The organism is Marinomonas sp. ef1 (assembly GCF_002806845.1).
GTDB lineage: Bacteria > Pseudomonadota > Gammaproteobacteria > Pseudomonadales > Marinomonadaceae > Marinomonas > Marinomonas polaris.
Map to the genome: position 1 here is coordinate 1 of NZ_NHTT01000021.1, position 57,671 is coordinate 57,671.

Genomic DNA, 57,671 nt, shown 5'->3' on the forward strand with positions numbered 1-57,671 from the left:
TGGCCTAAAGGTTGACCTACATGTGTTGGTTTGTTGTAGGTCGTGCTTTAGCGCGTCAAGGGTTTTGGTTTGGTTTAACTAGGCTTTTGACGGCCTAAAGACCGACCTACAATTCATGATTAACCTTCTGATCTGGTGGGTTAACAAGGCTCTTCACTTACTACTTGGTAGATGGCTTTAGCCAATGTTTGCACCTGTTGTTGGCTAATAACATAAGGTGGCATTAAGTAAATAAGCTTACCAAAAGGTCTCACCCAAACACCTAGTTCGACGAACTTAGGTTGAATTTCATGTAGGTTAATCGCGTTTTTTAACTCTACAACTCCAATGCCGCCAAGGCAGCGGACTTCTTTTACTTGTTCGAGTTGTTCACATGGCTCCAGCGCTTCCTTCATCCATGTTTCTAGCTGAGATATTTTTTCTGGAATATTGTATTCGCTTAGAATGGATAAGCTGGCGTTGGCAGCGGAGCAGGCGAGAGGATTTCCCATGAAGGTTGGGCCATGCATGAATACGCCACCATTGTCGCTGATACCAAGTGCCACTTTATCATTTGTTAAAGTGGCGGCCAGCGTCATATAGCCGCCTGTTAACGCTTTGCCAACGCACATAATGTCGGGACAGATATTGGTGTGATCTGTGGCGAAAAGCTTGCCTGTACGGCCAAAACCTGTGGCAATTTCATCGAAAATTAACAAGATCTCGAATTCGTCACAAAGTGCTCGAATGTGATTTAAATAATCTGGATTATAAAAGCGCATACCGCCAGCATTTTGTACAACTGGCTCGATAATAAAGCCTGCTATGTGTTGGTGATTCTCTTCAAATGTCTTACGAATTTCGTCTAGGTATTCGGCTTTTATTGGTTCGCTGAGGCCAGTTGGTGGTGGCGAGATAAAGAATTGTTGTGTCAACGCCCCAGTAAATAAATTGTGCATACCATTTTCAGGATCGCACACTGACATAGCAGCGAATGTATCACCATGGTAGCCGCTTTTAGGGGTGGCAAAAAACTGCTTACTAGGTTTGCCTTGAGTGTTCCAATATTGAATGGCCATTTTTAATGCTACTTCAACAGAAACTGAGCCAGAATCTGAGAAGAAGACGCGCTGTAAATTCTTAGGTGTAATGGCGATAAGTTTTTCTGCGAGCTCAATAGCAGGTTTGTGGGTTAGGCCACCAAACATGACGTGAGAAAACTGTGATAATTGCGCTTGGATTGCGGCATTCATAGTTGGGTGATTGTAGCCGTGAATGACACTCCACCAAGAAGACATGCCATCGATCAGTGTGCGTCCGTCGCTTAAGGTTATTTCGCAGCCCGAAGCTTTTTCGACCAGAAAATGCGGGCTGGGTTTGCTCATTGATGTGTATGGATGCCACAGAAGTTGCTTGTCTAAGTCTAGATATTCTTGATCTGTTTTCATGATGTTCACCATTGCTTTGTTGGGGGCATAGTAAACAAAGGTGTCTTCTGTGGCTAGGCTGATATCTTTGCTTATGATTAGTATTCTCTATCTGGTGTTCGGGCAATGACCCAAATATCAACTCGTTCTGCGCCAGCTTTTAAGAGTAATTTAGTGCAATTTTCTATCGTACTTCCTGTGGTCATTACATCGTCAAATAAGGCGACATGCTTGGCTATAGGTCCATCAAGTTGATAGCTACTTTGAGGGCTTTTTAGTCTCTCTTTTCGGCTTAATGAGTGCTGAGCTTTAGTATTTTTGATTTTTTTGAGTGGGTTATGTTTAGGAAGAGTAGGGCATTTTTCACCCAGAAGCTCTTTGAGGTTTTTCCTTAATTGAGTGGCCATGGCTCTTGTTTGACAAAATCCGCGCTCTTTGATTCGGCTTGGATGGCTTGGTACATAGAGTATTTGTTCTGGCCAGCTCTCCGGTGGATATGATTCGATGAGGTGTTTGCTTAATCGATACATGAGTGGTCGTATGTAATGAGTTCCTTGATTGAATTTGATGCTGTGTATCAGGGTCTTTATGATGCCTTCGAATCGATAAGGAGCAATACATGTTCGATAAGGTGGAGGGTTGGTTTGGCATTGTCCACATGAAATACGGGTTCTATGAGTTGGGCGTTTGCAGTGCTGGCAGTACTTTAGGTTGGCTGGAAATCCTTCATGGCAGGGATGGCAGAGCGAGCTCTGGCATTTTATATTGCAGACATAGCACTGATTTAAAAACAACCTCTTGTAAACCTCTGATATTTTTGTTGTTGACAGTTTTTTCCAGTCCATTAGTATTGCTCCATTAATTTTTCTGGATCGAGGATACTATGTCTTTAAGTATGTCTACAAATACGTCTGTAGCGAATATGTCTATAAACAATATGAGCGCACCGCGTTTTGATTGGACTCATGCGGAAATAAAAGCACTGTTTGATTTACCCTTTATGGATTTGATGTTTCGAGCTCAGATTGTCCATAGAGAAAACTTTGCACCGAATGAAGTGCAAGTTAGTACGCTTTTATCGATTAAAACTGGCGCTTGTCCAGAAGATTGTAAGTACTGTCCGCAAAGTGGTCATTACAATACTGAACTTGAAAAAGAAAAGTTAATGGAAGTGCAAAAGGTGCTTGAAGAAGCAGCTTTGGCAAAAGAAAAAGGTGCAAGCCGTTTCTGTATGGGCGCGGCATGGAAGCATCCTTCCGAGAAAGATTTTCCTTATGTGCTTGAAATGATTAAGGGTGTTAAATCTTTAGGCTTAGAGTCTTGTGTGACGCTAGGTTCTTTAAATGATGATCAGGCGAAGCGCTTATCAGAAGTAGGTTTGGATTATTACAACCACAACCTAGATACCTCTGCTGAATTCTACGACAGCATTATTACCACTCGTACTTATCAAGATCGCTTGGATACGCTGTCTCGTGTTCGTGATTCAGGTATCAAACTTTGCTGTGGCGGCATTATGGGCATGGGTGAAGAGCAAAAAGATCGCGTAGGTCTGTTGCGTCAACTTTCTCAAATGACACCTCATCCGGAAAGTGTGCCAATCAATATGTTGGTTAAAGTTGAAGGGACACCGCTAGAAAATGTTGATGATCTAGATACGTTTGAATTCATTCGTACGATTGCTGTAGCGCGTATTTTAATGCCTAAGTCTCATGTTCGATTGTCTGCTGGTCGACAAGGTATGAATGAACAAACTCAAGCCTTGTGCTTTATGGCGGGCGCCAACTCTATCTTCTACGGTGAAAAACTGTTAACAACGGGTAACCCCGAAGCCGATAAAGACATGGCGTTGTTTGCTAATCTGGGCATCAATCCAGAGAAGCGCGAAGAGCATTCAGATGCTGCAGTAGCTGAAGCCATTGCAGCGCAAGCAGTAAAACAAGAAGAGTCTAAGTTGTTTTATGAAGCTAGCGTCTAATACGCCGGATTGGGTGTTGGCCGCGCTTGAAGAGCGTCGCCAGCAGGACTTAATGCGTCGTACCATTACGCTAGATAGCCCTCAAATACCGCATACTAAAATATATTCTCAAGACTATACGGCGTTTTGTTCAAACGATTATCTAGGTTTGGCCAATCATCCTAAGCTGATTAAGGCGATGAATAATACCGCTGAAGCCTATGGTGTTGGCGGTGGCTCGTCTCACTTGGTGTGTGGACATTTAGCTCCTCATCAGGCGCTGGAAGAAGCCTTGGCGGATTGGCTAGGTTATGAGCGAGTCATGTTGTTTAGTACCGGTTATATGGCGAACCTTGGCGTGATTTCTGCGCTCGCGGATAAAAATCGTCCCGTAGTACAAGACAAACTTAATCATGCGTCTTTAATAGATGGCGCTTTGTTGGCACAAGCACCGTTGCGCCGTTATTTGCATGGTGATGTGGAAAGTGCGCAAAAGTTGATTGCTAGGTCCGCACCGGGTGGTTTGTTGATCACCGATGGGGTTTTCAGCATGGATGGTGATATTGCACCTTTGTCTGAATTGTCTCAGTTGGCTAATCAACATGATTGGATGTTCGTGGTGGATGATGCTCATGGGTTGGGGTGTCTTGGTGAAAACGGTAGAGGTTGTTTGGCGCTAGAGGGACTGGACGCAACAAGTTTGCCTATCTTGGTTGGCACTTTTGGTAAGGCGTTTGGAACCGCTGGTGCGTTTGTAGCGACGTCCCATGATTATGCGGATTATCTCACCCAGTTTGCTCGTCCCTATGTTTATACTACAGCCATGTCGCCAGCGATCGCAGGAGCCACTTTGGCTTCGTTGCAACTTATTCAGTCTGCAGAAGGTCAAGAACGACGAGATCGCTTAGCTCGGCATATTGCTTACTTTCGCCAAAGAGTTCAGTCGCTTCCGGTTGAATTGATGCCTTCAAATACCGCTATTCAGCCGATTGTCATTGGCGATAGTAAAGCGGCGATTCAAATTAGTGAGCAATTAAAAACTCTTGGAATCTGGTGTACAGCAATTCGTCCACCGACAGTGCCGATAGGCAGTGCTCGTTTAAGAATTACCTTAAGTGCCGCCCACTCTGATGAAGATTTAGTGTTATTATGCGATTCACTCGAAAAAGTTTTAACAGCGAAACTTTTAAACGCAAAACGTTTAAATCCAAAGCGTTTAAATCCAAAGCGTTTAAATCCAAAGCGTTTAAATCCAAAGTAATAGAGGGACAGCATGCGAGCACGTATTGAAACAGAAGCTTTTGGAGATTCGTCTAATCAGTCTATTTTTATGGTCTCTGGTTGGGCAATGCCAAAAGAGGTTATGCGTTCTTTTGCTTTGCGTCTGAGTCAGCGTTTTTATGTTGTGGTGGCGAACTTGCCAGGTATTTCACTTGATGAACAATGGATTTCTCGCTCCCGCATTGGTCCTAATTACGATATCGCTGCCTTGTCTGAACAACTAATTGAAGTTGCTCCAAGAGAAGCGTGGTGGATTGGTTGGTCTCTGGGTGGGATGGTATCTGCTTATGTTGCCGCGCGTCGTTCTAGTCGAGTGCTTGGTTTGATTACCCTGTCGTCTTCCCCGAGCTTTATTAAACGAGAAAACTGGGAGGATGCGATGGCTGTCGAGGATTTTGATGCCTTTGCCGCCTTAGTTGAGCAGTCGCCAGAAGAAGGGCTTAAGCGTTTTGTTATGTTGCAGGCTAAAGGTGCGGATAATGAGCGAGCTTTGATTAAGCAATTACAGGCTTTTTTGCCAGTTAAAACGTTGAGTCGCCCCGCTCTGATTGGCGGACTTAGGTTGTTAAAGTCGTTGGATGTGCGTCGCGAATGGTCGCTTTTGGATCTTCCTAATCTACACCTATTGGGTGGCAAGGATGCGTTGGTTTCTAGTAAATCATTAGAGCAACAAGCTGATGTAAATCCTTTGCAGCAATGTGTTGTACTGTCAAATTGTGCACATCAGTCTTTTCTTGAAGATGAAGAGACTTGTGCGCGTCATATAGAAAACTTTATCGATGCTAATAACACCTGATATATCTGCGCTTAGCTACAAACGACAGCTAGCTAAGCGTTTTGATCGCGCTTCTCAATCCTATGATTCTTATGCTGACTTCCAAAAAATTGTACTAGAGCGTCTTTTAGCGATGTTGCCTTTAAATCAGGCTGATGTCGTACTTGATCTTGGTACAGGAACAGGTCAAGCGCTCGGAATCTTGTCTGAACAATTAAATCCTAAGTGCAGCATTGCGCTCGACTTGTCGCCACAGATGTTAGCAGTGGCAAATGAGCGTTTTTCTTCTTTGCACAACACACATTATGTTTGTGCGGATGCTGAACGACTGCCGCTTCAGGATAAGTCGTGTGATTTAGTGTTTTCGAGTCTTGCTATTCAGTGGTGTCTGAGTCCTTTAGATTTGTTTAAAGAGCTTTATCGCGTTACTAAGCCCGGTGGCTATGTGATTTTTTCAACGCTTTCACAAGGCTCTATGCTTGAAATTAGTAAAGCTTGGTTTGGTTTGGATAATAAAGAACATGTTCATCAATATATGGCATCGGATGCACTTTTAGATTGTATTCGCGCCTCTGGGTTGAACCTTTTGTCCTCCCAGTTATCAGATATTTCTATGTGGTTTGATTCACCTGAAAGTGCTATTTATTCATTGAAAAAAGTGGGCGCTAGTCTGATTGCTTCTGATGGGGATCAGTCGGTATCGCCAAGTAAGTGGAAGGCATTTTTGCTTGAGTATGAAAAACAGCGGAACGAATTCGGAATTCCGTTGAGTTATCAAGTTTCGTTTGTGGTGGCTCAACGGCCTATCAATATTCAGGAGTAATGGGTGAAAAAACGTTTTTTTGTAACTGGTATTGATACTGATGCTGGCAAAACTTATGTCACCGTCGGTTTGCTGAAGGCTGCTAAGCGAGCTGGACTGAAAGCGATCGGACTTAAGCCGATTGCGGCAGGCGCAGATCGAGTTGAAGGTAATTTGCGTAATGATGACGCCTTACTTATTCAGCAGGCGAGCAGTGTCAAATTGGCCTATGAACAAGTTAATCCGGTTGTCTTAGAGGAGGCTATTGCACCTCATATTGCGGCAATGAAAGAGGGGCGTTTGGTGACGGCTTCTCGGTTAGAAGGCTTTATAAAAGGCACATTGCTTACGCCCCATGACCTTGCTTTAGTTGAAGGGGCTGGTGGTTGGCGAGTTCCATTGAACGATAGAGAGTTTCTTTCTGGCGTGGCGAAGTCTCTAGGCTTTCCAGTTATTATGGTTGTTAATATGAAGCTGGGGTGTTTGAATCATGCGATATTAACCGCTGAAGCCATTGCTCGCGATGGTTTAGTTCTTGCTGGTTGGGTTGCCAATACAGGCGCAGAGAAAATGCCTTGTTATGAAGAGAATCTAGCGAGTCTTGCAGGAATGATATCCGCGCCATTATTAGGTACTTTGCCTTGGTGTGAAAAAGAGCTTGATTCGGAGCTGGTGTTTGATGATCTGTTGCTTAAGTTGTAGTTTTTACATCATGAAATACAGTGTAAATGCTTGAAAGTAAGCGGTAACAACGCATTATAATAGAGTGACAGTGAAAGTTGCTTATTTTTAAGGTTGAGGTGGTAATGTGAAAGCTTGGTTATGCGGTCTTGATGACGAAGAAATTTCGAGTGTTTCCAGTATCTTGACCTTTATTGGAATTGAGCATGGCACCTCATTGACAGCGTTTCATTTGCCCGACTTTGTTGTGTTGGGTAAGTCTGTGCGGTCTTTTGAGTTGGATGAGATGATTCCTGTTATTTCACTTTGTGAATCAATGGATGTTGTCGGAGATTATAATGTTTGGTTTTGCCCGCTACCTTGGCGTTCTCAAACTCTTTCTTCGGTGCTTAAAGAAATAAAACAATTACATACTTTTCCCCAAGCGTCTGGTGTGAATTTGAATTTACATGTTCGCCATCTAGAAGCGCTTCTTATTCGTCAAGCTTTGGTGTCTACTCAAGGTGTGGTTTCTAAAGCTGCGCAAAATCTACAAATTCAACGTACAACGCTTATCGAAAAAATGCGTCGCTATAATATTGATAAATCGGAGTTTTAGTGACAAAAGATGAAGAAATAGCGGAGCTAAAGACCGCATTTAAAGCGTTTTCCGAATCTTCTGATGTATTGGCAAAATCCTATCTCGATCTTCAGCAAGAAGTCGTTCGATTATACGAGCAGCTGGAAAAGTCTGAGCAAGATAAGCGCCAAGAGCAAGATAAAAACCGTATCTTGGTGTTGCAGTTTCAGCAACTTTTTGAATCCATGCCAGTTGGTGTTTTGTTGCTGAATGAAGAAGGGTTGGTCGTTATGGCCAATCCGGTAGCAGATCGTCTATTCAATTTGCCATTAGTTGGCCAGTCGTGGGGATCTATTGTGCCGCTGAGCTTTCGACCTCAGGAAGACGATGGTCATGATGTGAGTATGGCAAGTGGGCGTCGTGTTCGAGTAGAAACTGCTTCACTCGGCAATGTGCCTGGGCAATTAGTGATTCTCGTAGACTTAACAGAAGCCTATTTGCTACAGAAAAAGCTGAGTCATCACGAGCGATTATCTAATATGGGTAAAATGGTCGCGGCGTTGGCGCATCAAATTAGAACGCCTTTATCTTCTGCTACACTCTACGCTGGTCATTTACAGAAGCCAGACTTAGCACCTGTTATGCGTCAGACATTTGCTAATAAGTTAGTGGATAGATTGGCAAATATTGAAAAACAAATTCGGGATATGTTGATTTTTTCCCGTAGTGAAATAAAGCTGGATGAAACCGTTGGTGTTTCAGCTTTTATCAAAGAGTTAACCAATCATTGCCAAGAGATTTGCGATCAAAAAAATATGCAACTTGAAGTATCTGGAGCCTCTTTTTTGGCGACAGATTGTATTCAATGTAATAAAGAAACATTATTAGGGGCTTTATTGAATCTTTTGAATAATGCGGTGGATGCACAATCAGCAGGTGATGCGGTGCAACTTGATTGGCGCAATAATGACGGCTATGTGACACTGACGTTCAAAGATCGTGGAGTGGGTATGTCGAAAGCGCATTTAGAGCATGTTCAAGAAGGCTTTGTGACAACAAAACAACATGGAACTGGGTTGGGCTTGATGGTTGTTAAAGCCATTGCAAGAGCTCATCATGGGCAATTTGAAATAGACAGTATAGAGGGCGCTGGTACAACCGCCAGTTTGACGCTTCCTCTTGTAAGGGTATGACATGTCTGAAGTTAAGTTATTAATTGTAGAAGACGATAAAGGTCTTGCTGAGGCGTTGGAAGATACGCTGATGTTGGCGAGTTACCAGTGCAAAATAGTGTACAGTTCTGAAGAAGCTGTGGTTGCATTGAAACATAGCTTATTTGATATGGTGATATCAGATGTGAACTTGCCTGGCATGGATGGTTATGGTTTGTTGCATCATGTTATTGATACATACCCAGAATTACCCATGATGTTGATGACAGCTTATGGCGATATTGCTCATGCAGTGGAAGCGATGCGTGATGGTGCTGTTGATTATTTATTGAAGCCTTTTCAAGAAGAAGAGTTGTTGAATGCCATAGCAAAATACACTGTAAAAGAAGCGCCATCTGCAAATCCTCAGCCTATCGCAAAAGACCCATCTAGTATTGCTTTATTAGAATTGGCAAAACGTGTTGCTGTGACCGATTCGACAGTATTGATTTGTGGCGAAAGTGGTACAGGTAAAGAAGTGCTTGCTCACTACATTCATCAGAATTCTAGTCGACCTCATGCACCTTTTGTCGCGATTAACTGCGCGGCGATTCCTGAAAATATGTTAGAGGCGATCCTTTTTGGTTATGAAAAGGGAGCTTATACAGGTGCAGTATCTTCGCAAGCAGGTAAGTTTGAGCAAGCTAATGGTGGTACTTTGCTACTGGATGAAATTACCGAGATGGATGTCGGCTTGCAAGCTAAACTGCTGCGCGTTTTGCAAGAGCAGGAAGTGGAACGTCTTGGGGGTAAAAAATCTATTCCTTTAGATGTTCGAATTATAGCGACGACTAACAGGGATCTAGCTGATTATGTACGTGACGGTGGTTTCAGAGAAGATTTGTATTACCGGTTAAATGTTTTTCCATTGCGTTGGCTGCCTATTCGTGAGCGTAAAGGTGATATTTTGCCAGTTGCTCTGCATTTACTTGCGAAGCATTCCGCTAAGATGCGAATTACGGGCGCAACGTTAAAGCCGTCGGCGCAAAGTAAGCTAGAGGCTCACCCTTGGCCGGGTAATGTTCGTGAGCTTGACAACGTTATTCAACGTGCTTTGATTTTAAGCCCAAATGCGCAAATTAATGAAGACCATATTGCGTTTGATATGATGAGCTTAGCTCCTGTAGTTGCTGAATCCATAGTGGCAGAAGATAGTGCGGCTTCAATTCTAGGTAAGGGGGTTCAGCAACATGAATTCCGTATCATTGCGCAAGCATTGGTGGATGCAAATGGCAAACGTAAACTTGTTGCAGATAAATTGGGGATTAGCCCTAGAACTTTACGCTATAAAATCGCTAAAATGCGTGAAAGTGGCATAGACGTTGATTGATTTTTGTATCTTGTTTTAATTAGCTTTATGCTAAGCTGTGTATTAACGATATGTTAAGTCGTATAAATGTGATTTTTAGGTGAATAACATGATTTCTGGTCGACCAGACATTAATCAGGTGTTGTCCCAAATGAGGGATATGCGGTCGCAGGTTCAGGCGCCGAGTCCCCCTGTGTCTAATGTTGCCAAGGTAGGCGGTGAGAGCGAAGGGAACCAGACTGTAGAGCGTGCAGATTTCGCAGAAATGCTGAAAAATGCAGTTAATAATGTAAATGCTTTGCAAAAGGAATCTACACAATTAGCCCAATCTTATGAACGTGGTGACGAAGGGGTTGATTTGCCTCAAGTTATGATTGGTCTGCAAAAATCTAGTGTGTCATTTGAAGCAATGACTCAGGTGCGTAATAAACTTGTAGACGCGTATGAAAAAATCATGAATATGCCGATTTAGGCATAATAAACCGCTTGGCGCTTTTTAATGGATAATGTCCCTGCAGAACAATCGGAGCAAAAGCTCTATTTAGAGTTAGTTACTGGCTTTAATAAGCTGACGGTGATTCGTCAGCTTGCATTAATGGTCGGTTTGGCCGCATCCATAGCAATTGGTTTGGCGGCGGTTTTATGGAGTAACGGTCCAGATTACAAGCCTGTATTAAGTAGTATTACCGATTACAATGCCGACCAAATCGTAGAAATCCTCAGTGTAAATAATATTCCTTTTAAATTAGATCAAAATACAGGCGCTTTGCTTGTTGAATCTGATTTTTACCATCAAGCTCGTCTTAAATTAGCTGGCTCCGGCATTGTTTCCGACAATATTGTTGGCATGGAAATAATGGATCAGGAGCAAGGTCTTGGTACCTCTCAATTCGTTGAAACAACGCGTTATAGACGAGGTCTTGAAGGTGAGTTAAGCCGAACCATTTCCAGCCTACAAAGCATTAAAAGTGCTAGAGTGCATTTGGCAATACCAAAGGAGTCGGTTTTTGTGCGTGATACACGAAAGCCGTCTGCTTCTGTATTTTTGGAGCTTTATCCCGGAAGGCGTTTGGATAAGAGTCAAGTAGAAGCTATTGTGAATTTGGTGGCTTCTAGTATTTCTCAGCTGAGCGATAAGGATGTCACTGTTGTTGATCAGCGCGGTACTTTGTTGACAGAAAAAGATTCTGACTCTGAATTATCTGTTGCTGGTAAACAGTTTGATTACGCTCGTAAAGTTGAAGAGGTGTTGCTGCAGCGAGTGAATAATATTCTCGGACCTGTTATCGGTCAGGGGCGTTTTAAAGCAGAAGTGTCTGCTGATGTCGATTTCACTGCTGTTGAAAAAACTAATGAGCAATATAATCCTGATTTATTAGCTTTGCGTAGTGAGCAGACCTTAAGAGAAAATAGAAGCGCAGGCACGAATGCAAGTGGTATTCCGGGAGCCTTGACTAATCAGCCTCCTGGTGCAGTGACTATTCCAGAAGCTGTAGATGAAAACGGTGCTCCAATAGGTGGGAATTCAGCAGCTAAAAACGGTCAATCTCGTGAAGAAACAACACGTAACTTTGAGTTAGATCGAAGTATTAGTTATACCAAACGCCAACAAGGTATGGTGAGACGCTTGTCTGTTGCGGTTGTTGTTGATGATTTAATGAGTTTGAATCCAGATACCGCAGCCATTGTAAGAACGCCTTGGAATGATGATGAGTTGGGGCGCTTAACCTTATTGGTTCGCGATGCCGTGGGGTATGATCCATCACGTGGTGATAGTGTAAGTGTGATTAATTCACCTTTTGCTTTACCTGATCCTGAAGAACCTGTTGTTGAGTTGCCATTCTACCAACAGGCATGGTTCCTAGGGTTAATACAACCAACATTGGTTGGTATATTTGTTCTTATCTTGTTGCTAGTGGTTGTTCGCCCAATTTTGAAAACCCTTAGCGAGCAGAATAAAATTGCGGTTACTGAAGATACTGAGGCTGCTATATTCTCTGATGAAACGGATGAAATTTCTGATGATCAAGTGTCTCTTGTTAGTGCGGAAGATATATTGGTGCCTGGTTCCCCTGAAAAAATTGATCGCCAATTAAATGCAATTCGCGGTTTGATAGCGGAAGAACCAGAGCGTGTTGCTCAAGTCGTTAAACAATGGGTAATGGAAAGCAAATGAGTGATACAAACCAAGGTACAGAATTAAGTTCGGTTCAAAAAGCAGCAGTGCTTTTGATGTCGCTTGGTGAATCTGATGCTGCGCAAATACTTAAGCATATGGGGCCGAAAGAGGTTCAGCGAATTGGTCAGACGATGGCACAACTGTCTAATATTCAACGCCATCAAGTGGAAAAAGTACTAGATGATTTCTTAGTATTGGTCGGTGATCAAACCGGTTTGGGTCTTGGTGCCGATGGTTATATTCGTAACATGCTCAGAGAGGCGCTTGGTGAAGAAAAAGCTGGCAGCTTGATTGATCGAATTCTGCTGGGCGGAAATACAACGGGCCTTGATACGCTTAAATGGATGGAATCACGTGCCGTTGCTGACGTTATTCGTTATGAGCACCCGCAAATTCAAGCAATTGTTATTTCGTATTTAGACCCAGATCAGGCAGCTGACATCTTAGCAAACTTTGATGAGCGAGTGCGTTTGGATATCGTGTTACGCGTGGCGGCATTAGAAACGGTTCAGCCTGCGGCCTTACAAGAATTGAATAACATTCTTGAGCGTCAGTTCTCTGGTAATAATTCAACACAGTCAACGACCATTGGTGGTATTCGTACCGCAGCCAATATCATGAACTTTATTGATAGTTCAGTAGAATCTGAGTTGATGGAGTCTATTCGTGATGTTGATGAGGACTTGGCAAATACTATTCAAGATTTGATGTTTGTTTTTGACAACTTATTAGACGTTGATGACCGTGGTATTCAGATCATTCTTCGTGAAGTGGAATCTGAGACCTTAATCCTTGCGTTGAAAGGTGCGGATCCAGATATGCAAGATAAAGTCTTTAAGAATATGTCGTCTCGTGCCGCGGATATGCTGAAAGATGATCTAGAAGCGAAAGGTCCAGTGCGGGTAAGTGAAGTAGAAGTAGCTCAAAAAGAAATACTGGCTGTTGCCAGACGCCTTGCTGATAACGGAGAAATTGTTCTCGGTGGCGGCGGTGAGCAGATGGTTTAGTTAGAATATGTCTGATCAAAAACAGGATAAAGGCGAGCGTAAGCTGACTGCTTATGAACGCTGGGAACTTCCTCACCTTGAGAATAATAAGCCAAATACTAGTTCTGGTCCTGCGCTTCTTATTCAGAAAAATACATCTTTTACTACTGAAGAAGTGGATGAAGACTCTTTGATTTACGAGCCTTTGACAGCTTCACAGTTAGAAGAAATTCGTTCTGCCGCCTACGATGAAGGTTTTATTCAAGGCGAAGAAGAAGGACATAAAAAGGGTCATTCTGATGGCTTCGCCAAAGGTGAAGTGGATGGTTTTGAAAAAGGCCATGAAGAGGGGCGGTCAATAGGTATTGATGAAGGCTTGGCTCAGGCAAGAGCGGAAGCTCAGATCAAGTTGGAGGCGCTTGAAGCACTATTGGCGAATGTTGTTAAAGAAATAACATTGCCTCTAGAAGAAAGCCGTGCCGCTGCAGAAAATATCTTGTACCAATCGATGGCAAGAATTATTGAGAATGTCTGCCTTTCTAAAATGACTGAAGATGGTCACCAAGTTTTAAGAGAGCAGCTTACTAGAGTATTTGATGAAATAGGTGAATACGAAGGACGAGTCCGATTACGCCTTCATCCTGCAGATGTCACTATTTTGGATGAGCTTGGAATCAAAGATCGTTTAACCATTCAGCTAGAAACAGATGACTCACTTATTAATGGCGGTTTCGTTATTGATTCCAAATCCTTCCATATCGATGGGCGAGTTGAGCAGCGGTTAGAAGCTGTATGCGATGAGCTTCGTCATCTTTCCCTAACAGAGCAGGACTAACGCTCGTGTCCACCCTCGAAGAACGTTTAAATAAGCTCAGCCATGTCTCTTCTGTTTCCTTGCCACCTCAAATTGAGGGTAAGGTCACTCGTATGGTTGGTTTGACCATGGAGGCTGTGGGTTGTGTTGTAGCTCTTGGTGATCGTTGCTCGGTGCAAGTTCGTAAGGATCGCTGGGTTGAATCTGAAGTGGTGGGTTTTACCGGCGATTTAACTTATCTCATGCCAACGGAGGCCATTGAGGGGATTTCCCCTGGGGCGAGAGTACGTCCGTTACTAGGTGATAGTAAAATGCCGGTTGGTGATGAGTTGCTTGGTCGAGTAGTAAATGGGTTGGGTAAACCCTTGGATGGTAAGGGGCCGATTAAAACCAAAGATTCAGTGACTCTGCATGGTAATGTGATTAATCCATTACAGCGAAAGCCTATTTGCGAGCCTTTGGATGTTGGTATAAAAGCTATTAATAGTTTGCTAACCGTTGGTAAAGGTCAGCGTTTGGGGCTTTTTGCGGGTAGCGGTGTCGGTAAGAGTATGTTGCTCGGCATGATGACGAAATTTACCGAAGCGGACATTACAGTTGTTGGTTTGATCGGTGAGCGTGGACGAGAAGTAAAAGAGTTTATTGATCAAATACTGGGTGAGGAAGGGCTTTCTCGTTCGGTTGTTGTCGCGTCTCCTGCCGATGATTCTGCATTAATGCGATTGCGTGCTGCTATGCTGGCAACTCGGATTGCTGAGTATTATCGGGATCAGGGTAAAAACGTATTGTTGCTAATGGATTCTTTGACGCGATATGCGCAAGCCCAGCGAGAAATTGCTCTGTCTGTTGGTGAGCCGCCCGCAACAAAAGGCTATCCGCCTTCAGTATTTTCTAAACTTCCTCAACTGGTAGAGCGTGCTGGTAATGGTTGTGAAGGTAGTGGTTCTGTCACCGCTTTTTATACCGTGTTGACTGAAGGTGATGATCAGCAAGATCCTATTGCGGATGCGTCGCGTGCGATTCTTGATGGACATATTGTATTGTCTCGTCGTTTGGCGGAAGAAGGTCATTATCCCGCTATTGATATTGAAGCCTCAATCTCTCGAGCTATGCCGCACATTGTCAGTGAAGATCACTTATATGGTGCTATGCGAGTGAAGCAGTTGTATTCTAAATTTCAGCAGAATCAAGATCTTATTTCGGTTGGTGCTTACGCAAGGGGCAGTGACCCTGACTTGGACCAGGCGATCATACAGATGCCTGAAATCCGAAGTTTTCTACAGCAGTCACTTACTGAAAGTTTTACGATTGACCAGAGTTTGCAGGCCCTTGTTACAGCAATGACTAAAGGGCAGTAGACGATTGCAGGTAAAAACGTCTACTATTTAGCTAATTTCTGAATGGGTCATGCATGAAAAAATCACATCGAATGCAGATATTAGTTGATCTTGCTAAACGCAAAGAAGATTCGGCTGCGCAGCAGTTGGCTCGCGATAAAGCGAAAGTGCAGTATGATGAACAAAAGTTAAATGAGTTGCGGGAGTATGCTGGTCAATATGAATCTGAGCGTAATTTACTTGGTTTGAGTGCTTATTTAACGACGAATTATCAGCATTTTGTGGACCGTGTTCAGCAAGCGATTGTGCAGCAAGAAGCGGCGGTAGGTCGATCCGAACAGCAAGCGGATATGAGTATGCGTCGATGGTTGCAAGCTCGTTCTAAAACTAAAAGTATGGATTGGCTAAAAGAAAAAAACCACAAAGCGGAATTGGTTGTTGAAGCAAAACAGGAGCAACGTCAAAGCGATGAGTTCGCCATGCGCCGTTTTTTGGACAATATGCGATAGCGTTTTAAGTGCTATTTTGTACAGCAACTTGGCTTATTGTTAGGATTAAATATGGCGCGATTGGATAATGGACTAATTGATTTGTCTTTGCCTATTTCTAACATAGAAATAGCTTTGCATGATTATGTCTATCACCCTCGGCGCGGCTTAGAAAAACTTCAGTCTGCTCTACTTTCCTTACAAGAAATCTGTCAATCAAGCGTAGTTCATGCTCTCTATAATCGGCGTCTGAGCTCTTTCTTAGCCGCAGTCGATGAGCTCTTAATATCTGGTTCTCCTTATTTTAGTCACTACCATTCCGCGTTTTTATCTGCTACCGATGCGCTTTTGCAAGTGGCTATGGCTGGTCAATTTGCAGCTGATCGCTCACAACAGTTAGACGGCCTTTTGTCTACTGATCGTTCTTGTTGGGCTTTGGTAATGTCTATCGCGGATGAAAAAGATGTTTCGTTAATATATCGGAATTACGAAGCGCGATTAGATCCTACTCAACTTAATGTGATGAGTGTGGATGCTTATTTAGAGGCGTTCTCTAGTGCTGGACGTGTATCGTTTCAGCTTGATTCAGTGAAAGGTTCTCGCTTAAGAGGTCGTTTTTTATTGATAAGTGTGCAGACATTAGTTTGGCTTAAAAGGAGATTTCCTTCACTTCAATGGCAAGTCCTGTCTATTAATGAAAAAGAACCATTACGAGACTTGTGTGAATTGAGTTTTTTGCCACTGTTTCAAAATGGCACTATGTCTCGTGATACCCGCTACCGTCTTTTGGCTTTATTTGAAGATAGGTTCAAAGCGCTATTTTATCAGGTGTTTAGTTCTCTTTTTTCATTGGGCCTTACTCATGTGGATCAAGCTGGTCGTCTAGTTCCTAGTGTGAATAATGTAACGACTTTCGAGCAGGACGAACATTTCGCGTATTTCCCTATGCGTCATGGTGGATGTGTTTATATTGCTAGTCGCACTTTAGGGAATGTTGATCTTAAATACTCCTATGTGAAATGTTTAGGGCATGATTATTTATCCTATTTTTTGTATGAGATCGATACTTCCTTTGGACGATTTGCTTTTGATCAGCAAGAATGTTTTGGTCGTTATGATGTCAATGAAGGTGATTTCTTTTTAGACGGAGAGTCTTTTTGGTTTAGTCCAGAAGAGGGGGTTAGGGCCGAGTTGCTTTTAAATATGCCTTTGATGTTTTCTTATTGTACGGCTTTTTGTCAGTTGCCAGATGCTATCACTCAGGTGTTAATTGTTAAGCAAGGTGAGTTTTATTTTGCATTACCTTACTCCTTTCTTCGAGAGGTAGAAGCTGTTTGTTCTAAGATGTCAGCACCTCGTTCTTGGGTAAAAAATATTTGGTTAAGTCAGGCTGATACTCCGTTATTAGAGCCGTGGTTATTGAGTAAAAAGGTGTTGCCTCTGTCCTATGCTTGGTCAGAAAAAAATAAATCAACATATCCTTCTAAGAATGGTTATTATTTTGGAAAGGCCTATGGCAGGATGTTTTGGGTAGAGGCAGATTTGATACTGGCGTTATTGCCTTATAAGGCATCTTCTTCAGTGGCTTGTTTTGAGAATGATGAACTTTGTTTGGCATCATTTTTTATTCATGATGGGCGAAGTTTTGACAAGGTAATTTCAGCTTTTCCTTTTTCTGGAGGGGCTGGTTTTTCGGTTGAGAAGGTGGCTTTTTCAGTCATTCTTGAGTGGATGACTGAGTCAGTTGTCTTACCTTTCTCTTCTTTTGAGTGGTCTGCCACATTCACTGATAGTAACTGCATTCGTGAGTTTTCTTTGTCTTCTAAAGGCGTGGTTGATGGTTGTGAAGATAAAGTAAGTCGTCTTGCGTCTTTGCAAGATGATTGTTTTGTTATTGATAAGAAAAATTATTTATCCTTTGTTGCTGGCTTTTGCCATCTTCATCATTAGCTTGAAAGTGATTATTGACTATGAATACACTACATTCACCGTTTGGTGCTCCAAGAAAAGAGCTGATTAGTGGCCTACAAAAAGGCGTTTTTGCCTTGTTATTTGTATTGCTACTCGCGTTCGCTGGTATGTATATGTTGATGAGCATTAATTTGGAAAAACAGAATGCTCAACAAGAAAAGTTGAGCGAGCTTTTGGGACTAGTTCATAGTGCAGAGGAACACTGGTTACAATGGTTGTTGGTTGGCGACCGTTTGATTTATAACAATGATAATAGTGCTAAAGCCCCTTCTTCTAGTCATTTGCATCAGATGTTAGTGAATGAATATCGCTTGATGAATAGCCATATTAGTGATTTTGAATTGACAGCTGGAGTCGATATTTCCGATTCATTGACCTTACTAGACTCTCTTTCATTGAAAGAGTTGGATGTATCGCCATTAACAGATTCGGAAAGGGATGCCGCTTATTCATCTTTTGAGCGCTTAGAGGCGATAGATGATGAGCTTTTGCAGATTAGCGTTAGTTTGGATTATGAGCGTCAAATTTTTGTCGATAGGTTGATTTGGGTTCCTGTTGCTATCTTTTTAATTTTAGCTTCTATTGTGATTATGTTAGCTGCTCAATTTGGTCGCCAATTACGCTCTGGTTTTTTGAGTTTGCACCATGTTATAGATCATCGTAAACATGGTCATGCGCTTGTGCTGCCTCCCCGTAAGATGATTGATGAGTTCACCGACTTGAGTCATTTGGTTGATAATGAATTAGCATCACGAGATTTTGATATTGATCAACAACGCGAAAACCTTAATTTGATTGAGAAAGCATTGTCTCAAGTAGATGACCCCTTTTTTGTTACAAATTATCAAGGTGACATTGCATGGCTGAGTGCTGGTGCTGAGAGGCTTTGGTTTAGGAATACACCATTATTTGAATCTCTATTTGGTATAGATTCAGGGCTAGATGACCCAATTGGTGAGCGTATTGCTGACTCTATTCTGTTTTCTGATCAAGATTTAAAGCTGAATTTGTCAGATGGGGTTTACTGGTTGAGTGTTCAGCATTTTATCTCTGACTTAGATGAAGATTTAAGTAGTTTGCAGAGACTTGTCTCTATACGAACTAAAGTGGATATAGCTGAGTTTGATATTTTGCACCACAGTTTGGCGTTATTGGAGAGAGATGTCTGGAATACCCCTATTCGACTATCAAGGCAGGATTCGCCCTATGCTGGCTTTGCTAAGTCTTTGGAAGCTCTTCGTAGAAAAGTAGTCATGCTTTTTGATAGTCTGAATGCATCCTCTGTGCAAACACATTCCCTTGAAAAAATTACTAAACTACAACAAATAGCATCCCTAATTGACGAAAAAACAGATCACAATGAGTCATCTGTAAACGATGTCGTAGTGATGAATGAAGCTCCACTTGAAGAGTTTCAAGTGGAATTAAATGACATGGCTTGGCTTTCTGAGCAAGTTCGAGATTCACTAATATTGGGTTATGAGTTAGTTTTGCAGCGCTTAGCTTTAGTCGAAAAGGACTTATCTTCTGATGTGTTCTTGTTGGGCGATGTTGATCGTTGTCTCAACGAAGTGAGGGCTGGAGTGTTAGCGAGTCTTGCTGCAACCGAAGGTGAAAGTGAGAAGGTTCGTCGTCGTTTTGCTATTGATATAGAACACGATATTAGTAAGGTTCAGGATCAGATTGAAGGTATGAAGTCTATGGCGGCTTCTACTCTTTCATTACTTGAGTCAGATCGAAGTGTTGGTGTGGCGCGTTTGGATAGAGCAAGAGAATCTGTTAATGAAATGATAGAGCGGATTCATGGTTTGATGTCTAAAACGTCAGTAAATATTTCGGAAAATAAAAGTGATGATGTATTTATAAAAAAATCTAGTAATGAGTGGGACGAGACTTAAAGCCTACCGCTCATATTTGAGGAGTAGGCTGTGGTTGAGAGCTTTTTTGATAAAAAAACAGAATGTCTAACGATCCATGTGAAAGGGCGTTTTGATTACAGTTGTCATAAGGCATTTAAAGAAGCTTTTACTGCGGTTAGCAAGGTAAAGTCTTATGAAGTCAATCTAGCGGATGTGTCTTATCTTGATAGTTCAGCTCTTGGCATGTTGTTGTTGCTTAGAGATCATGCAGGTGAAGAAAAAGCGCAGATTCGTTTGGTTCATGTGAATGATGCCGTTATTGATATTCTTAAGATTGCTAATTTTCATCGGCTTTTTGATATTACTGAGTAGTTTTGTATGGAACAAGTTTTAACCATATTGATTGCGGATGACAACCCTTCGGATCGTATTTTATTGAAAGCGATTTTAAGTCAATTTGGCCACAACGTTATTTCAGCTGTTGATGGGCAAGATGCTATTGATAAGTTTGATCCCCATACAATTCAGCTGGTGTGCTTAGATATAAAAATGCCTCACAAAGATGGCTGGGAAGCGGCACTCGAAATCCAGCGTATCGCGGGTGATGTTTTTGTTCCTATTGTTTTCCTTTCTGGTGTAACTGATCCTATTGCTTTGTCAAACTGCTTGCGGATTGGTGGCATTGATTTTATTTCAAAACCATATAGTCCTGCCCTTATTACTGCGAAGCTAAATGCCATAGTCAGGCTTTTGGTTATGCAAAAAACGCTTGAAGAGCAGCGTGATGCAATGAGCTTGTATAATGAGCAATTGCTCAACGAGCAAGAAGTTGCGAAAGTTGTTTATGAAAATATAACCAACTCAAATTGTTTGAAGGATCCTGCGCTTTCTACCATTCATTATGGAACCCATATCTTTAATGGTGATGTGATTTTAGCTGCTTACAAGCCAAACGGCGGTATGCATATATTGTTAGGTGATTTCACAGGTCATGGCCTTTCTGCTGCAATTGGTGCGTTACCGCTTGCTGATATTTTCTTTGATTGGACGAAAAAAGGCTTTCTGATGCGTCAAATTATCCCTGAGATAAACGCGCGTCTAAAAGGAATTTTGCCATCGAATATGTTTTGTAGTGCAGCGTTCATTGATATAAAAGTGAATAATAAGAGTATTGAAGTTTGGAATGGCGGATTGCCTGATTTATTGTTCTTCCCTCAAAATGCAGACAGACCGGTCAAACTTACCTCTAAAAACTTACCTTTGGGGGTTCTTTCTCCTGATACGTTTGAGTGCCAAATTGATCCTATGTCTTTTGTTCCTGGTGATAGGTTGATGGCATTTTCTGATGGTGTTTATGAGGCGTTGGATTTATCTGGGCAGATGTTTTGTCATTCTGTACTTAATCCGCTCTATCAAGGTGAAATTGATGCTGATCAGTCAGTTGATTGGCTTATTCAACAGTTAGAGCGAGAAGGGGTTTTAGCGAATCCACATGATGATATTTCATGCCTAAGTGTTCGTCTGGATACTAATATAGGAATTGATTCATCTGAGCATAAAGTATCAAGAGGGCATGATGAGGCGCCTGCTGACTTTTCGTTTGAGTACGTATTGAATGCAGATTCGCTGCGTAATACAGATCCTTTACCTTATGTATTACAAATATTAACAACTGTTCCGGGGCTAAGTAGCTTTTCTAGTCAAATATTCATGATTCTTTCTGAGCTCTATTCAAATGCACTTGAACACGGTGTCTTGAAGTTAAGCTCTGATAAAAAAAGCTCTAGTGATGGCTTCTCTCTTTATTATGAGGAGCGTGAGCGTAACCTTGCTAATTTACAAGATGGCTATGTTAAAATTTCAGTTAAAGTAACGTCTGATAATAACAACAGAGCGCTAATTTTGTATGTTGAGGACAGTGGTTCAGGGTTTGATTTTCAGGATGTCAATTATGATATATCCAATACTGAGTTACTCTACAACCGAGGCTTGGCTCTGTTGGATCAGCTCTGCTCAAAGCTAGAATTCTCTAAAGGTGGAAGTGCTGTAACGGCACATTATCATTGGCAGGTTGGTCTAGATGGCAGGGCTATATAGTGTTGGCCTCGCTATTGCATAGTCTTCTCTATCGTTGGAGGAAATTATGCGCACAGATTCAAATACGGTATTGTCTTTACCTTCAGGTGTTCCATCTAAAAAGTCTGCCTTGACTAAGGCTTCCACTAATAACGGGGCAGCTTTTGAAAATGATTTTAATAGAGCAAAAGAAACTATTCGTCCCCAAAAACCATCAGCTACTGATGCTCCAGCGGCTTCTAGCTCTTCAGTATCTTCATCTGCTACTGATGCTCCAGCAGCTTCTAGCTCTTCAGTGTCCTCATCTGCTAATTCATCGTCCACAACGACTAAAACGCTTGATAAGAATGCGGCGCCTATTAGTGGCAATGATAAAGTCTCTACATCTTCGACTGGTTCTTCTGGTGTTGTAGCTGTTACTAAGCTAGCTGTTGCTGCGCCAGCTGTATCTCAAGATAGCGGCAAGGCCTTGCAGCAAGATGGCCAGGTATCTCCTGCTGATGGCTTACTTATAGCTGTTTCCGCAGAAAATTCAAAACTTCTTGCGACCGCGGTTCCGTCTGATTTGCAATATACGGAAATTGATTCTTCATTATTGTCTGATTTTGATGGGGCGCAACAAGAAGAAGCGGGGGCGCAAAACCTACTGGCTGACAATGCGGTTGTTGGTGATGTGGGCCCAGTTGCAGTAGCGCCGATCGCGACAGAAAACGCGTCTAAAGATGCTGTTGTTACAGGGCTTAGTTCAGGTGCTGGTGTTGTCGGTTTAGATACTATAAGACGGACCGTAGTCAGTGATGTAAAAAACATTGATTCAGCATTAAATGAAACGACTGCTTCAGAAGATGTTATAGAACCATCCGTTGGTGATGATAAAAGCGAGTTATCTTGGGTCTTGTCTCAAATGGAAGCGTCAGGTGTGAAAGCGCCACCTGCAAGTTCAATTGGCGAAACAGTACTTAATACAACTAAAGTTGCGTCATCCGTTGCTGCTGGTGTTATTGCCGCAGGAGCAATGGGTAAAGGAAGCCGTACTGAGCCTGTACCAGCTTCTCTGCTAAACGAGGGGGATTTATCAGGAGAGTCTAATTTAAATGTTGCAGATGCTCTTTTGGATGAAGATGGCGTCTTAATTAATGAGCCTATTGAGTTGCGTAAAAAAGAACAGGAGGCCCTGCTTGGTCGAATGTCTGCACAGATTGATGGTAAGCAGAATGATGATGCTTCACCGGGAGGCTTAAATAGTTCGCTTCATAATAATGCTAGTCGCCCTGCAGTTGCCGCTGCGGCCCTTAATGCTTCTATGTCTAATCCTCAGGCCAACAACTTGGCAATGAGTTTGCCGCCAGGTCATCCCGGCTGGGCAAATGAGATGAGTCAGAAGGTTGCTTGGATTGCACGTGATGGTGGTCATACCGCACATATTAGGTTAGACCCACCCGAATTAGGTAGTTTGACGGTTAAAGTGTCGGTCGACAGTGACTCTAATACACAAATAAGCTTTATTGCTGCGACACCACAAGCACGGGACTTGTTGGAAGGGCAAATGGGGCGCTTGAGAGAAATGTTGGCTCAGCAAGGAATGGACTTGAGCCGAGCAGATGTTGATGTTTCGCAACAAGATACTTCTGGTGCGCAAGATAGGGCTAATAATCGTAATAATGGCTCGCCTCAAGGTAGTGTTGCTAGTAATGATGAAGTCGATGAAGAGCTGATTGCGAAAAACTTATCATATGTTTCTGCGTCCGGTATTGATTACTATGCTTAAACTTATGAGAAATTGATGGTGCTATGTTTGATTCTTTGTAGAATAGAGGATTGTTAGTGCACAAGAGCGTGGTAAGCGTTCTTAATAAAGAAATTGATACACCTAAGGTTTATGAATATGGCAGAAGAAGACGGTTTGGATATTGGTGCAGAAGAGGGAAAGTCTGGTGGTAAGAAAAAGCTTATTATCATTATTCTTCTAGTTTTGGTTCTGGTTGGAGGTGGTGCAGCGGCTTACTTCTTGTTTTTTAGTGGCTCTTCTGATGAGGGTGGCGATTCAGCGGAATCTGCCGAGGCTGCCTTGGCTAATGAACCTTCTACGTATTTGGCATTAGATCCAGCTTTTACTGTCGATTTTATGGTTGATGGTAAGCAACGCTATGTGCAGCTTAATATGTCTGTTAAGTCAAAAAATATGGAGCAAATTAATGCGGTTACGCTTCATATGCCTTTAATTCGTAATAGTTTGGTTTTGTTATTTTCCAGCCAATCGTTTGTTGATTTACAGACAGCAGATGGTAAAGAGGCGTTAAAAAAAGCGTCGCTTGACGCAATCAATGGAATTCTTGAGCAGGAAACTGGTCAAGGAGGTATTGATGCTGTGTTATTCACTAACTTTGTGATGCAATAGAATTATGTCAGCTCAAGATCTGTTATCTCAGGACGAAATTGATGCCCTCTTACATGGTGCAGATGAAAAGCCTGTAGAAGAGGATAATCGGGATGCTAATGGTGTGGCATCCTATGACATTACGAGTCAAGAACGTATTGTGCGTGGGCGTATGCCTACGCTGGAAATGATAAACGAACGTTTCGCGCGTTACACACGTATTAGTTTGTTTAACATGCTTCGTCGTACTGCAGATGTTTCATCTGGTGGTCTACAGGTAATGAAGTTTGGTGAATACGTTCATACGCTTTATGTGCCTACCAGTTTGAATTTGGTGAAATTCCGCCCACTAAGAAGCACTGCGTTGTTTATACTTGATGCCAAATTGGTGTTTAAGCTAGTAGACAATTTTTTTGGTGGTGATGGGCGACATGCTAAGATTGAGGGGCGAGAATTTACCCCAACTGAAATTCGTATTGTGCAGTTGATGCTTGAACAAGTTTTCAAGGATTTAACAGAAGCTTGGGCGCCAGTATTAAAATTAGAGCTGGAATATATTAGTTCTGAAGTAAACCCTGCAATGGCGAATATTGTGAGCCCTAGCGAGGTTGTTGTTGTTTCCACTTTTCATATCGAGTTGGATGGAGGTGGTGGTGAGCTGCATATTACTCTGCCTTACTCTATGATTGAGCCTGTGCGTGAATTGCTTGATGCGGGTGTTCAGAGTGACGTGGATGAAAAGGATGACCGCTGGGGCAAGTCCTTAGAACAAGACGTGAAAGAGATTGATGTTAGGCTATCTGTCAATGTTGCGAATCGAAAAATCTCACTTGGTGAGGTATTAAAGTTCAAAGCTGGAGATATCATTCCGATAGAGATGCCTGAGTTTGTAACAGTTCGAGCGAATGGTGTGCCAACCTTTAAAGGCAAATTGGGCGTCAGTAATGAACGCTATTCAGTACAAATGCAAGAAAGTTTCAAAGCGAAGGTGACGAAATAACATGGCAGAAGAACAAAACCCAGATGCAGCAGGCATGGACGAAGATTTAGCCGACGAATGGGCTGCAGCAATGTCTGAAGCGGGGGAGACAGAAGATGGTGAAGGGATTGAAGACGAATGGGCTGCGGCAATGTCTGAGCAAAAAGTCGAGCCTGTTAAGCTAGAAACGCTGACTAATCCTTCTGTACCTAGTGGTGGAGTTGGTTCTGATCTCGATTTGATTATGGATATTCCGGTAGTTCTTTCTATGGAATTGGGGAATACGGAAATAGCAATTCGAAACTTAATGCAGTTGACGCAAGGGTCTGTTGTTGAGCTCGATCGTTTTGCAGGAGAGCCTTTGGATGTACTTGTAAATGGTACATTGATTGCTCATGGTGAAGTGGTTGTAGTTAATGATAAGTATGGCATTCGTTTAACGGATGTTGTAAGCCCTAGTGAGCGTATTAGACGACTGAAGTAGTGTAAATTGATTTTTTCTTTATTTAATCGTTATGTCTTCACGGCCATGCTTTGCATGGCCGTTCCCTATTTGCATGCTGTAGGTGTGCAAGAAATGTCTGCTACTTCCTCTATTTGGAAGGTGGTTATTTCTTTAATCTTTGTTATTGCTTTTATACCTGCTTGTCTTTGGTTAATGAAACGCTTTCAATTTGCTCAAATGAAGTTGGGGCAGTCAGATATTAAAATAGTGAATGTCCAGTCTTTGGGGGCAAAAGAGAAGCTGATGCTTGTTGAAGTGGAAGGGGAGCGTTTACTAATTGGTGTCACTGCGCATTCTATTAGTCATCTGCGAAGTTTTCCGTCTAAGGCTGCATCGTTTGCTTCTATGATGGAGGAAGTTGATAGGGAAAACTCTACTGACAATAAGAGCAATGGGGATATCTTGTGATTCGTTTTGTTCTGCTTTTGTCGTTAGTGTTTCCTGTTTTCTCATGGGCTGAAGTGGGGTTGCCTGCGGTAAAAGTCGTAACGAATGCTGATGGTAGTCAAGACTACACTGTTTCGTTGCAAATTCTTTTTATCATGACCGCATTGACGCTTTTACCGGCGGCTTTGATGATGATGACAGCATTCACTCGAATTATTGTTGTGTTGGCTATTTTGCGTCAAGCCATCGGTTTGCAGCAAACGCCCTCTAACCAGATTATGATTGGGATGGCGTTATTTTTAACCTTGTTCATCATGACGCCGACGCTGGATAGGGTGAATGAAGTGGCTTTGCAGCCATATTTAAAAGAAGAAATGACGTCGATTCAGGCTGTTGAAGCTGCGTCTGTTCCTGTGCGAGATTTTATGTTGGCGCAAACAAGAGAGGACGATATTGCTCTTTTTGTTAAATTGGCAGGTAAGGAAGGTACTATTCAGTCAATGGACACGCTCCCATTTACCATACTGATGCCAGCATTTGTGACAAGTGAGCTTAAAACCGCCTTTCAGATCGGTTTTATGATTTTTATTCCATTTTTGATTGTTGATATGGTGGTGGCGAGTGTTTTGATGGCAATGGGTATGATGATGTTGTCACCTATCATTATATCGTTACCTTTTAAAATCATGCTTTTTGTCATGGTTGATGGTTGGTCTATGATTATGGGTACTTTGGCGGCGAGTTTCGGGATTTAATTATGAATCCTCAAGTGGTGTTAGATTTATATGGACAAGGCTTTTACTTAATTGTTTTGATCGTTGGCGTTGTGATGGTGCCCAGTCTTATCGTCGGTTTGATTGTAAGTGTGTTTCAAGCTGCAACACAGATTAACGAGCAAACCTTGTCTTTCTTGCCGAGGTTGATTGTTACTATTTTAGTCATCATGCAATTGGGGCCGTGGATCTTGATGAAGTTAATGGATTTCACGACTAATTTATTTATTAATATTCCTATGATAATAGGCTGATGTTAGAGCTTCATCCAGATCAACTGATGAACTTGACGATCAGTTTTCTTTTGCCTTTTTTTCGCATAGGCGCTTTTTTTATGGCGCTGCCTTTATTTGGTAGTCGTCTAGTTAGTCCGCGAGTGCGTATTGCGTTCTCCTTTCTTGTTGCCATTATTATTACCCCTGTTATTGATGTCCCTAATTACGATCCTATTTCTCCTGCTTATATTGTGTTGATTGCAGAGCAATTGGTGATTGGTTTTGTGTTGGGTTTTGTTGTCACTATTTTGTTTCAGTTGTTTTCACTGGCTGGACAGTTGGCGGCAATGAAGGCTGGTTTGGGTTTTGCTATGTCTAATGATCCTGCTAATGGTATTTCGGTTGCGACGCTTGGTCAGTATTATTTATCGATGGTGGCGTTGGCCTTCCTTGGGACGAATGGCCATTTGGTTATGATAGAGTATTTGGCTGAAAGTTTTAATTATTGGCCTATTGGCAGTGGTTTTGACAGTCAGCGTTATTGGCAGCTAGTGTTACTGGGTGGGTGGATGTTTGAAAAAGCATTACTCATCGTGTTGCCTTTGGCTGTTGCTGTATTAGTAATTAACTTGTCTTTTGGTGTGGTTGCTAAGGCATCGCCACAATTGAACGTTTTTGCGTTGGGTTTTCCAATCATAATGCTATTTTCTTTGTTCTTTTTCTGGATTATGTTGGATGATTTCTTAAACATCTATTTGTTGTTTTTCGCAGAAATGATTGATTGGATGAAGGATACGTGGGGGATTCGTTTAAATGGCTGAGAATGAAGACGGTAGCGAAAAGACGGAGAGTGCCAGTAGTAAAAAACTTCAGGATGCTCGAAATAAAGGTAATCTCCCTCGTTCTAAAGATTTAAGTTCTGCCCTTTTGCTAATAGTGGCTGCGGCAACTATTTACGGAACGGGGACTCTACTAGTTCGTGATCTCGCAGTGTTATTTGATTTTAATTTTTTGGTCGAGCGGGCGGATGTTTTTGATTTAAGTCGTATGGTTTTTCATCTGTACGAGTCTGTTGTGGCTATGATGGACTCTATGGTTCTGCTGATGGCTGTTTTAGCTGTTGCTGGTATTGTTGGCAGTATTGCTTTGGGAGGGTTGAATTTTTCTTGGGAGCCTTTGACTCCAAAGCTTAGTAAAATGAGCCCAATAGCAGGTTTGAAGCGAATGTTTTCGGTGCAATCTTTGGTGGAGCTTTTTAAGTCTATTGCCAAAGTGACGTTGGTCGGTTTTGTTGCCGTGGTAGTATTAAATTACTTTTTACCAGAAATGCTCGGGTTAACCTTTCAATCGATGCAGCTGGCTATTACTCATGGTATTGATATCGTTATTTGGTCTTTTGTTTTTGTTACGCTTGCTTTAGCGCTGATCGCTGCGATTGATGTGCCTTTTCAAGTTTGGTCACATAAAGAAAAACTAAAAATGACTAAGCAAGAAGTGAAAGATGAATACAAACAGCAAGAGGGTGATCCTTTAGTGCGAGGTAGAATTCGTCAGATGCAGCGTCAAGCGGCAATGAATCGAATGATGTCTGATGTCCCAAGTGCCGATGTTATTATTACTAACCCCACGCATTTCTCTGTGGCCCTGAAATATGATCAAACGGGTGGCGCTGCTCCAGTGCTGCTCGCAAAAGGTGGCGATTTTATTGCATTGAAAATTCGTGAAGTCGGCAATCACTATGATATCCCTGTGATACAATCGCCCGCATTAGCAAGGGCGATATATCATCACACTAAGATTGGTGATGAGATACCTCAAGGTTTATTTAAAGTGGTTGCTCAGTTATTGGCTTATGTATATCAGCTGCGTAACGCTCGTATGGGGGCGCCACGCCCAGAAACGATGCCAAACTTAGATGTGCCTGATGAATTTCAGTGGGACGGTAGTTGATCATGTTTTGTAGTTATTCTTCCAATAAGGATGTCGTGTGAATTTTGACCGCGGTCGGCTTACTGGGCAGGTTCAGAGTATTTTTAGTGGGAATTTAGGTATTCCTATCTTGTTGTTGTCGCTTTTAGCGATGATGATCTTACCCATCCCCGCTTTTTTATTAGACGTTCTTTTTACCTTTAATATTGCCTTGGCCATTGTTGTTTTATTGGTTGCTATTTATTCAATGCGGCCTTTAGATTTTGCTGTGTTCCCCACTGTTTTGTTGGTGTCTACGTTAATGAGGTTGGCTCTTAACGTGGCGTCTACTCGTGTGGTTTTGTTGAATGGTCATGAAGGTGGTGATGCTGCTGGTAAGGTGATTCAGGCCTTCGGCGAGGTAGTTATCGGTGGTAACTACGTTGTTGGTTTTGTTGTGTTTGCTATTTTGATGATCATCAACTTTGCCGTAGTGACAAAGGGTGCTGGTCGTATCTCCGAAGTAAGTGCGCGCTTTACCTTGGATGCTATGCCGGGTAAGCAGATGGCCATTGATGCCGATTTGAATGCAGGCATGATCGATGCTGATCAGGCTAAGCAGCGTCGTATAGAAATTGCATCCGAAGCTGAGTTTTATGGTTCTATGGATGGTGCCTCAAAATTCGTAAAAGGGGATGCTGTTGCTGGTTTGCTTATTCTCGGTATCAATATAATTGGTGGTTTATCCATTGGTATGGCGCAGCATGATCTTTCGTTCTCGGAAGCCATTGAGCGTTATTCGTTATTGACTATTGGTGACGGCTTGGTTGCTCAGCTCCCATCTTTAATGCTGTCGACTGCTGCAGCAATAATGGTGACCCGTGTTAATGAAACGGGCGATATGGGTTCCCAGATTGTTCGTCAGATGTTTGGGTCATCAAAGGCTTTATATGTTGCTGCTGGTGTGATGACTATTATGGGAATTGTCCCAGGTATGCCGCATTTTTCTTTCTTATCGTTGGCGGCTTGTTTGGGTGGTCTTGCTTATTTTCTTGAGTACAGAAAGAAACAGAAGCCTAAACCAGGTCCAAAAAGTACCGGTAAGACTTCCTCTGATAATCTTGCGCCAGCAGAAGTGAAAGATCTTAGTTGGGATGATGTTGCGCCGGTTGATATGCTTGGTTTAGAGGTGGGTTATCGTTTGATACCTTTGGTGGATAAGACTCAGGGTGGTGAGTTGTTAGCTAGAATCAAAGGTGTGCGTCGAAAGCTGTCGCAGGATTTGGGTTTTTTAGTACCAAGTGTACATATTCGAGATAACTTAGATTTGATGCCGAATGCCTATCGGGTAACTCTTATGGGAGTTAGTTTGGCAGAGGCGGAAGTTCATCCAGATAAAGATTTGGCAATCGATCCTGGGCAGGTATTTGGCTCGATTGATGGTATCGCGGGTAAAGATCCATCGTTTGGTTTGGATGCGGTCTGGATTGATCCTAAGAAAAGGGATCAGGCGCAAACTTATGGCTATACTGTTGTCGATGTAAGTACTGTGGTTGCGACTCATATTAACCAGATTATGCATAAGCATGCCTATGAATTGATTGGTCATGATGAGGTTCAACAGTTGCTGAGTTTGTTGAAGCAATATAATCCTAAATTGGCTGAAGAATTGGTGCCAAATACTATACCGTTGAGTGTTCTTCTGAAGGTGTTGCAGAACTTATTGATAGAAGGTGTTCCTTTAAGAGATATGCGAACTATTGCGGAGTCGATTATGGGAGTGCAGCCGAAAACTCAAGATCCAATGATATTGACTGCGGCGGTGCGGACGTCATTATCTCGCTTGATTATTCAGACATTGGCGGATGGCGTTGAAGAGATTCCTGTGTTAACGCTAGAACCTAAATTGGAAAAAATGCTTATGCAGACTGTTCAGCAAAGTCAGCAGTCTGGTATTAAGAATGAAGAAGCACTGATTTTAGAGCCGCAAATGGCCGAACAGTTGCAGGCTTCGTTGCGGCAGTCGGCAGAGCAGCAAGAAGCAATGGGAAATACTCCTATCTTAATTGTGTCAGCGCCTATACGTCCTATGTTGGCGCGTTTTATGCGTTATGGTATGGTGAATATGTCAGTGCTTTCATATCAAGAAGTGCCAGATCATAAACGCATTACTGTGGTGGGTGTTATAGGTCAATAAGATCTACCTATTAACGTGATGGATTGTATCTATATTTATTGTAATCTTTCGGGTAAGCTATGGATTTGTAAGAAAAATAAACTGGAAGGATTAAGTTATTCATGCAAATTAGGCGGTTTAGAGCACCTGACATGCGGCAAGCGATACGGAAGGTTCGTGATGCTGTAGGCCCTGATGCGGTCATTTTGTCAAATCAACGTCTGCCTACCGGTGAGATAGAAATAGTTGCTGCTCTAGATTATGATGGATCCTTGCCTTCTAGTATGACTTCTAAACGGTCATCTGCGCCTCGTTCTGAACAATATGTTGACCCAAGTGCTGACTATTTAGAGCGCATAGAAAGAGCGAAGCAGCAGACGCCGCCTCAGGTTTCCTCACCTTCATATTCTGAAAAACGTCCTACAGCACAGTTTGAAATGCCACCCTTGTCAAGTGACAGAGAAGATCCTGCAGTTGAGGAAGCTTTGTCTATTCGCAATAGTGATAGTGCTAAGCAATTACGAGACATGGAACTTGAGTTGAAAAATGTTCGAGCTATGCTCGAGCAGCGTCAGCAAAATGAAAGCCGATCCGAAGCAAAAGAAAATGCAGTTGAGCTACGTGCCCGCGAAAAATTAAAAGGTCTAGGCTTATCAGATTTTGTTGTTTCTAGGTTGATTGACGATATTGATTTAAAAGGCCGTGAAGATGACTGGAACCGGTTGTTGGCTCATTTGGCAGATTATATTCCTATTCGCTCTAGCTCTTCAGAACTTAGAGGCTGCATAGCATTCATGGGGCCTACCGGAGTAGGGAAGACAACAACGATTGGTAAGATTGCTGCTCAGCATGTTTTAAAACATGGTTCTGAGGGTGTTGTTTTAATTACTACTGATACCTATCGTATTGCAGCGCATGAGCAATTACGAACTTTTGGCCGTATTCTAAATGTGCCAGTTGAAGTGGTTAATGAATATTCAGATCTAAATGAAGTATTAGCAAAATACGCTAATTATTCTTTAGTGCTTGTTGATACTGCAGGCATGAACCCAAGAGATTCAAATCTTGAACGACAGCTTTTAATGATGAAGCGTGCGCGAGCAAGTCTTAAAAAATTACTAGTATTACCATGTACAAGCCAAAGACAAGTATTAAAAACAGTTGTAGATGTTTATTCTCAAGTTCAATTAGATGGCTGTGTTTTAAGTAAACTTGATGAATCTGCTTCACTTGGTGAGGCTATTAGTGTAGTTATTGAGGAAGGTCTTCCTGTTGTATATATAGCAGATGGACAAAGAATTCCTGATGATATCGAGCCAGCTAGGGCGCATAACTTGATTAGTAGGGCTGTATATACTGCAGAACATTACAGTCAGCTTTATGGGTCACTAAAGTATGGTAGTTAGTAAAATTTTGTTATTACTGAAAGCGTTGCGCCAAACTATGTAGTACAGTTAGTTAGCGCAACTAACTTAAATGGTAAAGGTTGCTTAGACTATTTTATGCAGACCAAAAATGGATATAACACTTACTCTAAAAAAGCGACGCTTTCGATTGATGCGATTGTTGAGCAGTATGGGTATTTGGTAAAGAAAATTGCTTATCATCTATTAGCGCGTTTGCCTGATAGCGTGGATGTCGATGATTTAATTCAAGCTGGCATGATGGGGTTGATTGAGGCGTATAAACGGTTTGAGTCGACTAAAGGTGCTAGCTTTGAAACTTACGCAGGTATTCGAATTCGCGGCTCCATCATGGATGAAGTGCGAAAAACTGATTGGGCACCTCGTTCTGTTCGACGTAATGGAAGAGCTGTTGCTAATGCGATTAAAGAATTAGAGGCCAAGTTAGGTCGAGAGGTGTCTGATATGGAAGTGGCATCTCATATGAATATAAGTATGGATGAATATCATGAAATGATTCATTCATCTATGTCGACCCAGTTGTTTAGCTATGAAGAAATGCTAGACTCTGATACAAATAATTTAGACAGTATTGAATCTGAGGTAGAAAATGCACCTTATTCGCTAGTAGAGGAGGGTGGTTTTCAAAATCAATTAGCAAAAGAAATTGATGATTTACCTGAAAGAGAAAAGTTGGTTTTGTCTCTTTATTATAATGAAGAACTCAACTTGAAAGAAATTGGTGCTGTATTAGGCGTCAGTGAATCAAGAGTCAGTCAAATTCATAGTCAAGCGGCTATGCGATTACGAGCTCGATTAAGCGATTGGCGAGATTAATTATGAGTTGTGGAATATTACCTTTGGGGTGTGGAGGTTGCATTGGATAAAAACATGAAGATCCTGATTGTTGATGATTTCTCGACAATGAGACGAATCATTAAAAACTTATTACGGGATTTAGGGTTTACCAATACAGTTGAAGCTGATGATGGAACAACTGCGTTGCCTATACTTCAAGCTGGAACAATTGATTTTCTTGTTACTGATTGGAATATGCCTGGCATGACTGGTATTGAGCTGCTTCGTGCAGTTCGTGCTGATGAAAAGTTGAAAAGCATTCCAGTTCTTATGGTAACGGCAGAAGCAAAGCGTGACCAAATTATTGCTGCAGCTCAGGCTGGAGTGAACGGTTACGTAGTTAAGCCTTTTACTGCGGTGGCTCTCAAAGAAAAAATTGAGAAAATATTCGAACGAATAGACGCTGCCAAATAGGGAAATTAGATGTCAAATGTATTGGGATCTGGACTAGTGGAATTTGAAAACCTAGTAAAAGATGGTGCTGTAGAGCTTTTAAATCACATTGAAGTCGGTGATTTCAGTGGTGCTATTAAAATCATCCAAGAGTTAAGTGAAGCTCGTCATAAAAGTTTTTATAACGAAGTGGGGTTTTTAACTCGAAGTCTGCATGATGCTATTCGTGATTTTCAGATTGACTCAATTGACTTAGTTGTCGGCGAAGGCGGAAAAGATTCTGCTACTAAAATCACTGATGCTTCTGATCGACTGAACTATGTTATTGAAACGACTAGTGCGGCTGCCAATAAAACGATGGACATGGTGGACAGTAGTGTTCCTGTGGCTAGTGAATTACAGAGTCAGGCAAGGGAACTGCGAAAAGACTGGAGTCGCTTAATTCAGCGAGACTTAACACCTCAAGAGTTTAGAGACTTGTATAAGCGTATTGATGTCTTTTTGTCTTATGCTGATGACAGTGCCACTACCTTGCATTCAAACCTCAACACAATTCTTCTAGAGCAAGGTTATCAAGACCTAACGGGTCAAGTAATCGCTAGAGTGAATGATTTAATTCGAGATGTAGAAGAAAAACTTGTGCATCTCGTTGCTGTTGCTGGACGCGTTGATAGTATCTCGGGGATTGAACACCAAGAGAAAGAGTCTGAACACGATGACACTCGTGGACATGGCCCAGCTATTAATAAACAAAACAACCCTGAAGTACTGAATAGTCAAGACGAAGTAGACGACTTGCTATCAAGTCTTGGTTTCTAGAAGGAGCTGAGGATGAGTTTCGAGGTCGATGAAGAGATTCTACAAGATTTTTTGGTAGAAGCTGGTGAAATTCTAGAGCAGCTTTCCGAACAACTGGTAGATTTAGAGCAAAATCCAGACGATAAGCAGCTGCTTAACGCGATTTTTCGTGGTTTCCACACTGTAAAAGGTGGTGCTGGATTTTTACAATTAACTGCTTTGGTTGATTGTTGCCATTATGCTGAAAACGTTTTTGATATTTTAAGAAACGGTCAGCGTAAAATAGATTCTGATTTGATGGATATTGTTTTACAGGCTCTTGATGCTGTAAATGAAATGTTCGATGCAGTACGTGCTGGCGGTGAGCCTGAACGTGCTTCACCAGAGTTAATTGCAGCACTTAGTGTGTATGCGAAGCCTCCAACTGCAGAAGAACTTGCAGGTGCTGCTGATGAAGAGTTAGATGAAGTTGAAGATGTTGCCGAAGAGCAAGATGATACTGATGTTGAAGAAACTGAAGACGTAGTTTCTGTAGCAGATGAATCTGTCGATATTTCTGACGATGAATTTGAATCTTTACTAGATGCCTTGGGTGATACTTCATCTGACGATAGTACTGAAAAAAGTGGCGTATCAACTGCTCCAAGAACGGACGACGAAATTACAGAAGATGAATTTGATGCATTGCTGAATCAACTTCATGGTAGTGGGGCGCCTGGAATTAATGATGATCCAGAAGATAGTACTAATTCAAGCGCTATTTCTTCTGACGAAATTACTGAAGACGAGTTTGAAGAGCTACTTGATAAGCTTCATGGCGAAACTCCAGCTTCAGGTAAAAAAGAAGACAAATCTAAAGCTGATACTAATGCTGCGGCATCTAGTGCAGGTGCAGAATCTGATTTAATTACTGAAGATGAATTTGAGTCTCTTTTAGATAGCTTACAAAGTAAAGGTGGAGCAGAAAAAGCAGAGGCTCCTACTGCAAAGCCTGAGCCTAAAGCAGCATCTGCTAAGCCAAAACCAGCGCCTAAACCTGTTCCGAAGCCTGCTCCTAAGGCTCCAGAGCCTGAAGCTGATAGCGTTAAAGAGAAAACGGCTAACGCACCTGTTACCCAAGAGGCAACGGTTCGCGTAGATACTAAACGTCTAGATGACATAATGAACATGGTGGGTGAGCTAGTATTAGTTCGAAACCGCCTTGTTCGATTGGGGCTTCAAAGTGAAGACGAGTCGATGGGGAAAGCAGTTGCTAACTTAGATGTTGTGACTGGTGATCTGCAAAACGCGGTAATGAAAACGCGTATGCAGCCTATCAAAAAAGTATTTGGACGTTTTCCACGAGTTGTTCGAGATCTTGCTCGTAATATGAAGAAAGAGGTTAACCTTGTTCTTCGTGGTGAAGAGACCGATCTAGATAAGAACTTAGTTGAAGCATTGGCTGATCCTTTAGTTCACTTGGTGCGTAATTCTGTAGATCATGGTGTAGAAGCGCCCGATGTTCGCGAAGCGAGCGGCAAGCCTCGAATGGGGACGGTAATTCTGTCTGCTGAACAGGAAGGTGATCATATCTTGCTATCCATCGAAGATGATGGTGCTGGTATGGATCCTAATCTGCTTAGAAGAAAAGCTGTTGAAAAAGGGGTAATGGATGCAGATGCAGCGGATAGATTGTCTGATGAAGAAGCGTTTAACTTAATCTTTGCTCCAGGCTTTTCTACTAAAGTAGAAATTACTGATGTATCTGGTCGTGGTGTAGGGATGGACGTTGTTAAGACGAAAATCTCGCAACTAAATGGCACATTGCAGATTAAGTCAGTTCTTGGGCAGGGGTCTCGCTTTATCATAAAAGTGCCATTAACGCTGGCAATTATGCCAACTCTAATGGTGACTTTATCTGATCAGGCATTTGCTTTTCCTTTAGTAAGTGTTAACGAGATTTTTCATCTCAACTTGAAGAAAACTAACGTGGTTGATGGCCAGCAAGTTGTTGTTATTCGAGGTAAAACCTTACCAATATTTCATCTGAAAAATTGGTTAATTAAGGGGAATAGCCGAGACAATTTACCTACTGAAGCTCATGTTGTTGTTGTTCAAGTGGGCATGAGTGAAGTCGGTTTTGTTGTTGATCAATTGGTTGGTCAAGAAGAAGTGGTTATAAAACCATTAGGTAAAATGTTGCAAGGTACCGCTGGTATGGCAGGTGCAACAATTACAGGTGATGGTCGTATTGCATTGATTCTGGATGTTCCTAGTATGCTTAAGTGTTACGCATCTAGGTAATAAGTTTTTCATTTAGGGGATGTGATATGCCTGTTAAGGTGCTGGTTGTTGATGATTCAGGTTTCTTTAGACGCCGTCTTGTCGAAATATTTGAAGCCGATCCTAGACTAACCGTTGTTGGTACTGCAAATAATGGAAGGGAGGCGATAGATAAGGTTCAATCCTTATCGCCTGATGTTGTTACTATGGATTATGAGATGCCTGTGTTAGATGGTATCGCTGCTGTAGTCAATATTATGAAGCTTAAGCCAACGCCTGTGCTTATGTTTTCCTCATTAACTCATGAGGGAGCAAAGGTTACTCTAGATGCTCTAGAGGCCGGTGCAGTTGATTTTATGCCGAAGAACTTTGAGGATATCTCTCGTGATTCGGCTGTAGTTAAGCGTGCATTGGTTGATCGGGTACTGGCTGTTGCTAGAACTCGATTTGCAGGTGATAGAAGACCTGTTGCTGCGCTTGCTCCACGTGAGGCTCCCAAGCCTATCGTAACTGAGCGTGGTGTTATTATTCCGCGTGTGAGAAAGCGAGTGAGCCTTGTTGCCATAGGCACATCTACTGGTGGTCCTATGGCTTTGCAAGCGGTATTAAGCAAATTGCCTAAAGACTTTGCGGCGCCTCTCGTGTTGGTTCAGCATATGCCAGCTGCATTTACTGGAGCTTTTGCTGAGCGGTTAAACAATATCTGCCAGATTACAGTAAAAGAAGCGCAAGACGGTGATCGTTTGCAAGCTGGTGTTGCTTTATTAGCTCCAGGTGGAAAGCAAATGATGATTGACCCTCGAAATGGCGGCTGTGTCCGTATTCTTGATGGGGATGAGCGTCTAAACTACAAACCTTCTGTAGATGTTACTTTTGGTTCAGCGTCAAAATGTTATCCGGGAAAAGTACTGTCTGTTGTCATGACTGGTATGGGTGTTGATGGTCGCGAAGGTGCTCGTATGCTAAAGAATTCAGGTTCGAGAGTCTGGATTCAAAGTGAAGAGTCTTGTGTGATCTACGGTATGCCAATGGCAGTAGAAAAAGCTAATTTAGCGGATGATATTATTGACTTAGAGCATATTGGTGAGCGCATTGCACGTGAGGTTGGCTAGTGGATTTTGTTACCTTAGCAGGACTATTAATTGCTTTCAGCTCCGTATTTCTAGCTAACTGGTTAGGAGGAGGCGAGATAATCCTTCTTCTTAACCTGCCTTCCGCTATCATCGTTATTGTTGGTAGTATTGGCGCTACACTTATTCAAAGTAGTATTCAGGAGGCAGCTCGTGCTCTTGTTTTGATTAAGTGGAGCCTTTTCCCTCCTGTTTATGATTTCAACTCAGCCCGCGCATTGATAAATAACCTTGCCCATAAAGCTAGAAGGCTCTCCTTGCTTGCTTTAGAGTCTGATATTGAAGCGTTGAATAACCGTTTTTCGAGTCGAGCCTTGCAAATGGCTATTGATGGTACTGATCCTGACTTATTGGCTGATAGACTTCATGATGATGCTGTTCGTATTTATGATAAACGAATGAAGAGTGTGTCATTTATTGAATCAATAGGAGGGTATGCGCCCACTTTAGGGATCATGGGCTCGGTACTAGGTCTGATTCAAGCTATGGCGAATTTAGATAGTCCAGAAGCATTAGGGCATGGTATTGCTGTCGCTTTCGTTTCTACGCTTTATGGCCAAGGCTTTGCCAACTTAGTCATTTTTCCTATTACTAAGAAGTTAACTGGTTATGTTGATAAAGAGCTTCTGTTCCATCAACTACTTATTGATGGTATTTGTGGTATTGCCACAGGTAAGCATCCATACAGATTAGAGTTAGAGCTTAATACTTATGAGTGATACTCCACCTCGGGTATCGAGGCGTCGTCGTGTGGTGACTAAGTCACCACCATCTGGTGCACAAGGCCGAGACCGTTGGATACTTTCTTATGCTGATTTCATTACTCTGTTATTCGCTTTTTTTGTGGCGCTATATTCCCTTTCATTAAAGAACTCAGGTGATGAACAACGCCTTAAAGAAACCCTTCATGGTGTTTTCGATGCTGTTCAAAAGTCGATTAAGCCTATTAATATTGGCGAACCTATTGTTGGGGAGCCAAAAGATATTGAAGTGGTTGAAACGAAACCTATTCCTGCTGCGCCTCCAACGATAGAGGAGAGTAACTCCTCTGCTGTTTACGCATTATTAAGTCAAGTCGTAGAAAATCAATTTTCAGGACTACATGCATCAGGTCAAATATCTGTCACTGAATCAGCAGATTGGGTAAGTTTGGAGTTGAAGTCTGGTTTATTGTTTGGTCAAGGGGAGTACGATTTAACGAATGAAGCTGTCGCCTTATTAATCCTAGTTGCAAACATTCTAAAGGTGCATCCTTCAGTGATATTGGTTGAGGGCAATACGGATGACTTGCCAGTTAATTCAAGACGTTTAATTTCGAATTGGCACTTGTCTAGTTTGCGCTCTTCCTCTGTTGTGGATGAGCTGGTTTATAGAGGGGTAGACCCAAAAATGATCGCGCCAATCGGTTTTTCTAGCGAACATCCTAAAGTAAGAAACACAAATGATTATGCTCGTCAGCAAAATCGCCGTGTAATCTTGCGAATTAGTAAGCGTGAGGCTGATAATCTCTATGATTACTTGTTTCAATAGCGTGTTACTGTATATGATTGCAAGGAATTCGTAAGCAAAATAACAGCATAGGGTATCAGGGGAGTCAGAGTGCACATTTGGGCAGTGGCGAATCAGAAAGGCGGCGTTGGTAAAACGACCACAGTAGTTTCTTTAGCAGGGTTGTTGGCTGACGCTGGTCATCGGGTATTAATGATAGATCTTGACCCGCATGGCTCACTGACGAGTTATTTTCGTTTTGATCCTGATTCTATAGAAAAGAGTGCTTACAACCTTTTTCAGGCGACTGGAAAAATTCCAGAAGAGTTACCTGCATCGTTAATATTAGAAACAGGCCATCCCAATTTATCTTTAATGCCAGCATCTACAGCATTGGCAACGTTAGAGCGTCATGCCCAAGCTCAAGGGGGTATGGGGTTGGTTATTTCTAAAACACTGGCAATTTTATGGGATGACTACGATTATGTGTTGATCGATAGCCCTCCTGTACTTGGTGTGTTGATGATTAATGCATTGGCGGCTTGTCAGCAACTAGTGATACCTGTACAAACTGAGTTCTTAGCGATAAAAGGTTTAGAAAGAATGGTCAGAACATTGACCATGATAAACAGGGCAAGAAAACGTCCAGTGCCATTTTTGATTGTGCCAACTCTTTTTGATCGCCGTACTCAGGCTTCCAATAAAAGCTTACGTAGCTTAAAAGATACCTATGAAGAGTTGGTATGGCATTCGGTGATTCCAGTGGACACGAAGTTAAGAGATGCCAGTACAGCAGGTATTGCTCCTTCGGCACTGGATCCTAATGCTCGAGGAATTAAGGCTTACGCAAGTCTGATGGATTCTTTGCTGAACCCAGCGGGATAGTAACAGTTTATGAAAGACACAAAGAGTAAAGAAGCAGTTTTAGTTGGGCCTCAATTAGCTGTCCAGCGTTATCTTGATGATTTATTACAAGAGGCGACATCTGAGCCGTCTGTAGAAGAGTTAGATGAGGCCGAATCTGTTGAACCTGAACCTGTTGATTCTGATTTAGTTGAATCTGAACTGGTTGATTCAGAAGCTGGACTGAGTGAAGAAGAACTTTCAGCTTTAGATGCATCATTTAAGGATTTTGAAGAAGCAATATCGGCTCAAGTTGATGGCTTGTCATTAGATTCTGAAGACGCCAATATTATTCAGCCAGAGCCAGAGCCAGAGCCAGAGCCAGAGCCAGAGCCAGAGCCAGAGCCAGAGCCAGAGCCAGAGCCAGTTAAGAGAATTTCGAGAACAGATCCTTTGCCATGGGCGACAGGTAGATTTGAGTGTTTGCTTTTTTATGTCGGTGGTTTGAAACTTGCGGTACCTTTGGTTGAGTTGGGTGGGATTTTTCAAAGTGGAAGAGATAAGTTAACGTCAATATTTGGACAGCCAGATTGGTTCATGGGCGTTGCGAATGTTGGAGAGTTTAACCTTCGTACTGTTGATACTGCGCGCTGGATAATGCCTAATCATTATGAAGGCGAAATGAAAGACAATTTTAAATTCGTAATACAGCTTGACCGTACTGATTGGGGTGTTGCTTGTGAACGCGTGGCAGAGGCTATTACCTTAGAGCCATCGCAAGTGAAGTGGCGCAGTGATCGAAGTAAGAGGCCTTGGTTAGCTGGTACGGTAATTGATCATATGTGTGCCATACTTGATGTGCAGGGGTTTATAGAATTGTTAGACGACCCCCAAAATGGATTTAAAAACACGCAAAAATAATTGTAATGATCATTTTTTGATCTTTGGAGATGAATAATGGCAACTACTAGCATAGCGTTAAAAAATGCAAATCAGTCAGAAGATCCGATGTTGCAATGGGTGACATTTCGCTTAGAGAATGAAATCTACGGTGTAAATGTTATGCAGGTAAAAGAAGTTCTGCGCTATTCTGAGATAGCCCCAGTTCCTGGAGCTCCTAGTTATGTTTTGGGTATTATTCACTTGCGTGGAACGGTTGTAACCGTTATTGATACTTGTCAGCGATTTGGCTTGCCATCAGGCGAGCTTACAGATTCTACGCGTATCATGATTCTTGAAGTGGAAGGTCATGTTATTGGTATTCTGGTAGATGCAGTATCTGAAGTGGTTTACCTCCGTCAGTCTGAGATTGAGCCATCGCCAAATGTTGGTAATGATGAGTCATCTAAGTTTATCCAAGGTGTTTGTCATAAAAATGATATTTTATTAATTCTTGTCGATCTAGATAAACTGTTATCAGAAGATGAATGGTCTGAAGTAAGTAATTAAGGTAGTTGTACTAAATGGAATCTCAATGGTTATTTAACCTTCTCTTGATACTTCAATTTGTGATCTTGATTGCGGTTGTCGTTTGGGCTTTTCGATTATCGAAACGGCTAGAGCGCATGAAGCAGCATCACGCAGAAGCAGAATTGAATCAAAAAAAGCAAGTGCAAGTACTTGCCTCAGGATCAATAGGGATGGGGCGACGCTTGGTAGCTATTGAGAAAAAATTGAATCTCGCTGTAGAAAAGCAATCTGAAATTTTATCGAAAGAGGGTGGGGTCTCATACAATCGCGCTATGGAGCTTTTGGAAATGGGCGCGACTATTGATGATTTGGTTTCTAAATGCGGTCTTATACGAGCTGAAGCAGAATTGATCAGCTTATTAAAGCAAGAGTCACGTAGGAACTCTGATTACCACTGATGATCTTTGATTTTATGTGCAAAAGCGATCACCTCTGCGACTGCTAGATACAATGATTCCGGTATTTCTTCTCCTAATTCCAAAGTGCTGAGCATTTCTACAAGCTCAGGGCTTTGGTGAAGTAGAACGCCATTCTCCTTCGCAACTGCCAAGATTTTTTCAGCAAGTAAACCATTTCCTTTTGCGACGACTGTTGGTGCTGCGCTAAAGTCATATTTTAAAGCGACTGCTTTTTGCATTATGTTCTCACATCTATTAACGATTGAGTCTTAACAATATTAGTTTTTTCTTTATCGAGTTTAGCTTGAAAAGCGTCTAATCTTTCGATCTCAATGTCTTTGTCTTTTAATTGTTGTTTCAATGTAGACAGATTCTTTTGTAATTTTTGTACCGTTTCTGGGTCTTCTGCGGCAAAGAGTATTCCAACTTTATTTGCTTGGATACTGGCTCTCGCATCGAATCTTCCTGTTTCTTCAAAATCAAACTTTAGTTTTACCAGCCAGCGCCTATCTCGTTTCTCTTGCTCTTCTGAACTTGCGTCTTTATCTATCTCTATTTGTACAAAACTTGGTGATTGACCATGTTTAATTGGTAGTTCTATATGCAAGGGATAGGTTGGAGTGTTGAACTGATTAGGTTCTGAAAAATGCCGTAACTGGCTGGTGGTAATGCGTTCGATTGCATTTGCAATTTGTTCTGTTGGAATACTGCCAAGACGCATAGGGCCAATGCTTTCCTGGGCGTCTTTTAACTTTGTCAGATTGAGTTTTAGGTCGGCGGGTATTTGCGTTTTACTGTCATTAGCCAGTAATGATTCAGAGAATAGCCCGCTTGTTTGAATGGCCTGTTTCATAGCTTCTGGCGAGGTTGTTAGGGCTCCCAACGTTGGCATATTTTGCATCAGCTGTTTAAGCGCTTGTTGCGTTTGCGGTAGCAAGTTCGCATTCGACGTCTCGTTTAGGCTGTGTAATTGTTTGACGAGCTGAGACATATCCCCAAGAGACAACTGCTTCGGTAGGCTTTGTTTAAGTGCTTCTGTTTGAACAGTAGGCGCTGTCGCACTAGTTTTTGCTGGCAACACCTGCATATTGTTATTGGCGTCGACCATGACTCGTACGACATCGCCTTTTTTCAATGGCGTTTGACTAAGAATAGGAAACTCTGTTTTACCATCAGAAACCCTTGCTAGTTGTGGGTTTGATTGGGTGACTGTTGCTGTGGTCGTTTGAATGCTCGTAGCTAGTTGCGGCGTATTCACTGTCAACGGTTGATTGGTTGTCTTGGCCTGAATGTTTGTCGCGGCGAGTTGAGGGGGTACTGTTTGAGGACTCGTTGTCTGAGCACTAGAGGTTTGAGCACTGGAAGTCTGAACGCCAGAAGTCTGGGGCGTTACGGTTGTTGGTTGAGAATTTGCTGTTGTAGAAAGTGGAGCATTACCAGTATTGTTTGTCGCAGGTGTTACTGAGGTAACCGTTAAGTTTACGACACGAGATGCCAGCATAAGATTATCAGCTTGCCTAACTTGAGGTGCATTTTGATTGACGCCCGTTTTGCTGGTTTGATTCTCTACAGGAAGAGTCAGGGAGGCTTGCAGAGAATTGGTTTTATTTAATTTGGCATTTTGGATATCACTAATGTCGATGGGCGCGCCAGTATTAACAAGAGTAAATGGCTGTTGTGCACTGGTTGCATGCAACAGTTGGGCTGGTTTGCCTTGAAAATTAAGAGACTCGCTGCCCTGAAATTTAATCAGGCTGAGATTTTCGATTAGTTTTATTTCACTGCTTAATTTCGCAATTGTTCCTGTGTTGCCTAATATATTATTGCTACTGCTGTTAGTCGCATTGCTCTGCTTGCCTGATGATGCATTAAGCATAGATTGGATGTCAGAGATCATGTAGCCTGCCTGTTGATTAAATAGCCGATTGATTTGTGCTTTTAGAAACGCTTCTCATATAATGTTTGGGCTGTTCGGTATGGTTAAGCCGTACAGTTAAAATAGTGTAGCCAAACAATGTTAACCTTGACCCTTATATCGGCCGAATTGGATAAATCTTTTGCAATCTTCTGCTTCTTTAACAATATCAGACCTTTGGATCGAGCGTGGGGAAAGAGACCTATGTAAAGGGCTTTCTTTTAGTGTTCAGTCTGGTGATGTAGTGCGTATTCTAGGAGAAAATGGGGCAGGTAAGAGTTCTTTGTTAAAAGTCATCGCTGGTGTGCTTTCGCCTCTAGAGGGGCAAATATTGTATTCGGGCGAGGATGTCACCTTAGACAGAAATTCTTTACAGCAAGATGCAATCTATCTAGGTCATTCTATTGGTGTTAAAAGCCTGCTTACTGTTGCTGAAAATCTTCGTTGGTATTGTCCTGACGTTTCTACAAGCATGTTGTATTCGGTGTTAACTCAGTTAGGCCTTATAGATCAGGTCGATGTGCTGGTGAAAAAATTATCCGCAGGCCAAGCTCGACGAGTCGCTTTGGCGCGGTTATGGTTAAATAAAAAAACACTTTGGCTGTTGGACGAACCCTTTGCGTCTTTAGATGTCAGAGGAGTTGCCCTGCTAGAGGAGCGTATTCAACAGCATGTGTTGTTAGGTGGCTTGGTGATATTAACCACCCACCAGGACTTGCTGTCCATTGCTCCTCGTGACGTAGCGTTGTTATGACGTATTCTTCTTTTTTAGCGTCTGAATTTTTGGTGTTGTGGCGTCGTAAACAAGACGTTTTTAATGCGCTGTTGTTTTTCATTATTGTGGTTGCTTTGTTTCCGATAGGGATTAGTTCTTCGCCTGATTTTCTGGCGCCAGCGGCGGCAGGTATCGTCTGGTGTGCTGCGGTATTGGCTATTTTGATGGCTGTAGAAAGTATGTTCAAAGAAGATTATCGAGATGGTTCTTTGGAGCAGCTGGTTGTTAGTGGGTTGTCACTGCCTTTATTAATCTTGCTAAAAGTCGTCGCGCAATGGCTGGCTGTTGTATTGCCTTTGCTTGTTATGATGCCTTTATTAAGTGAAATGTTATATCTGCCAAGATCAGGTTTCTGGGTGTTGATCATGTCCTTACTTGTAGGTACACCTAACTTGTTTTTTATTGGTGTGATTGGTGCGGCTTTAACGGTATCAATAAAACAAGGTGCCATACTGGTAATGTTACTGATATTGCCGTTTTATTTGCCAGTGATTATTTTTTCGACGTTAGCGGTTAAAGCTGCACAAGCAAGTTTGCCTTATTCAGGGTTATTGGCAATGTTGTTAGCTATGTCTTTAATGTCTTTAGTTATATCACCTTTCATGACGGCGATTGCAGTCAAAGCGAGTGTAAACTGATGAGTTGGGCATGGTTTCATAAATTAGGTTCACCTAAGTGGTTTTTTTCTTGGTCTAAATCTTGGCCGTTGCCTGTGTTTTGTTTTGGCTGCTTTTGCCTTGTTATCGGCCTAGTGTGGGGGCTTGCTTTTGCTCCCGCAGATTACCAGCAAGGTAACAGTTTTCGCATTATTTATATTCATGTGCCCGTCGCTATGTTGGCGCAATCTTGTTACTTAGCATTGGGCGTATCAGGTTTTGTGTTTCTTGTCTGGCAGATGAAAATGGCGCCTATTTTTATTAAGGCAATGGCGCCAATTGGCGCGATTATGGCGTTGATCGCTTTGGTTTCGGGTGCCATTTGGGGCAAACCCACCTGGGGAACTTGGTGGGTTTGGGATGCAAGACTTACTTCTGTTCTAGTGTTGTTTTTTCTCTATATGGGCATTATCGCGTTGCAAAACTCTTTAGAGGATCAGGTTCTCGCGAATAAAGCCGCTGCTGTTATTAGTGTCGTAGGGCTGATTAACTTACCCATTATTAAGTATTCGGTGGTGCTGCTGGAAACCTTACACCAAGGGCCGACGTTTACGCTCACTAAAAAGCCTGAAATGCCTGCAGAAATGTGGTTGCCCTTACTCTTTTCAGTGATTGGTTTGTACTGTTTCGTGGCTGCTGTGGTTCTTTGGCGTATGCAGTCTGAGATATTAATTCGCGAACATAGATCGAGCTGGGTGAAACAAGAGGTAATGGAACATGGCCTTTAATAGTTTGTCAGAGTTTTTGATGATGGGAACACACGGCGTTTATGTTTGGTCAGCTTATGGTTTTAGTGCTTTGGCTTTAGTTTGGTTGGTTTGGAATACGCTAGCAACACGCCGCAAAACCCGAGACACGTTACGTAAACGCTTTTTGAGGAATCAAACCCGCTAATGCATTCAGTAAGAAAAAAACGTCTGTTAGTCATAACCGCCATTGTGTTGATATTGAGCGTAGCGGTTGCCTTGGTAATGTATGCCTTGCAGCAGAATATTAATTTATTCTTTTCTCCTTCCCAAATTGCTATGGGTGAAGCGCCACGAAATACCAATATTCGCGCGGGTGGAATGGTAGTGAAAGGCAGTGTTAAACGTAACCCTGACACTTTGGTGGTCGCTTTTGATGTGACTGATTTTCAGCACAAAGTCACCATTAAGTATCGTGGGATTTTACCTGATCTATTTCGAGAAGGTCAGGGCATTGTGGCTCAGGGTAAGCTAAATAATGACGGCGTGTTTGAAGCGACCGAAGTCTTGGCTAAACATGATGAAAAATACATGCCGCCAGAAATCACTGAAGCATTGAAAAATACCCAACGTTCGATGGGCGAGAGCGCAGAGTCCGCGCAATCTACTTATTAATTTAGGCTGTTTATGTTTCCTGAAATTGGTCAATTTTCACTGATATTGTCGTTATTTTTTGCCTTGTCGCTGGCCTCGGTGCCTTTGATTGGTTATTGGAAAGGCAATCGACTGTTGTTGGAAAGCGCTCTGCCATTGACTTTTATTATGTCGGCCTTGGTGTTGGTAAGTTTTGTCACTTTGAGCTTGTCGTTTCTAACGGATGACTTTTCTGTGTTGTATGTCAGCCAGAACTCCAATAGCCAGTTGCCTGTTTGGTACAAATTTAGTGCTTTGTGGGGCGGGCATGAAGGGTCATTATTATTGTGGGTACTTATCTTGTCTGGCTGGTGTTCCGCCGTTGCGTTAAAGATAAGAACTTTACCGGAAGATATCGGGCCCGTGGTTTTATCTGTGTTAGGTATGGTCTGTGTTGGTTTTTTATCCTTCTTGCTTTTTACCTCTTCTCCTTTTGCTCGTTTATTACCGGATGTGCCTGCGGATGGCGGTGACCTGAATCCACTTTTACAGGATTTTGGTTTGATTGTTCACCCTCCTGTTTTGTATATGGGCTATGTTGGCTTCTCCGTAGCATTTGCCTTTGCTATTGCCGCTTTGATTACAGGCAACTTAAATTCTTCTTGGGCGCGTTGGGCAAGACCTTGGACAGCAGCGTCGTGGGCGTTTCTGACTTTAGGCATCACACTGGGAAGTTGGTGGGCGTATTACGAACTAGGGTGGGGCGGCTGGTGGTTTTGGGACCCAGTAGAAAACGCGTCTTTTATGCCCTGGTTAGCGGGAACGGCTTTGTTGCATTCTCTTGCTGTCACCGAGAAGCGTGGTGTGTTTAAAAGCTGGACTGTCTTATTAGCGATTTTTACATTTAGTCTTTCCTTACTAGGAGCATTTTTGGTTCGCTCTGGCGTACTAACTTCGGTGCATTCTTTTGCCGCTGATCCTACTCGCGGTATTTTTATTCTTGCTTTGCTCTTGGTGCTCGTTGGAGGCAGTTTGTTGTTGTATGCCATTCGAGCGGCTGAGGTGCGTTCTACCGTGTCTTTTGGTGTAACAGGACGAGAAGCTTGGTTGCTGCTCAATAACATCCTATTAACGGTTCTGACGTTAACGGTATTATTAGGTACCTTGTACCCTTTAATATTTGATGCGTTAGGGCTGGGTAAAATCTCTGTTGGCGCACCATATTTCAATAGCGTTTTCACACCAATCGCTCTCTTGCTGATGGTTTTTATGGCGGTTGGCCCTTTATCAAAATGGCACCATACGAAATTTAGTGTGTTTTTTAAGGTTTGTTCTATCTCAGCGTGTATCGCTACCTTATCGGCGGGCTTGGTTGTTTATTGTTATGGGTTTGGTTTTATCGCTTGGCTGAGTTTGGCGGTGGCATTTTGGGTGGTGTTCTTATCCTTCTCTGATTGGTTTGGAAAAGTCTCTGCTGGTACAAAAGGGATTATTCTTCGCGCTCGTCAATTACCAAGAAATTACTACGGTATGTTATTGGCGCACCTTGGTATGGTCGTTACCTTGGTGGGGATTGTATTGGTTAGCGTCAATAGCCATGAATCTATGTTGCGATTATCTCCCGGGGATCGAGCAACTATCGCAGGCTATGAATTTCAGTTTGATCAAATGGAACAAGTGAAAGGACCAAATTACGTGGCAAGCAAAGGGCAATTTACCGTCTATAAAGCTGGTAAAGCTGGTAAAGCTGGTAAAGCTGGTAAAGCTGGTAAAGCTGTTGCTGTTCTACATCCAGAAAAGCGTTTTTTTTCAACTCGTCAGCAAGTCATGACGGAAGCAGCATTAGATGCTGGTTTTACTCGCGACTTGTATGTTTCCTTGGGGGAACGACTGGATGATTCCGCATGGGGCGTACGAATTTACGTGAAATCTTTTGTGCGTTGGATTTGGCTTGGCGGTTTGATGATGATGGCTGGTGGTTTGTTGGCTGCGCTAGATAAACGCTATCGAAAACGAGCAGGAGTTTAACTATGCGGAAGTTGCTGTTTTTTATGCCGTTGGCAGTTTTTCTGATACTTAGCGTAGTGTTTTATTTGCAGCTCGGCAAAGATGCTCAGTATATGCCTTCAGCCTTGGTGGGAAAAAAAGTACCCGAGTTCACCTTGGTGTCGTTGCAAGACGATCAGGTTTATACGCACAAAGATTTACCGAATACGCCGTATTTGATTAATTTTTGGGGAACTTGGTGTCCTGCTTGTCATGTTGAACACCCTTTTTTAATGGAGCTGGCAAATTCTGGTGTGCCTATTGTTGGCATCGATTACAAAGATGAGAAAGTGCTTGCGGAGCAATGGTTAGAGCAAAAGGGTAATCCTTATCAAGTCATATTGATGGATGAGATCGGCAACTTTGGCGTTGATATGGGTGTCACAGGCGCACCTGAAACCTTTGTTGTTGATCGTTCTGGTGTAGTGGTTTATCGACATCAAGGTGTGATTAATGCCGAAAATTGGCCTGAAATAAAAGGCTATATGAAATGATGCTTATTAGAGATGTTTTCTTATCTATTGCTGTGCTTCTTTCCTTATCAGTTTTTGCACAGGAGCAAATGACCTTTAGCTCAGAATTGAACAAAACACGTTATCAAAGTTTGGTTGAAGAATTACGTTGCCCAAAATGTCAGAATCAAAACTTGGCAGACTCTGGCTCTGGCATTGCTGTTGACCTTCGTGAGCTTGTCCATCAGATGATAGAGCAAGGTAAAACGGATCAGGAAATTGTTGATTACATGGTGGCGCGATATGGCTCTTTTGTTTTGTATCGTCCACAGCATTCAACTGCAACATTTTTACTTTGGTATGGTCCGTTTATTCTGCTTGGAATAGGGCTTTTGGCTTTTGTTGTAGTGGTGATGGCGAACCGTAAACGACGAGGACGAGATTTATGATGATCGCATATTTGCTGATGGCCACCATGATGGTGATGAGTATTGTCTATCTTTTCGGCTCTATTACTCATCGTTTGGGTAAGTATTCAAATAATAAAGACGATCAAAATATACAAGCGTTTTCTATGGTACGCCGAAAAGAAATCGCGGAAGAAGAGGATGCGGGTCGATTGACTCCGAGCGAATCTTTGCAGTTGTTATCTGATGTAGATTATGAGGAGAATTCTATTGATGGCCGACAAAAACGCTTTTTTCATAATGATATTCTCTTTGCTCGTTGGGTCATGCTTTGTGTAGTAGTTGTTGCCGTTTTGGGTAGTGTGAGTCTGTATCAACAAATTGGTTATTCGAAAGATGTGGCTTTTACACAAGATTTGCAAACGCAGCAACTGACTCCGCAGAAAGTGAGCGATTTTTTAAAATATCGCAGTGCGCGTTATGACAGAGTTGAGGATTGGTATTATTTAGCGACAGATTATGTCGGTGCTGAAAAGTATCAAGAAGCGGTAGTTGCGTTTGAGATGGCATTAGAAAAACTACCGCGCAATGCCGAAAACCGTGTGAACTTATTGGTTGAATACGCTCAAGCTATTTTTTATGCGAATGGGGGCCAAAGTTCCGATAAAATGCTAAAAATTGTTGATGCTATTCTGCAAGTGGCACCAACCCAAGCCACGGCTCTGGATTTGAAAGGTGTGGCTAATTTTGCACAACAAAACTATTTAGGCGCCGTATTAGCTTGGCAAGAGGCGATTCGTTATAGCGTACATTCAACGGAACGCTTGGCGTTATTGTCGGCGATTAGTAAAGCACGAGAATTAGGCCGAATTGATTATCAGCAAGTTGCGCCCATTATTACCGATCAGTTAGTGGTGGAAATTGAATGGGATGCCAGTAAGTTGACATGGAAAAGAGACGATATTTTGCTAGTTTATGCTGTGGTTAAGGGGCAAAAAATGCCAATCGCCATACAAAGAGTATTTCCTGAGGATTTGGGGCAGCCTATTTTGTTAACAAATCTTGACTCCTTAATGCCAACTGTAACCTTGGCGGAAGTTAATAGAGTCGATTTAGTGGTTAAATTGGCGAATATTAATGACAATGATCTTACAAAAGGTCGAATTATCGGTACAAAGCATGGTTTACTTACAAATCGTAAAGAGATTTTCGTAATCAACGTAGCCTTGTAATTGAATCCTAAGCCGCTTCGTTTGATAATACGATCAACATTAATTGATGCAATTCGGAATGAGTAATGGAATTTAGCTTGCGTGAGTGGCTAATCTTGATTGGGGTCGTCATTATTGTCGTTATCCTCATAGATGGATTTCGTCGGTATAAAAAAGGGCAGGAATATGCCCAGGCAGATAATGACTTCTCTGATATAGATGAATCAGATGATGATGCACTAGTGCGTCAAGGCTCTGCCGTTGGGTATAGTAAAGTCTCTTCAAGTGAACGAGTAAAATCGTCACAAGATCCTATCGTTAATGCTTTTGAGAATGCTAGGAAAACGGCAAAATCGCCGTTAGCCGATGTCCCTCATAAAGTTGATTCTGGTCCAGAGCTGGATAGAGGTGAAGAAATGCACCTTGATGAGTTGGCTTCTTTGGTGCCTGAGCGAGATTTTGGCGATTCTGCAGTATCTGAGCAAAACTATTCTGATGATGGCTTTTATGAGCAAGATGATCTTGATTTGGATTTTGCTATAGAGACTAATAATAGCTATGACGGTCATTTTGATGAGGACTATGAACGCAGTTATTCAGAAATTGATATCGATCAAGTGACACCGAATAGTGTGATTGATGGTATTAACGAAGGTGATCAAGAAGACAACAGTATTGCTGAAATAGAAGAAGTCATCGTGATTAATATTTTTGCCCCTGAAGAGCAAAACTTCTCTGGTATGGAGCTGCTTCAGCTTATCTTAAATTGCGGTATGCGCTACGGTGAAATGGATATTTTCCATCGTCATGAAGATGGTTTCGATCGTGGTCGAGTGCAGTTCAGTATGGCAAATGCTATCGAGCCGGGCACTTTTGATTTAGAAACTATGGGAGAAAGCGATTGCTCAGGTGTTAGCTTCTTCATGGGCTTGCCAGGTCCAAAAAATAGCATGAAAGCGTTCGACTTCATGCTTGAAACAGCTCAGACCTTAGTGCGTAACCTAGGTGGGGAGCTGCGTGATGAGCGCCGAACTCCGATGAGTGATCAAACGATTGCTCATTGTCGTCAGCGAATTCGCGATTTTGAGCGCCGCCGATTAATGCGCAACAAACAGTAATGATATCAAGGCCCTAAGGGGCCTTGATTGTTTTGATGTTTATTTTTAATACAAGCCTGCAGAAAATTTCGAGTTTATTTATATATGACCCAAGAGAAAGACATGACGCATCAGCAGATGCTGGACCTGATTCAGCAACTTAACGATTATAGCTATGCTTATCATGTAAAAGACGAACCAATCGTTCCTGATGCAGTATACGACCGTGATTATTGTCAGCTTCAATCTATAGAGGCCGAGCACCCAGAGTGGATTCAAGAGGATTCTCCAACCCAGCGAGTTGGCGAAAAGCCAGACAGCGGTTTTGCTAATGTCGCTCATACTGTTCCTATGTTGTCTTTAGACAATGCCTTTGACAATGAGTCTTTGTCTGATTTTGATCAGCGCATTCGCAAATTACTCAATACCGATCATGTGACGTATTGTTGCGAACCGAAATTAGATGGCTTGGCAATTAGTTTGCGTTATGAAAACGGACGTTTGGTACGAGGCGTGACGCGCGGTGATGGGTTATCTGGTGAAGACATTACGTCGAATATCAAAACGATCTATTCTGTACCTCTGAAACTGCGCACTCAAACGCCGCCAGCAGTATTAGAAGTTCGCGGCGAAATCTATATGCCAAAAGAAGGCTTCGAAAAACTGAATGCCTTAGCGGTTGAACAAGGCGAAAAGACTTTTGTTAACCCTCGTAATGCGGCAGCAGGCAGCTTACGCCAGCTTGATCCTAAGATTACTGCCACTCGTCCCTTGGTGATGTGTGCGTATTCAATTGGTTATGTAGAAGGTTGGGATCAGCCGAAAAGTCACTACGAAGGCCTGCTGAAATTAAGCGAGTGGGGTTTTCGTACCAATGATCTAATGGCAACAGCTGAAGGCGCACAAGGTTGTATTGATTATTACGAAATGCTCAACGAAAAGCGTGCAAACTTGTCTTATGATATCGATGGTATTGTTTATAAAGTTGATCAAATTGCCTTACAGAATCAACTTGGTTTTATTGCGCGTGCGCCACGTTGGGCCATCGCCAGAAAATTCCCCGCTCAGGAAGAAATGACTCGAGTGTTAGGTGTTGATTTCCAGGTGGGTCGTACTGGCGCTATTACACCTGTTGCGCGATTAGAACCAGTATTTGTTGGCGGTGTGACGGTTTCTAATGCAACCTTGCACAACAAAGACGAGATCGCTCGATTAGGTGTAAAAGTGAATGACTTTGTGATTGTTCATCGCGCAGGTGACGTGATTCCTAAAGTCGTTCAGGTAGTTTTAGATAAGCGCCCTGATGATGTGACGGATGTTATTTTTCCAGAAGCTTGTCCTGTTTGTGGCTCGGACTTGGAACAAGTTGAAGGTGAAGCCATCATTCGCTGTACTGGCGGTTTGGTGTGTGGTGCGCAGCTAAAAGAGTCTCTAAAGCATTTTGTTTCTCGTAAAGCGATGGATGTTGACGGCCTTGGCGATAAGCTGATTGAGCAGCTGGTGGATCAGGAACTTGTTAAAACGCCGGTGGATATTTTTACCCTAGTCGAGAAAAAGGACACCTTGTTATCCATGGAGCGTATGGGGCAAAAGTCAGTCGAAAAGCTTCTTGCTTCAATCGAGACGGCAAAGAATACGCAATTTAACCGCTTTATCTACTCCTTGGGTATTCGAGAAGTGGGTGAAGCAACGGCTCGTGCCTTGACCAGCTATTTTACTGAGCTAGATGATTTGATGGCGGCAGATCAAGAAACCTTGGTAGAGGTGGAAGATGTCGGCCCCATTGTAGCTCAACACGTACGTTTGTTTTTTGATCAGGAATTAAATCGAGATACCATTAAAGGCTTGTTAGCTGCTGGTGTTGTTTGGGAGAAGAAGCAGCAAGTTTCAGCTGATGAGTTACCCTTGTCTGGTAAAACCTATGTTGTAACGGGTTCATTAAGCCAATTTAGTCGCGATCAAGTAAAAGACAAGTTGCAATCATTAGGTGCTAAGGTGAGTGGTTCAGTCTCAGCGAAAACAGATTGCTTAGTTGCTGGTGAAAAAGCCGGTTCGAAACTCACCAAAGCGCAGTCTCTTAATGTGCCAGTTATTGATGAAGCGGGTGTCATTGCTTTGCTTAATCAACATGGAGCGATCTAATTGGATACCTTAATACCTTATGATTCATTAGCACCAGATACGCTAGAAACCATTTTGGATGATATTGTGTCGCGTGATGGCACTGATTATGGTGACTATGATTTGTCGGCAGCGCAAAAGCGCGAGCAGGCGCTCAGGTCGTTACGAAACGGGGAAGCTGTGCTGTTGTTTGATACAGAGAGCGAAACCATTAAGATGGTTCCGAAAAGTGATTTAAGTAATTACGACCTCATGTGAGGTCGTAATTTTTTCGTTATTCCACACAATCTCGAACACAATGGTTAATATTGTGATCCATCACTCTCGATGGCTCTTCACCAGTGTTGCGACCTACGATTTTTGCAGGAACACCGGCAACAGTTGTGTGGTGTTCAACAGGTTCTAATACTACGCTCCCCGCACCAATTTTCGCGCCTTCACCGATTTCAATATTGCCAAGAATTTTAGCACCGGCACCAATTAATACACCTGAACGTATCTTAGGATGACGATCGCCGTGCTCTTTACCTGTGCCGCCTAGAGTGACCGATTGCAAAATAGATACGTTGTCTTCAATAACACAGGTTTCACCCACCACAAGGCCTGTGGCGTGGTCTAGCATGACTCCACAGCCTATTGTTGCTGCTGGATGGATGTCGACACTAAATACCATCGACATTTGTCCTTGTAGATACAGGGCTAAGCTCTTGCGATTGTTTTTCCATAACCAGTTTGCTACACGATACGTTTGTAAGGCGTGGAAGCCTTTAAAAAACAGCAGTGGCGTAGTAAATGTATCGCAAGCAGCGTCCCTTTCTTTTATCGCTAAAATATCTTGCTCGATGCATCTGACAATGCCAGAGTTAGTATCTGCCATGGCTTCTTCGAATACTTCTCGTAATACCATAGCGGGAATTGATATGCTGTCTAGCTTGCTGGCGAGTAAAAAACTTAAAGCAGAACACAATGATTCATGGCGTAAGATAGTAGTATTGAAATAGCTGGCCAAAATAGGCTCATCTTGTGCAAGCTTTTTTGCTTCCGCTTGTAAAGATGGCCATAGATTGTCAGAAGTCACGGCATGATGCATTGTTGTACTCAAGGGGTATTCACCTATATCGATTCACGTTTAGAATGTAGGTTATAAGGTTAGGGTTAAACAATACAAGTGGCAATATGAAGATTGCTCAATAAAGATGGAGATAACATGTCTAAAAAAAATGTTGCTGATGCATTGCATATCTTTTATGAATTAAATTCCGCGTTTTCCGATGCCTATTGGGAAACCAACGATATTAATCAGAAAGATCGCTTTTTTGCGATGAAAGGCATATTGCAAGATGAACTTGATGAATTGCATAAATTGAGCCTACAGGACCACGTTTATCCTTATGAGCCAATTAATCCAAGTTTGTTGCAACTGAGCGATAAGCTAAGGGCTTTGTTGCCAGAACTTAATCATTATGTATTCCGTCCTCAAACCTCTAGTCGATTTGTTGAGCTTATTCCAAGTGCTTGTGAGTTGTTTGAATCATAAGAGAATGATGGCGTAAATATCACTGCATTGAGTTTTTTCAGAATTTACTCAATGCAGTGAGTTAAAGAACTATAGGTTTAAGTTCTTGTGCTGTATTAAAGGTTTTGGCTGCGTTTTAGGTCGCGAATGATAAAGCGGCTTGGGTGCAGTTTATGGCTTACCTGTTGCTCTAAAGGAGAAGGAGTGCCAGTGATCAAGCTGGCAATATAACTTCCACTTAATGGCGTAGAAATAAGTCCTCTCGAACCGTGCCCGATATTGATGTAGAGCTGTTTTATAGGCTCTGCAACCTCATTACTTTGCCACTTCGCATTCTTAGTTAAAGTTGAGTAGGCTTGCTGATAAACGTCCTCTGATTGAACCGGTCCAACAATCGGCGTGTAATCTGGCACGGCACATCTGAACGATACTCGTCCACCACAATCCTCACTGTTAAATGTTTCTTTTGGCAATAAAAGCAGGCTTTCTAAAATGGCTAAATTGCGTTTATGCCCTTCTTCTCTTACTTGATCATCTAGGTCTTTTAGATCGTATGTCGAGCCAAAGTGCAGCAAGTTGTTTATCGAAGGGGAAACATAGCCAAACTCACAAAGAACCTTATCGAAGTCTATTTTATCGGTAGACTCACCGATGGCTTGGCAAGCGACTTTGGCTTTTTCAATATCAATAAACGAGACTTGTCCACGAATCGGATAGTCTGGAGTGTTAGGTGTTACTCCTAAAGCTTTTGTATCATTTGCCGTGCATAGCACAACATGCGAAAAGCGTGTTTGTTGGTCGTTAAGTGGAGCTTCTTGATACTTGGGGCGTGCTTGCCAGCCAACGGTTTGGCCACCTGCTTCAACAGCTGAGAGGCTTTCAAGCTTTGTATTTAAACAAACATGAATGTTTTCGTGAGACAAAAGTGTCTCGCAAAGTTTTGTCAGCACAACCCAGCCAGATAGAGGCAAGAGCAAACTGTCTTCTCTGTCTTTGGATGCTTGTAATATGGCTTCTGGATAGAGCTTTTCATCGAGTAGTTTTTGAAAGCGTCCGGCTTCTTTGTCGTGTTTCGGTATTTGTATTAATCCGCAGGCGTCCCAGAATTGTTTGTTTTTATCTAAGCTGGAATATAAACGAGTTGCGTGTAAATAAGCTGATAAATAAAAGCGATTCACTGGCGTATCTTGAGAGGCTAGCTTAGGATAAAGCATGCCTTGTGGATTACCTGACGCACCGCCAGCAATGCAATTACCTTGTTCCCATACTTCTACTTTAATGCCTTGTTTAGCGAGCGCATAAGCGGTATTGGCACCTGCCAATCCAGCACCGACGACCAATACTGTGGTGACTTCTGATGTATTATCTTTACGAAGATTGAACCAAGATTGACCTTGGGACATGCGTTCAGATAACGGCGCAGTTGAGCTATTCAGTTCACCGACCGTCATTTCTCTTTTTTGACCAAAACCTTTTACTTTACGAACATCAAAGCCAACGTTTTTTAAGCCTCTGCGCACAATCCCAGCAGCGGTGAAGGTGGAGAAGGTTGTGCCTTGATGGCTAAGGCGGTGGATATGCTTAAACAGATTGTCTGACCACATTTCTGGGTTTTTGCTGGGAGCAAAGCCATCTAAAAACCAAGCATCAACGTCGGCATCTAACGCAGCGAAGCCATCTTCTGCTTCACCAAACCACAGTGTTAATTGGATTCGGCCTTGCTCTAGCTCCACGCGGTGCAACCCGTGGCAAACTTCAGGGTAAGCGTCGATTAGTTGTTGACTTAAATGGCTTATAGACGGCCACATCTTTAGCGCGTCAGTCAGCATGCTCTTGGTCATTGGGTATTTTTCGACCGAGATAAAGTGCAGCTGTTTATCGCTGGCGGCTTCGGTTAAAAAAGCCTGCCAAGCGCATAAAAAGTTTAATCCTGTGCCAAAGCCTGTTTCGGCAATCACAAAGGCGTTTTTTTGTAGTGACGCCCAACGTTCGCTTAGTTGGTTGTTTTTTAAAAAAACGTGACGTGTTTCTTCCAGCCCTGACTCTTTGTCAAAATAGACATCGTCAAACTGGTTGGAGTGAGGTGCGCCATCCTCACCCCA

Annotated in this window: 59 protein-coding genes (1 of these 59 running past the window's edge); 53 read left to right on the forward strand and 6 right to left on the reverse strand. The window is 42.4% G+C overall.

Annotation, left to right across the window (positions count from 1 at the left end):
* Positions 1-140 precede the first annotated feature (140 nt).
* Together bioA and CCS02_RS20290 are read right to left on the reverse strand one after the other, a co-directional pair.
* Positions 141-1,427, reverse strand: a complete 1,287-nt coding sequence (gene bioA / locus CCS02_RS20285) for an adenosylmethionine--8-amino-7-oxononanoate transaminase (RefSeq protein WP_100637550.1) — start codon at positions 1,425-1,427, stop codon at positions 141-143.
* A gap of 77 nt (positions 1,428-1,504) precedes the next feature.
* Positions 1,505-2,251 carry a ComF family protein gene (locus CCS02_RS20290; RefSeq protein WP_100637551.1) on the reverse strand — a complete coding sequence of 249 codons (747 nt, stop codon included), beginning with the start codon at positions 2,249-2,251 and terminating at the stop codon, positions 1,505-1,507.
* A gap of 77 nt (positions 2,252-2,328) precedes the next feature.
* Between CCS02_RS20290 and bioB the strand changes: the two genes are divergently transcribed.
* The 40 genes from bioB (at position 2,329) to CCS02_RS20490 (ending at position 42,054) form a co-directional block, all read left to right on the forward strand.
* Positions 2,329-3,384 carry a biotin synthase BioB gene (bioB, locus tag CCS02_RS20295; protein WP_072841337.1) on the forward strand — a complete coding sequence of 352 codons (1,056 nt, stop codon included), beginning with the start codon at positions 2,329-2,331 and terminating at the stop codon, positions 3,382-3,384.
* Positions 3,368-4,624: an 8-amino-7-oxononanoate synthase gene (gene bioF / locus CCS02_RS20300; RefSeq protein ID WP_100637552.1), complete on the forward strand. Its 1,257-nt coding sequence runs from the start codon at positions 3,368-3,370 to the stop codon at positions 4,622-4,624. Before bioB ends, bioF begins: the two co-directional genes overlap by 17 nt.
* Before the next feature lie 12 nt (positions 4,625-4,636).
* Complete coding sequence (locus tag CCS02_RS20305) at positions 4,637-5,440, forward strand: alpha/beta fold hydrolase (protein ID WP_072841243.1); 804 nt, start codon at positions 4,637-4,639, stop codon at positions 5,438-5,440.
* Positions 5,424-6,242 carry a malonyl-ACP O-methyltransferase BioC gene (gene bioC / locus CCS02_RS20310; RefSeq protein WP_100187072.1) on the forward strand — a complete coding sequence of 273 codons (819 nt, stop codon included), beginning with the start codon at positions 5,424-5,426 and terminating at the stop codon, positions 6,240-6,242. Before CCS02_RS20305 ends, bioC begins: the two co-directional genes overlap by 17 nt.
* A 3-nt stretch (positions 6,243-6,245) precedes the next feature.
* Complete coding sequence (bioD, locus tag CCS02_RS20315; protein WP_100187073.1) at positions 6,246-6,923, forward strand: dethiobiotin synthase; 678 nt, start codon at positions 6,246-6,248, stop codon at positions 6,921-6,923.
* Between the two features lie 106 nt (positions 6,924-7,029).
* On the forward strand, positions 7,030-7,500 hold the full coding sequence (locus CCS02_RS20320) for a helix-turn-helix domain-containing protein (RefSeq protein ID WP_012071122.1): 471 nt from the start codon (positions 7,030-7,032) through the stop codon (positions 7,498-7,500).
* The gene (locus CCS02_RS20325) at positions 7,500-8,654 is read left to right on the forward strand and encodes a sensor histidine kinase (protein ID WP_100187074.1); all 1,155 of its coding nucleotides are present in this window, start codon (positions 7,500-7,502) and stop codon (positions 8,652-8,654) included. The genes CCS02_RS20320 and CCS02_RS20325 overlap by 1 nt, the downstream gene beginning before the upstream one ends.
* Position 8,655: 1 nt before the next feature.
* Complete coding sequence (locus CCS02_RS20330; protein ID WP_100187075.1) at positions 8,656-10,002, forward strand: sigma-54-dependent transcriptional regulator; 1,347 nt, start codon at positions 8,656-8,658, stop codon at positions 10,000-10,002.
* A gap of 88 nt (positions 10,003-10,090) precedes the next feature.
* The gene (gene fliE, locus CCS02_RS20335; protein WP_100187076.1) at positions 10,091-10,453 is read left to right on the forward strand and encodes a flagellar hook-basal body complex protein FliE; all 363 of its coding nucleotides are present in this window, start codon (positions 10,091-10,093) and stop codon (positions 10,451-10,453) included.
* A 27-nt stretch (positions 10,454-10,480) separates the two neighbouring features.
* The gene (gene fliF, locus CCS02_RS20340; RefSeq protein ID WP_100187077.1) at positions 10,481-12,157 is read left to right on the forward strand and encodes a flagellar basal-body MS-ring/collar protein FliF; all 1,677 of its coding nucleotides are present in this window, start codon (positions 10,481-10,483) and stop codon (positions 12,155-12,157) included.
* On the forward strand, positions 12,154-13,167 hold the full coding sequence (gene fliG / locus CCS02_RS20345) for a flagellar motor switch protein FliG (protein ID WP_072841251.1): 1,014 nt from the start codon (positions 12,154-12,156) through the stop codon (positions 13,165-13,167). The genes fliF and fliG overlap by 4 nt, the downstream gene beginning before the upstream one ends.
* A 7-nt stretch (positions 13,168-13,174) precedes the next feature.
* Positions 13,175-13,981 carry a FliH/SctL family protein gene (locus tag CCS02_RS20350; RefSeq protein WP_100187078.1) on the forward strand — a complete coding sequence of 269 codons (807 nt, stop codon included), beginning with the start codon at positions 13,175-13,177 and terminating at the stop codon, positions 13,979-13,981.
* A gap of 5 nt (positions 13,982-13,986) precedes the next feature.
* Positions 13,987-15,318, forward strand: a complete 1,332-nt coding sequence (gene fliI, locus CCS02_RS20355; protein WP_072841253.1) for a flagellar protein export ATPase FliI — start codon at positions 13,987-13,989, stop codon at positions 15,316-15,318.
* Positions 15,319-15,371: 53 nt separating this feature from the next.
* Complete coding sequence (gene fliJ, locus CCS02_RS20360; RefSeq protein ID WP_100187079.1) at positions 15,372-15,806, forward strand: flagellar export protein FliJ; 435 nt, start codon at positions 15,372-15,374, stop codon at positions 15,804-15,806.
* Between the two features lie 51 nt (positions 15,807-15,857).
* Positions 15,858-17,735 carry a hypothetical protein gene (locus tag CCS02_RS20365; RefSeq protein WP_100187080.1) on the forward strand — a complete coding sequence of 626 codons (1,878 nt, stop codon included), beginning with the start codon at positions 15,858-15,860 and terminating at the stop codon, positions 17,733-17,735.
* A gap of 20 nt (positions 17,736-17,755) precedes the next feature.
* Positions 17,756-19,654: a hypothetical protein gene (locus CCS02_RS20370; RefSeq protein ID WP_100187081.1), complete on the forward strand. Its 1,899-nt coding sequence runs from the start codon at positions 17,756-17,758 to the stop codon at positions 19,652-19,654.
* Between the two features lie 30 nt (positions 19,655-19,684).
* Positions 19,685-19,987, forward strand: a complete 303-nt coding sequence (locus CCS02_RS20375) for an STAS domain-containing protein (RefSeq protein WP_012071111.1) — start codon at positions 19,685-19,687, stop codon at positions 19,985-19,987.
* A gap of 6 nt (positions 19,988-19,993) precedes the next feature.
* Positions 19,994-21,712: a fused response regulator/phosphatase gene (locus CCS02_RS20380; RefSeq protein ID WP_072841258.1), complete on the forward strand. Its 1,719-nt coding sequence runs from the start codon at positions 19,994-19,996 to the stop codon at positions 21,710-21,712.
* A 46-nt stretch (positions 21,713-21,758) separates the two neighbouring features.
* Positions 21,759-23,459, forward strand: a complete 1,701-nt coding sequence (locus CCS02_RS20385; RefSeq protein ID WP_100637553.1) for a flagellar hook-length control protein FliK — start codon at positions 21,759-21,761, stop codon at positions 23,457-23,459.
* A 117-nt stretch (positions 23,460-23,576) separates the two neighbouring features.
* The gene (locus tag CCS02_RS20390; RefSeq protein WP_072841260.1) at positions 23,577-24,089 is read left to right on the forward strand and encodes a flagellar basal body-associated FliL family protein; all 513 of its coding nucleotides are present in this window, start codon (positions 23,577-23,579) and stop codon (positions 24,087-24,089) included.
* A gap of 4 nt (positions 24,090-24,093) precedes the next feature.
* The gene (fliM, locus tag CCS02_RS20395) at positions 24,094-25,068 is read left to right on the forward strand and encodes a flagellar motor switch protein FliM (RefSeq protein WP_072841261.1); all 975 of its coding nucleotides are present in this window, start codon (positions 24,094-24,096) and stop codon (positions 25,066-25,068) included.
* Between the two features lies 1 nt (position 25,069).
* Complete coding sequence (fliN, locus tag CCS02_RS20400) at positions 25,070-25,531, forward strand: flagellar motor switch protein FliN (protein ID WP_072841262.1); 462 nt, start codon at positions 25,070-25,072, stop codon at positions 25,529-25,531.
* 6 nt (positions 25,532-25,537) lie between these two features.
* Positions 25,538-25,960, forward strand: coding sequence for a flagellar biosynthetic protein FliO (gene fliO / locus CCS02_RS20405; protein ID WP_232728929.1), 423 nt, complete (start codon positions 25,538-25,540; stop codon positions 25,958-25,960).
* The gene (fliP, locus tag CCS02_RS20410; protein ID WP_100637554.1) at positions 25,957-26,694 is read left to right on the forward strand and encodes a flagellar type III secretion system pore protein FliP; all 738 of its coding nucleotides are present in this window, start codon (positions 25,957-25,959) and stop codon (positions 26,692-26,694) included. The genes fliO and fliP overlap by 4 nt, the downstream gene beginning before the upstream one ends.
* Positions 26,695-26,696: 2 nt before the next feature.
* Positions 26,697-26,966, forward strand: coding sequence for a flagellar biosynthesis protein FliQ (fliQ, locus tag CCS02_RS20415; RefSeq protein WP_012071103.1), 270 nt, complete (start codon positions 26,697-26,699; stop codon positions 26,964-26,966).
* Positions 26,967-26,992: 26 nt separating this feature from the next.
* The gene (fliR, locus tag CCS02_RS20420) at positions 26,993-27,748 is read left to right on the forward strand and encodes a flagellar biosynthetic protein FliR (RefSeq protein ID WP_269800435.1); all 756 of its coding nucleotides are present in this window, start codon (positions 26,993-26,995) and stop codon (positions 27,746-27,748) included.
* A complete protein-coding gene (gene flhB / locus CCS02_RS20425) occupies positions 27,741-28,877 on the forward strand; it encodes a flagellar biosynthesis protein FlhB (RefSeq protein WP_072841265.1) in 1,137 nt (378 codons plus the stop codon). Before fliR ends, flhB begins: the two co-directional genes overlap by 8 nt.
* Before the next feature lie 37 nt (positions 28,878-28,914).
* The gene (gene flhA, locus CCS02_RS20430; RefSeq protein ID WP_100637556.1) at positions 28,915-31,032 is read left to right on the forward strand and encodes a flagellar biosynthesis protein FlhA; all 2,118 of its coding nucleotides are present in this window, start codon (positions 28,915-28,917) and stop codon (positions 31,030-31,032) included.
* A gap of 101 nt (positions 31,033-31,133) precedes the next feature.
* Positions 31,134-32,417, forward strand: a complete 1,284-nt coding sequence (gene flhF, locus CCS02_RS20435) for a flagellar biosynthesis protein FlhF (protein WP_100187084.1) — start codon at positions 31,134-31,136, stop codon at positions 32,415-32,417.
* Positions 32,418-32,513: 96 nt separating this feature from the next.
* Positions 32,514-33,251 carry an RNA polymerase sigma factor FliA gene (locus CCS02_RS20440; RefSeq protein WP_072841268.1) on the forward strand — a complete coding sequence of 246 codons (738 nt, stop codon included), beginning with the start codon at positions 32,514-32,516 and terminating at the stop codon, positions 33,249-33,251.
* 54 nt (positions 33,252-33,305) lie between these two features.
* Complete coding sequence (locus CCS02_RS20445) at positions 33,306-33,686, forward strand: chemotaxis response regulator CheY (RefSeq protein ID WP_012071097.1); 381 nt, start codon at positions 33,306-33,308, stop codon at positions 33,684-33,686.
* A 9-nt stretch (positions 33,687-33,695) separates the two neighbouring features.
* Positions 33,696-34,484 carry a protein phosphatase CheZ gene (locus CCS02_RS20450; RefSeq protein ID WP_100187085.1) on the forward strand — a complete coding sequence of 263 codons (789 nt, stop codon included), beginning with the start codon at positions 33,696-33,698 and terminating at the stop codon, positions 34,482-34,484.
* A gap of 12 nt (positions 34,485-34,496) precedes the next feature.
* Positions 34,497-36,746: a chemotaxis protein CheA gene (locus CCS02_RS20455; RefSeq protein ID WP_100637557.1), complete on the forward strand. Its 2,250-nt coding sequence runs from the start codon at positions 34,497-34,499 to the stop codon at positions 36,744-36,746.
* 26 nt (positions 36,747-36,772) lie between these two features.
* The gene (locus CCS02_RS20460) at positions 36,773-37,837 is read left to right on the forward strand and encodes a protein-glutamate methylesterase/protein-glutamine glutaminase (RefSeq protein WP_072841270.1); all 1,065 of its coding nucleotides are present in this window, start codon (positions 36,773-36,775) and stop codon (positions 37,835-37,837) included.
* A complete protein-coding gene (locus CCS02_RS20465) occupies positions 37,837-38,574 on the forward strand; it encodes a flagellar motor protein (protein ID WP_072841271.1) in 738 nt (245 codons plus the stop codon). The genes CCS02_RS20460 and CCS02_RS20465 overlap by 1 nt, the downstream gene beginning before the upstream one ends.
* Positions 38,567-39,385: a flagellar motor protein MotB gene (locus tag CCS02_RS20470; protein ID WP_072841272.1), complete on the forward strand. Its 819-nt coding sequence runs from the start codon at positions 38,567-38,569 to the stop codon at positions 39,383-39,385. Before CCS02_RS20465 ends, CCS02_RS20470 begins: the two co-directional genes overlap by 8 nt.
* A gap of 69 nt (positions 39,386-39,454) precedes the next feature.
* A complete protein-coding gene (locus CCS02_RS20475; protein ID WP_072841273.1) occupies positions 39,455-40,228 on the forward strand; it encodes a ParA family protein in 774 nt (257 codons plus the stop codon).
* A 9-nt stretch (positions 40,229-40,237) separates the two neighbouring features.
* The gene (locus CCS02_RS20480) at positions 40,238-41,107 is read left to right on the forward strand and encodes a chemotaxis protein CheW (protein WP_100637558.1); all 870 of its coding nucleotides are present in this window, start codon (positions 40,238-40,240) and stop codon (positions 41,105-41,107) included.
* 36 nt (positions 41,108-41,143) lie between these two features.
* Positions 41,144-41,635: a chemotaxis protein CheW gene (locus CCS02_RS20485; protein ID WP_012071089.1), complete on the forward strand. Its 492-nt coding sequence runs from the start codon at positions 41,144-41,146 to the stop codon at positions 41,633-41,635.
* A gap of 14 nt (positions 41,636-41,649) precedes the next feature.
* Positions 41,650-42,054, forward strand: coding sequence for a DUF2802 domain-containing protein (locus CCS02_RS20490; protein ID WP_072841274.1), 405 nt, complete (start codon positions 41,650-41,652; stop codon positions 42,052-42,054).
* Here CCS02_RS20490 and CCS02_RS20495 read toward each other — a convergent pair.
* Together CCS02_RS20495 and fliK are read right to left on the reverse strand one after the other, a co-directional pair.
* The gene (locus CCS02_RS20495) at positions 42,045-42,293 is read right to left on the reverse strand and encodes an EscU/YscU/HrcU family type III secretion system export apparatus switch protein (RefSeq protein WP_072841275.1); all 249 of its coding nucleotides are present in this window, start codon (positions 42,291-42,293) and stop codon (positions 42,045-42,047) included. The genes CCS02_RS20490 and CCS02_RS20495 overlap by 10 nt on opposite strands.
* A complete protein-coding gene (gene fliK, locus CCS02_RS20500) occupies positions 42,293-43,951 on the reverse strand; it encodes a flagellar hook-length control protein FliK (protein ID WP_100637559.1) in 1,659 nt (552 codons plus the stop codon). The genes CCS02_RS20495 and fliK overlap by 1 nt, the downstream gene beginning before the upstream one ends.
* A gap of 160 nt (positions 43,952-44,111) precedes the next feature.
* On the opposite strand from fliK, the gene ccmA reads away from it, so the two are divergent.
* The 12 genes from ccmA to CCS02_RS20560 all read left to right on the forward strand — a co-directional run bounded on the left by ccmA (position 44,112) and on the right by CCS02_RS20560 (position 54,311).
* A complete protein-coding gene (ccmA, locus tag CCS02_RS20505; RefSeq protein WP_100637560.1) occupies positions 44,112-44,723 on the forward strand; it encodes a cytochrome c biogenesis heme-transporting ATPase CcmA in 612 nt (203 codons plus the stop codon).
* Positions 44,720-45,382 carry a heme exporter protein CcmB gene (gene ccmB, locus CCS02_RS20510; protein WP_100637561.1) on the forward strand — a complete coding sequence of 221 codons (663 nt, stop codon included), beginning with the start codon at positions 44,720-44,722 and terminating at the stop codon, positions 45,380-45,382. The genes ccmA and ccmB overlap by 4 nt, the downstream gene beginning before the upstream one ends.
* Positions 45,382-46,128, forward strand: coding sequence for a heme ABC transporter permease (locus CCS02_RS20515; RefSeq protein ID WP_100637562.1), 747 nt, complete (start codon positions 45,382-45,384; stop codon positions 46,126-46,128). The genes ccmB and CCS02_RS20515 overlap by 1 nt, the downstream gene beginning before the upstream one ends.
* Positions 46,118-46,294, forward strand: a complete 177-nt coding sequence (gene ccmD / locus CCS02_RS20520) for a heme exporter protein CcmD (RefSeq protein WP_100187093.1) — start codon at positions 46,118-46,120, stop codon at positions 46,292-46,294. The genes CCS02_RS20515 and ccmD overlap by 11 nt, the downstream gene beginning before the upstream one ends.
* Positions 46,294-46,761 (forward strand): cytochrome c maturation protein CcmE, encoded by a 468-nt coding sequence (gene ccmE / locus CCS02_RS20525; protein ID WP_100637563.1) that lies wholly within the window; start codon positions 46,294-46,296, stop codon positions 46,759-46,761. The genes ccmD and ccmE overlap by 1 nt, the downstream gene beginning before the upstream one ends.
* A gap of 12 nt (positions 46,762-46,773) precedes the next feature.
* Complete coding sequence (locus CCS02_RS20530; protein WP_100637564.1) at positions 46,774-48,747, forward strand: heme lyase CcmF/NrfE family subunit; 1,974 nt, start codon at positions 46,774-46,776, stop codon at positions 48,745-48,747.
* Between the two features lie 2 nt (positions 48,748-48,749).
* On the forward strand, positions 48,750-49,259 hold the full coding sequence (locus CCS02_RS20535; protein ID WP_100637565.1) for a DsbE family thiol:disulfide interchange protein: 510 nt from the start codon (positions 48,750-48,752) through the stop codon (positions 49,257-49,259).
* Positions 49,256-49,666 carry a cytochrome c-type biogenesis protein gene (locus CCS02_RS20540; protein ID WP_072841284.1) on the forward strand — a complete coding sequence of 137 codons (411 nt, stop codon included), beginning with the start codon at positions 49,256-49,258 and terminating at the stop codon, positions 49,664-49,666. The genes CCS02_RS20535 and CCS02_RS20540 overlap by 4 nt, the downstream gene beginning before the upstream one ends.
* Positions 49,663-50,856 carry a tetratricopeptide repeat protein gene (locus CCS02_RS20545; RefSeq protein WP_232728930.1) on the forward strand — a complete coding sequence of 398 codons (1,194 nt, stop codon included), beginning with the start codon at positions 49,663-49,665 and terminating at the stop codon, positions 50,854-50,856. The genes CCS02_RS20540 and CCS02_RS20545 overlap by 4 nt, the downstream gene beginning before the upstream one ends.
* Positions 50,857-50,921: 65 nt before the next feature.
* On the forward strand, positions 50,922-51,953 hold the full coding sequence (gene zipA / locus CCS02_RS20550) for a cell division protein ZipA (RefSeq protein WP_100637566.1): 1,032 nt from the start codon (positions 50,922-50,924) through the stop codon (positions 51,951-51,953).
* A 102-nt stretch (positions 51,954-52,055) separates the two neighbouring features.
* Positions 52,056-54,074, forward strand: a complete 2,019-nt coding sequence (gene ligA / locus CCS02_RS20555; protein ID WP_100637567.1) for an NAD-dependent DNA ligase LigA — start codon at positions 52,056-52,058, stop codon at positions 54,072-54,074.
* Complete coding sequence (locus CCS02_RS20560) at positions 54,075-54,311, forward strand: YheU family protein (RefSeq protein WP_072841287.1); 237 nt, start codon at positions 54,075-54,077, stop codon at positions 54,309-54,311.
* Positions 54,312-54,327: 16 nt separating this feature from the next.
* Here the strand turns inward: CCS02_RS20560 and cysE are convergent, their stop codons facing one another.
* Positions 54,328-55,143 carry a serine O-acetyltransferase gene (gene cysE / locus CCS02_RS20565; RefSeq protein WP_072841288.1) on the reverse strand — a complete coding sequence of 272 codons (816 nt, stop codon included), beginning with the start codon at positions 55,141-55,143 and terminating at the stop codon, positions 54,328-54,330.
* Between the two features lie 117 nt (positions 55,144-55,260).
* Between cysE and CCS02_RS20570 the strand changes: the two genes are divergently transcribed.
* Positions 55,261-55,590 carry a hypothetical protein gene (locus tag CCS02_RS20570; RefSeq protein ID WP_072841289.1) on the forward strand — a complete coding sequence of 110 codons (330 nt, stop codon included), beginning with the start codon at positions 55,261-55,263 and terminating at the stop codon, positions 55,588-55,590.
* Between the two features lie 95 nt (positions 55,591-55,685).
* On the opposite strand, the gene mnmC is transcribed toward CCS02_RS20570, so the two are convergent.
* A protein-coding gene (gene mnmC / locus CCS02_RS20575; RefSeq protein WP_100637568.1) for a bifunctional tRNA (5-methylaminomethyl-2-thiouridine)(34)-methyltransferase MnmD/FAD-dependent 5-carboxymethylaminomethyl-2-thiouridine(34) oxidoreductase MnmC crosses the window boundary here: on the reverse strand, positions 55,686-57,671 show its 3' portion. It continues 39 nt past the right edge of the window; 1,986 of the gene's 2,025 nt are visible here — the last part of the coding sequence; its start codon lies off the right edge, out of view — the gene reads right to left on this strand; it ends in the stop codon at positions 55,686-55,688.

Bases quoted from the DNA above. Each gene is read 5' to 3' on its own strand.
- fliG (WP_072841251.1), top strand. From the start codon at position 12,154: ATGAGTGATACAAACCAAGGTACAGAATTAAGTTCGGTTCAAAAAGCA.
- CCS02_RS20380 (WP_072841258.1), top strand. From the start codon at position 19,994: ATGGAACAAGTTTTAACCATATTGATTGCGGATGACAACCCTTCGGAT.
- CCS02_RS20495 (WP_072841275.1), bottom strand. From the start codon at position 42,293: ATGCAAAAAGCAGTCGCTTTAAAATATGACTTTAGCGCAGCACCAACA.
- fliM (WP_072841261.1), top strand. From the start codon at position 24,094: ATGTCAGCTCAAGATCTGTTATCTCAGGACGAAATTGATGCCCTCTTA.
- ligA (WP_100637567.1), top strand. From the start codon at position 52,056: ATGACGCATCAGCAGATGCTGGACCTGATTCAGCAACTTAACGATTAT.
- CCS02_RS20445 (WP_012071097.1), top strand. From the start codon at position 33,306: ATGAAGATCCTGATTGTTGATGATTTCTCGACAATGAGACGAATCATT.
- ccmB (WP_100637561.1), top strand. From the start codon at position 44,720: ATGACGTATTCTTCTTTTTTAGCGTCTGAATTTTTGGTGTTGTGGCGT.
- flhB (WP_072841265.1), top strand. From the start codon at position 27,741: ATGGCTGAGAATGAAGACGGTAGCGAAAAGACGGAGAGTGCCAGTAGT.
- CCS02_RS20350 (WP_100187078.1), top strand. From the start codon at position 13,175: ATGTCTGATCAAAAACAGGATAAAGGCGAGCGTAAGCTGACTGCTTAT.
- CCS02_RS20530 (WP_100637564.1), top strand. From the start codon at position 46,774: ATGTTTCCTGAAATTGGTCAATTTTCACTGATATTGTCGTTATTTTTT.
- CCS02_RS20390 (WP_072841260.1), top strand. From the start codon at position 23,577: ATGGCAGAAGAAGACGGTTTGGATATTGGTGCAGAAGAGGGAAAGTCT.
- CCS02_RS20540 (WP_072841284.1), top strand. From the start codon at position 49,256: ATGATGCTTATTAGAGATGTTTTCTTATCTATTGCTGTGCTTCTTTCC.
- cysE (WP_072841288.1), bottom strand. From the start codon at position 55,143: ATGCATCATGCCGTGACTTCTGACAATCTATGGCCATCTTTACAAGCG.
- CCS02_RS20470 (WP_072841272.1), top strand. From the start codon at position 38,567: ATGAGTGATACTCCACCTCGGGTATCGAGGCGTCGTCGTGTGGTGACT.
- CCS02_RS20305 (WP_072841243.1), top strand. From the start codon at position 4,637: ATGCGAGCACGTATTGAAACAGAAGCTTTTGGAGATTCGTCTAATCAG.
- CCS02_RS20455 (WP_100637557.1), top strand. From the start codon at position 34,497: ATGAGTTTCGAGGTCGATGAAGAGATTCTACAAGATTTTTTGGTAGAA.
- CCS02_RS20485 (WP_012071089.1), top strand. From the start codon at position 41,144: ATGGCAACTACTAGCATAGCGTTAAAAAATGCAAATCAGTCAGAAGAT.
- bioC (WP_100187072.1), top strand. From the start codon at position 5,424: ATGCTAATAACACCTGATATATCTGCGCTTAGCTACAAACGACAGCTA.
- fliF (WP_100187077.1), top strand. From the start codon at position 10,481: ATGGATAATGTCCCTGCAGAACAATCGGAGCAAAAGCTCTATTTAGAG.
- CCS02_RS20450 (WP_100187085.1), top strand. From the start codon at position 33,696: ATGTCAAATGTATTGGGATCTGGACTAGTGGAATTTGAAAACCTAGTA.
- CCS02_RS20535 (WP_100637565.1), top strand. From the start codon at position 48,750: ATGCGGAAGTTGCTGTTTTTTATGCCGTTGGCAGTTTTTCTGATACTT.
- CCS02_RS20370 (WP_100187081.1), top strand. From the start codon at position 17,756: ATGAATACACTACATTCACCGTTTGGTGCTCCAAGAAAAGAGCTGATT.
- fliK (WP_100637559.1), bottom strand. From the start codon at position 43,951: ATGATCTCTGACATCCAATCTATGCTTAATGCATCATCAGGCAAGCAG.
- CCS02_RS20365 (WP_100187080.1), top strand. From the start codon at position 15,858: ATGGCGCGATTGGATAATGGACTAATTGATTTGTCTTTGCCTATTTCT.
- bioF (WP_100637552.1), top strand. From the start codon at position 3,368: ATGAAGCTAGCGTCTAATACGCCGGATTGGGTGTTGGCCGCGCTTGAA.
- bioB (WP_072841337.1), top strand. From the start codon at position 2,329: ATGTCTATAAACAATATGAGCGCACCGCGTTTTGATTGGACTCATGCG.
- CCS02_RS20570 (WP_072841289.1), top strand. From the start codon at position 55,261: ATGTCTAAAAAAAATGTTGCTGATGCATTGCATATCTTTTATGAATTA.
- CCS02_RS20490 (WP_072841274.1), top strand. From the start codon at position 41,650: ATGGAATCTCAATGGTTATTTAACCTTCTCTTGATACTTCAATTTGTG.
- CCS02_RS20440 (WP_072841268.1), top strand. From the start codon at position 32,514: ATGCAGACCAAAAATGGATATAACACTTACTCTAAAAAAGCGACGCTT.
- CCS02_RS20515 (WP_100637562.1), top strand. From the start codon at position 45,382: ATGAGTTGGGCATGGTTTCATAAATTAGGTTCACCTAAGTGGTTTTTT.
- CCS02_RS20480 (WP_100637558.1), top strand. From the start codon at position 40,238: ATGAAAGACACAAAGAGTAAAGAAGCAGTTTTAGTTGGGCCTCAATTA.
- flhF (WP_100187084.1), top strand. From the start codon at position 31,134: ATGCAAATTAGGCGGTTTAGAGCACCTGACATGCGGCAAGCGATACGG.
- ccmE (WP_100637563.1), top strand. From the start codon at position 46,294: ATGCATTCAGTAAGAAAAAAACGTCTGTTAGTCATAACCGCCATTGTG.
- fliN (WP_072841262.1), top strand. From the start codon at position 25,070: ATGGCAGAAGAACAAAACCCAGATGCAGCAGGCATGGACGAAGATTTA.
- CCS02_RS20460 (WP_072841270.1), top strand. From the start codon at position 36,773: ATGCCTGTTAAGGTGCTGGTTGTTGATGATTCAGGTTTCTTTAGACGC.
- CCS02_RS20545 (WP_232728930.1), top strand. From the start codon at position 49,663: ATGATGATCGCATATTTGCTGATGGCCACCATGATGGTGATGAGTATT.
- fliJ (WP_100187079.1), top strand. From the start codon at position 15,372: ATGAAAAAATCACATCGAATGCAGATATTAGTTGATCTTGCTAAACGC.
- bioA (WP_100637550.1), bottom strand. From the start codon at position 1,427: ATGAAAACAGATCAAGAATATCTAGACTTAGACAAGCAACTTCTGTGG.
- zipA (WP_100637566.1), top strand. From the start codon at position 50,922: ATGGAATTTAGCTTGCGTGAGTGGCTAATCTTGATTGGGGTCGTCATT.
- fliE (WP_100187076.1), top strand. From the start codon at position 10,091: ATGATTTCTGGTCGACCAGACATTAATCAGGTGTTGTCCCAAATGAGG.
- fliR (WP_269800435.1), top strand. From the start codon at position 26,993: ATGAACTTGACGATCAGTTTTCTTTTGCCTTTTTTTCGCATAGGCGCT.
- fliQ (WP_012071103.1), top strand. From the start codon at position 26,697: ATGAATCCTCAAGTGGTGTTAGATTTATATGGACAAGGCTTTTACTTA.
- ccmD (WP_100187093.1), top strand. From the start codon at position 46,118: ATGGCCTTTAATAGTTTGTCAGAGTTTTTGATGATGGGAACACACGGC.
- CCS02_RS20385 (WP_100637553.1), top strand. From the start codon at position 21,759: ATGCGCACAGATTCAAATACGGTATTGTCTTTACCTTCAGGTGTTCCA.
- CCS02_RS20290 (WP_100637551.1), bottom strand. From the start codon at position 2,251: ATGGACTGGAAAAAACTGTCAACAACAAAAATATCAGAGGTTTACAAG.
- CCS02_RS20330 (WP_100187075.1), top strand. From the start codon at position 8,656: ATGTCTGAAGTTAAGTTATTAATTGTAGAAGACGATAAAGGTCTTGCT.